Genomic DNA, 57,671 nt, shown 5'->3' with positions numbered 1-57,671 from the left:
CGCCAGCGGTGCGTAGACCAGCAGCGCGCGCTTGAGGATGCTGAGTTTGTGCTTCCAGGTTTTGGCCCGCAGCATTCGGATAAACGCCGACATGACGTTGTCACCGACCATCAACAGCCGCGCCAGCCCCCAGGGTTCACCGTTGGTGATGGCGCGCTCCTCCATGTCGGCCTCGGTGCCGGAGACCTTGTGGTGGTTCAGATGCAGATGACGGCGGACCCACGGGTTGATCGTGCTCGGCCGCGCCAGCCAGACCAGGCCCATCATCAGGTTGTGGGGGATGCGCTGCTTGCGAAAGTACATGCTGTGGATCAGGTCGTGTTCCAGCTCGTGGGTCAGCGAGGCGAGGAACGCATTGACCAGCAGGCACGCCCACCAAGCCACGTGACCGCTGATGTAGAGCGCCGCCGAGCCGAGCATGCCAAGCAACGCAAAGGCCAGGATGCCGGCGCCCAGGGCGTCCTGATGCAGCAGCCAGGGGTGCTGCTGGCGCAGGCGCACGCCTTCGGCCAGCACCACGTCACGGATATGCGCCGCACGCTGTTGTGCGTTCATCTGTTGGGGACTTGCAGAAGTACCGTCCATGCTTCCATCCTCTGGTTATCGATGGATGCATCCTGGCCCATGCGGTCCCCCAGGGCATCAGCTCCACACGCCAACCTGTTGACCGCAAGCGCCAATCACCATGCCCGAAGCCACTTCCCTCGCCAGCTGGACCCGCGCCCTGCGCAAGCAACTCGACGCCCTCGGCCTCGACAGCGCCGCGCTGTGCATCGCGGCCGGGCTCGACCCGCAGCTCATGGACGATCCCAATGCGCGCTACCCGCTGTCGGCCACCACACGCCTGTGGGCGCTGGCGGTGCAGGCCAGCGGCGACCCGGCGATCGGTTTGCGGGTGTCGCGGTTTGTCAGCCCCACCACCTTTCACGCGTTGGGCTATGCGCTGGTGGCCAGCGGCAGCCTGCGCGAGGTGTTCGAGCGCATCGTGCGGTATCACCAGGTGGTCAGCGATGCCCTGACCCTGGAGCTGAGCGGGGATGGCGAACGCTACCGTTTTCGCCTGCTGCAACCGCAGGGCAGCCCGGCGCCGGCGTTCGAAGCCATCGATGCGTTTGCGGCGATCTATGTGCGCACCTGCCGCAATCGCCTGGGGCGTGACTATGCACCGCTCGCCGTGTACTTGCGGCGCCCGCAGCCGGCTGACCCCACGCCGTGGCACACGGTGTTTCGCGCGCCGGTGTTTTTTGCCGCCGAGGAAGACCGCCTGGAATTCGCCGCCCAGGACTTCGACAGCCACCTCGACGACGCCAACCCCGAGCTGGCCGAACACAATGAAACCGTGCTCAAGCGCACCCTCGCGCAACTGCAACCGCTGACCTGGGAGCGCAGGGTGCGCCGGGTGATCGAAGCGCAACTGCCCGACGGCGAGCCGAGCGCGGAGCGGGTTGCCCAGGCGTTGCACTTGAGCCTGCGCAGTTTGCAGCGGCATCTGGCGGATGAAGGCTGTCGGTTTGATGCGCTGCTCAACGAGTGCCGGGAGAATCTGGCGTTGCTGCACTTGCGGGACCCGCAATGCTCGTTGGCGGAGATCAGTCATTTGCTCGGGTTTGCCGATACCAGCAGTTTCAGCCGCGCGTTCAAGCGCTGGACGGGGGTGACGCCGGGGCAGTTCCGGGATGGGTTGCGGTAGCGGGATTTATGGGGGGGTTGAGGGCCTCATCGCGGGCAAGCCCGCTCCCACAGGTGACCGGGTTCCAACCTTGGAATGCAATCAAATGTGGGAGCGGGCTTGCCCGCGATGGCGCCAGTACCGTCAACGCCCACGATCACGCCGTAACACGTTGCGCACCCGCGCCACCAACGCCTTGGCCGCGAACGGCTTGAGCAAGTAGTCATCCTCATGCAGTTCCAACCCGCGCAGGCGGTCTTCAATTCCACCGGGCGTGGTCAGGAACAACAGCGGCGTGTCGCCCTTCTGGCGAATCGACTGCTGCAACTTCCAGGCATTCAGCCCCGGCAGCATCACATCCAGGATCACCAGATCGTACTCGCTGCTTTCCACAAAGCGCTGGGCCGCCATGCCGTTGGCCGCGACTTCCACGCTGTAGCCCGCCTCGTTCAGGCCCTGGGCCATCTGCTGTGCCTCATCGGATTCATGTTCCACTAACAGCACGCGCATAACACACCTCGATTGATCAGGCCTGCAGGCTAACACCCTCAGGTGTGCGCCGCCTCCCGCAGGCGCTCGGCGTCGAGGATTTCGATTGCGCCGTAGCCCAGGCGCACGATGCCTCGGGCTTGCAGGTCCTTGAGCAGGGCGTTGGTGGTCTGGCGTGACAGGCTGAGCATCGCGGCGAGGTCTTCCTGGGGCAGTTGCACGCTGCGCCGTGAGGGCTCGATGTCGCCGTAGCCCGCGACCATCATCAGCAAACGATGGGCCAGGCGCACCGAGGCGGGCATCAGGCTCAGGTGTTCCAGGCCGATAAAACTCAGGCGCAGTTTCTGGCTCATCAGTAAGGCCAGGTCGCGCCAATACCGGGGGTTTTGCTCAAGAATGCCGAGCAGCGCCTGCTGCGGCACCTGCAATAGCGTGCACGGCCCGACGGCGCTGGCGTCGTGGGTACGCGGCAGGCCGTCGAACAGGCAGATTTCGCCGAACCAGAACGGCGACTCCACCAGGCTCAATACCGCCTCCTTGCCGTGTTCGTTCACCGCGCTGATGCGCAGGCTGCCGTCCAGCACCGCATACAGGCCGCAGGGTGGATCACCGCGTTTGAACAGGCATTGCCCAGCCACCAGCGAGCGCAATCGGGCGTGAGCCAGCAAGCTATGCTGAAACGCTGTAGGCAGGTGGCTGAACCAGTGACCGGCGGCGAGCCGCGCGTGCCATTGAGCTGCGTCCATGGGAACTCCAGAGATTGTCGCCCAACTGACAGTCAGGCAACGACTGACAGAGCATGATCAAACATCCTACAGGAGGAACAAGAATGAAAAGCCTCGTCGAGCATCTTAGCCAATACGCCGCCTACCACCGCGACCCACGCAATATCGCCAGCCACTTTATCGGCATCCCGTTGATTGTCGTCGCAGTGGCCGTGCTGCTGTCACGCCCGGAATGGGCGGTGGCTGGGCTGTGGATTTCACCGGCGGTTCTTCTCGCGTTGTTCAGCGCAGTGTTTTACCTGCGCCTGGAACTGGCGCTGGGTGCACTGATGACGGTGCTGATGGGCTTGTCGGTGTGGGCCGGGCATGTGCTGGCGGCGCAGAGCACAGCGGTGTGGCTCGGCAGCGGCATCGGGATGTTTGTGGTGGGCTGGGTGATCCAGTTTGTCGGGCACTACTACGAAGGCAAAAAGCCCGCGTTTGTGGATGACGTGTCGGGGTTGATCGTCGGGCCGTTGTTTGTGGTGGCCGAGTTGGCGTTTCTGCTGGGGCTGCGCCATGACCTCAAGCAGCAGATCGAAGCACGGTCGGGCCCTGTGACGCGCCGCGATCTTGAGCCGAGAAAGGTCTAGATGTGGGAGCGGGCTTGCTCGCGAAGGCGGTGTATCAGTACCAACTGCATTGACTGACACACTGCATTCGCGAGCAAGCCCGCTCCCACAGTCTGGTCCCATTCCAGATTGGGCCTGGCGGTGGGTTCTTAGGCTTTTTGCCAGACCTTGGGCTTGAAGAACAGGGTCTCGCCACGGGCCAGACCCGTGAGGCTGTCGTGGTCTTTAACCACTTCAGCTTCGATCAGTTCGCTCTGGCCTTCCACTTTCAACGTCACCCGCGTGGTCGCGCCCAGGGGGCGGATGTCGCGCACTTCGGCGGCGTGGTGGTCTTCCAGTTCATGGCGCGACAGCGACACTTCATGCGGGCGGAACAACACATGATTGTCTTCGCCCAGGTGCAGACGGTTCGAATCACCGAGGAAGTGATAGACGAAATCGCTGGCCGGGTTTTCGTAGACGTCGCCCGGTGAGCCGATCTGCTCGATCACGCCCTTGTTCATCACCACGATACGGTCGGCAACTTCCATGGCCTCTTCCTGGTCGTGGGTCACGAACACCGAGGTCAGGTTGATGTCTTCGTGCAGACGCGCCAGCCAGCGGCGCAGCTCCTTGCGTACCTTGGCGTCGAGGGCGCCGAAGGGTTCGTCGAGCAGCAGCACTTTGGGCTCCACCGCCAGGGCGCGGGCCAGGGCGATACGCTGGCGCTGGCCACCGGAGAGTTGTTCCGGGTAACGATCCGACAACCAATCCAGCTGCACCATGTTCAGCAGTTCGTGGACCTTGCTGGCGATCTGGCTTTCGCTCGGGCGCTGGTTTTTCGGTTTCATGCGCAGGCCGAACGCCACGTTGTCGAACACGGTCATGTGCCGGAACAACGCGTAATGCTGGAACACGAAGCCGACGTTGCGATCACGCACGTCGTGGCCGGAGACGTCTTCACCGTGGAACACGATGCTGCCGTCATCCGGGGTTTCCAGGCCGGCGATGATGCGCAGCAAGGTAGTCTTGCCGCAGCCGGAGGGCCCGAGCAACGCCACCAGCTCGCCACTCTGGATGTCCAGATTGATGCTGTTCAGGGCCTTGAAGGCATTGAAGTTCTTGCTGACATTACGCACTTCGATCGACATGACTTATTCCTCACCGGCACTTTTGCGCAGGCGGTTGATACGGTTCTCGCTCCACTGCTTGAGCAGCAGGATAAAGAGCGCCAGGATCAGCAACAGGCTGGCCACCGCAAACGCGGCAACGTGGTTGTATTCGTTATAGAGAATCTCGACGTGCAGCGGCAGGGTGTTGGTGACGCCGCGAATGTGGCCGGACACCACCGACACCGCGCCGAACTCGCCCATGGCCCGCGCGGTGCACAGCACCACGCCGTAGATCAGGCCCCATTTGATGTTCGGCACGGTAACGTGCCAGAACATCTGCCAGCCGTTCGCACCGAGCAGCCGCGCGGCTTCTTCTTCCTGGGTGCCCTGCTCTTGCATCAGCGGGATCAGTTCACGGGCCACGAACGGCACGGTGACGAAGATGGTCGCGAGCACGATGCCGGGCAAGGCGAACACGATCTGGATGTCATGCTCCTGCAACCACGGGCCAAAGAAGCCCTGGGCGCCGAACATCAGCACGTAGACCAGGCCCGCAATGACCGGCGACACCGAGAACGGCAGGTCGATCAGCGTGACCAGGATGCTCTTGCCACGGAACGAGTACTTGCTCACGCACCACGCGGCGCTGACGCCAAACACCAGGTTGAGCGGCACCGAGATCAATACGGCGATCACGGTGAGTTTCAACGCCGACAGCGCGTCGGGTTCAAGGATCGCGGTGAAGAACGACCCCAGGCCGTTCTTCAGGCCCTGGGTCACCACGATCAACAGCGGCAACAGCAGGAACAGCACAAACACCAGCCAGCCGAGGCCGATCAGGATTCGTCGTGACGTCGCGCTGCCACGGCGGGCGGCGTTGGCCGAAGACGCGGCGGAAATAGACGATTGGGACATGTTCCGCGCCTCCTTATGGACGTTCGATGCGCCGCTGCAACAAGTTGATCAGCAGCAGCAAGACAAAGGAAACCACCAGCATCAACACCCCGATGGAGGTGGCGCCGCGGTAGTCGTATTGGTCGAGCTTGACCATGATCAGCAGCGGCAGGATCTCGGTTTTCATCGGCATGTTGCCGGCGATGAAGATCACCGAGCCGTACTCACCGACGCCACGGGCAAACGCCAGGGCAAAGCCGGTCAGCCAGGCGGGCAGCAATGCCGGCACCAGGATGTAGCGGAACACCTGCAACGGCTTGGCGCCCAGGCAGGCGGCGGCTTCTTCGACTTCGCGGGGGATGTCGGCCAGTACCGGCTGCACCGTGCGCACCACGAACGGCAGCGTGACGAACGTCAGCGCCAGGGTGATGCCCAGGGGGGTGTAGGCGATCTTGAAGCCCAGGTCAGCGGCGAACTGGCCGACGAAGCCGTTCGGCGTGTACAGCGCGGTCAGCGCGATACCGGCGACAGCCGTGGGCAAGGCGAACGGCAGGTCGATCATCGCGTCGATGATCTTGCGGCCGGGGAAGGTGTAGCGCACCAGCACCCAGGCCAGCAGGGTGCCGATCACGCCGTTGATCAGCGCGGCGTACAACGCGGTGCTGAAGCTCAATTGCAACGCCGCCAACACGCGCGGAGCGGAGATGATGTTCCAGAACTGATCCCAGGTGAGTTGGGCGGCGTGTACAAACATCGCCGCCAGGGGGATGAGTACGATCAGGCTGAGGTACACCACGGTGTAGCCCAGCGTCAGCCCGAAGCCGGGTATGACGGGGGAGATACGACGCGACATAAGAGTCCTTGGTTAGCGGGGAAGATACCACTGTAGGAACAAGCCTTCTGTGGGGCTGGCTTTTCGGTGGAAGCTGGGCTTGCCCGCGATGCAGGCACCTCGGTGTGTCAGTCACACCTTGGTGATGCTATCGCAGGCAAGTCAGCTCCCACACAAGCCAGATCTCACAGAAAAGCGGGTTACTACAGGTAGTGTTGCTTACTGCGCCGTGTAGATCTGGTCGAACACGCCACCGTCGTTAAAGAACTTCGGCTGGGCAGTTTTCCAGCCGCCGAAGTCTTTGTCGATAGTCACCAGGTCCAGTTTCGGGAACTGTTGGGCGTATTTGGCGGCGACTTTGGCATCGCGTGGGCGGTAGAAGTTTTTCGCCGCAATCTCCTGGCCAGCCGGGCTGTACAGGTGTTTCAGGTATTCGGTGGCGATCTCGGTGTTACCCTTTTTCTCGGCGTTCTTGTCGACCACGGCAACCGGTGGTTCGGCAAGGATCGACAGGGATGGTACGACGATGTCGAACTTGTCGGCGCCGCCGTCTTCCTTGAGTGCCAGGAAGGCTTCGTTTTCCCAGGCCAGCAACACGTCACCCTGACCGTTGTTGACAAAGGTAATGGTCGAACCGCGAGCGCCGGTGTCCAGCACAGGCACGTGTTTGAACAGCTCTTTCACGTATTCCTGGGCCTTGGCTTCGCTACCGCCGGTTTTCAGGCCGTAGGCCCAGGCGGCGAGGAAGTTCCAGCGGGCGCCGCCGGAGGTTTTCGGGTTCGGGGTGATCACCGACACGTCTTTTTTGATCAGGTCGCCCCAATCCTTGATGCCTTTGGGGTTGCCCTTGCGCACCAGGAACACGATGGTCGAGGTATACGGGGTGCTGGCGTCCGGCAGGCGGGTCTGCCAGTTTTCCGGAAGGGTCTTGCCTAGCTTGGCGATTTCGTCGATGTCACCGGCCAGGGCCAGGGTCACGACGTCGGCACGCAGGCCGTCAATCACGGCGCGGCCTTGCTTGCCCGAACCGCCGTGGGATTGCTGGATCTTCACATTGTCGCCAGGGTGAGCCTGCTTCCAGTAGCTGGTGAACTCAGCGTTGTAGTCCTGGTACAGCTCACGGGTCGGGTCGTACGAGACGTTGAGCAACTCGTAGTCCTTGGCAACGGCGGAACCGGCAAACACGGCGCTGGCCAGGGCGGCCAGGGCATAACGGCGAATCGACGACATAGAAGCTCCTGAAAATTCTGGGTGTTGGCTTTTTCTTATAAGTGCGGGTCTAGCATGCGAATCGCCGTTGCTGCTCAGCTCGGTTTGTTACCCGGGTTCTGCAGGCGGAATTTTTCTTTGCGTTCGATCTGTACCACTTGCGCGTTGTGCACAGTGATTTCCACCGCGCCGAACCGCAGATCGCGCAACGCGCTCTGGATCTCACGCAAAATGGCTGCTTCGTCCTGGCCGTCGACGCTACGTAGAGATGCGCTCATGGTCTCGCTCCTGAAATGAATAGTGCCTCGCAGTGGCGGCACTGCTTGCGGCGTGAGAGCGATAGTAGATAAGCGCAGATATTCTTAAAAATACTATTTAAGAATGTTTATATAACCAGAAAGAATTTTCTGCTGGAGCGTGGGGTTGCGCGGGACTTTCAGGCGTCGACACTGAAATCAAGCCTTGCATAGAGCCAAATGTGGGAGCGGGCTTGCCCGCGAATGCGGTCTGTCAGTGACAGATGTGTTGTCTGATCCACCGCTTTCGCGGGCAAGCCCGCTCCCACACAAGCCCGCGCCCCCAGTTTGAGTGCATTTCAAGTCTGGATCGGGGGGGCGCGTGACCAATCGATTTGGTCAGCCGGCACCGGCCGGCCAAACCAATAGCCCTGCCCCATATCGCAATCCTCGGCCAACAGAAACCGCGCCTGCTCCACCTGTTCGATCCCCTCGGCATGCACTTGCATGCCCATGCTTTTCGCCAAGGCAATCACCACGCGCACGATGGCGGCATCATCCTCATCCCATGGCAACCCAGCGACAAACCCCTGGTCGATCTTGAGCTTCTGCACCGGCAGGCGCTTGAGGCGCAGCAGTGAGGAATAGCCGGTGCCAAAATCGTCGATGGCCAGGCGCAAACCCAGTTCGCGCAGGCGGTGCAGTTGCTCCAGGGCCACTTCGGGGTCTTCCATCACTGCGCTTTCGGTGACTTCCAGCTCCAGATACGCCGGGTCCAGGCCAGTTTCGTGCAGCACTTGGGCGACCTGGTCGTACAGCTCGCGCCGGGCGAACAAGCGGCTGGAAACGTTGACCGCGATAAAGCTCAATGGGACGCCGTCCGCCAACCATTGGCACATCTGGCGGCACGCCTGGTGCAGCACCCAGGCGTCGATGTCGGCGATCAGCCCGGTGCGTTCGGCGATGGGGATGAAATCCCCCGGGGGCACCAGGCCGCGTTCGGGGTGTTCCCAGCGCACCAGCGCTTCGACGCCCACCAGGCGGCTGTCTTGCAGGTTGTGCACGGGCTGGTAGTAGACGCGCAACTCGTGCTGGTCGAGGGCGCGGCGCAACTCGCTGGCGATTTCCACGCGGTTTTGCGCGTGGGCGGTGAGCTCTTCGGTGTACAACGCGTAGCTTTCGCGCCCGGCGCTCTTGGCCTTGAACAGCGCGGAGTCGGCGTTGCGCAGTAGTTGTTCGGCGCTCAGGGCGTCGCTGGGGAACACGCTGATGCCAATGCTGGCGCTGATGAACAACTGGTGGCCGTCGAAGATGAACGGTTGTTTCATCGCATCCAGCATGCGTTGCGCCACGCCGGCGGCTTGCGCGACCTGTGGACAACTTTCCGCCAGCACCGCAAATTCGTCGCCGCCCAGGCGCGCCAGGGTCACACCGGGGCCGAACAGTGCCTTGAGCCGTTCGCCCACCTGTTTCAGCAGTTGATCGCCGACGGCGTGGCCAAGGCTGTCGTTGATGATCTTGAAGTGGTCCAGGTCCAGCAGCAGCAAGGCACAGCCACGCTTGTGCACTTGCGCCGAAGCGAGTGCCTGCTCGGCGCGGTCGGTGAACAGCAGCCGGTTGGGCAGGTCGGTGAGAGGGTCGTGGTGCGCCAGGTGGGCCAGTTCGCGTTCGGAATGCTTGATGGCGCTGATGTCGGAAAATACCGCGACGTAGTGGCTGACATGGCCCTGATCGTCCTGCACGGCGCGGATGGTTTGCCACTGTGGATAAATCTCGCCGCTTTCGCGTCGGTTCCAGATTTCCCCGCTCCATTCGCCGGTGCGCCCCAGGGTATGGAACATCTGTTGGTAAAAACTCGACGAATGGCGCCCGGATTTGAACAGGCTCGGCTGCTGCCCCATCACATCTTCACGCCGGTAGCCGGTGATCTCCATGAAGGCCCGGTTCACGTGCACGATCAGGCCCTTGGCGTCGGTGACCAGCACACCTTCGCGGGTGCAATCGAACACGGCGGCGGCCTGGCGCAGGCGTTCGCGGTTTTCCTTGAGGGGTTGATCCTGCAGGCTGGTGCGGTCGAAGCGCCGGCAGATCAGGTAAATCGCCAAGGCGCTGAGGGCCACCCATACGTAGCCGCGCATCTGCATCCAATGGCTCAACTGGCTCGGTTCATCGAGAAAGTTGATCAATACCTGGCGACTGAGCTGGAGCCAGGCAATGGAAACCAGTAGGTATACCAGCCCTACGCGTAGGGCACCTCGGTATGAAAACAGCATATGCTCAGTAATCCTTACCAAAAAAACAGAATCGTCCTACAACCGATGCGGATTATAGAGTAAGAAACATCCAGTCACTCCTATCTGAAAGGGCGGCTGGTTTTCTCTGTGGGCTTAGTGATAATGCGTGAGCTGTTTTTTTCTTTATCTGAGGGCCATACAGCCTATGTGGTACAACGGTTTTCTTGACTTGTCAGCCTGGCAACTGGTGGCAGTCACTCTGTTGATGACCCACGTGACCATCGTTGGGGTCACCGTCTATCTACACCGTTATTCAGCCCATCGTTCCCTGGAACTCAATGGCGGCCTGAAACACTTCTTCCGCTTCTGGCTGTGGCTGACCACGGCGCAGAACACCCGCGAGTGGACGGCCATCCACCGCAAGCACCACGCCAAATGCGAAACCGTCGATGACCCGCACAGCCCGGTGATCAAGGGCTTGTCCACGGTATTGCGCAAAGGTGCCGAGCTGTACCGCGCCGAAGCGGAAAACCCCGAGACCCTGCGCATCTACGGCAAGAACTGCCCGGACGACTGGATCGAACGCAAACTTTACACCCCCTACCCGCTGCTGGGCGTGGCGATCATGGGCGTGATCGATCTGCTGCTGTTCGGCACCATCGGCATCACCATCTGGGCGATCCAGATGATGTGGATCCCGTTCTGGGCCGCCGGTGTGATCAACGGCCTGGGCCATGCCGTCGGCTATCGCAATTTCGAATGCCGTGATGCGGCGACCAACCTGGTGCCGTGGGGCATCATCGTCGGTGGCGAAGAGCTGCACAACAATCATCACACCTACCCCAACTCCGCCAAGCTGTCGGTGAAGAAGTGGGAGTTCGACCTGGGCTGGGCCTGGATCAAAGTGTTCAGCTTCCTGCGCCTGGCCAAGGTGCAGCGCGTGGCACCGATTGCCCACCGGGTCGAAGGCAAGGGCCACCTGGACATGGACACCGCCATGGCGATCCTCAACAACCGCTTCCAGATCATGGCCCAGTACCGCAAGTTGGTGATCGGCCCGCTGGTCAAGCAAGAGCTGGAAAAGGTCGATCATTCGGTACGCCACCAGTTCCATCGCGCCAAGCGCTTGCTGTCGCGCGAGACCAGCCTGCTGGATGAGCGCCATCACGTGCGCATCCAGAGCATGCTGGAGCACAGCCACGCCCTGACCGTGATCTACGAGAAGCGCCTGGCGCTGCAACAGATCTGGCTCAAGACCAGCAGCAACGGCCACGATATGCTCGCCGCGATCAAGGAATGGGTACACGAGGCAGAGGCCAGCGGCATCCAGTCCCTGCGCGATTTTGCCCACCAGTTGAAGACCTATTCGCTGCGTCCTGCGGCAGCCTGACGGTGCAGTGGGAGGGCCTGCCCTCCCACGTATCGGCTTTTTGGCGTCATTTACCGGGCACCGGCAATCGGTGCTGTTGACGGAACTTCACTGCAATTCCCCTCTCTCAATGAACACTTCGCCATCATGGTGGCCCCTTGTAGTGACCGCTGCTTCATCCTGCGGCGCGCCCAGAGAGAGTTGTGCCGATGGTTCACGAAAAGCCCTATCTGCCCGATACCCCCACCACTGAACCGCCCCTTCCGACGGCGGCGGCAACCCTGCTGGCGCTGGTGCATGCCCAGGGTGAAGTCGAGCGGCTGAGCGAGCGCGAGCAGCTGTTGAGCTCGCTGCTGGTCAGCGTCAACGCCGTGCTGTGGGCCATCGATTGGGAAACGCGCCGCGTGCTGTACGTGAGCCCGGCCTATGAGCGCGTGTTCGGGCGACCCGCCGGATTGCTGCTGGCCGACCATCGGGAATGGCGCAACAGCATTCACCCCGAAGACCTCGACTACGCCGAACACAGCCTGGCCCGCGTGCTGGAACAAGGCACCGTGGAAGACCGCGAATACCGCATCATCACCGCGGACGGGCAGATCCGCTGGCTCAGCGACAAGTGCTACATCAACCAGCAGGTCGAGCCCGGTAAGCCGGTGATCGTGGTCGGCATGGCCGAAGACATAACCGAAAAGAAGCAGTTGGAACTGGAACTGCACCGCCTCGCCACCACCGACGTGCTGACCCAGAGCAGCAACCGCCGGCACTTCTTCGAATGCGCCAACCAGGCGTTCGACAGTGCCTGCGTCCAGGCCGCGCCGCTGGCGTTCCTGCTGCTGGACATCGATGACTTCAAGGACATCAACGACACCTACGGCCACCTGGAGGGCGATCAGGTACTGCGCCGCATCGCCGAGAGCGGTCGCGGGGTATTGCGCCGTGGCGACCTGTTCGGGCGCATTGGCGGCGAAGAATTCGCCGCCGTACTGCCCGGTTGCGCGCCAGAGATGGCGTTGCAGGTGGCCGAGCGCCTGGGCAGGGAGATTCAGGAGTTGAGTTTCAACTATGAAGGCCAGGCATTCAGCGTGACCGTCAGCCAGGGCTTGGCCAGCCTGGACGAACAGGACTCGACCCTGGACAGCCTGTTCGCCCGTGCGGATGCAGCGATGTATGAGGCCAAGCGCCAGGGCAAGAATCGCGTCGTCGCCAGCTAGACACAGATCCAACGGTGAAGCAGATCCAATCTGGGAGCGGGTTTGCCCGCGATGGCGGTGGGTCAGCTAAAAATTTGCTGACTGACACACCCTCATCGCGGGCAAGCCCGCTCCCACATTTGGATCTCACTGTTCTCTAGGCCTTGCGCACCCGCGTCAGCTCCGACAGGCCCATCTTGAGCAACCGCGCGGTCTTGCCATTGGCCAGTGCTTCCAGCCCTTCATGCTCGGTCAGGCGCGCCATCTGCGCCGCCAGGTTGACCACCAGCGCATCCCGCGCATACACCCCACCTTCCAGCGAATAGATCGCCGCGATCAACTGGCGCAGTTCATGGGGCAAGCGCCAACGCGCGCGCAGTGCCGAGCCATAGGCGGCACCGAAGGTGTAGAGCGACTCGCCAATCGCCTCGTCGTCCAATGCCCCGCCACCCTGGCGCCAGTCCTCCAGGCAGCGCAGCAGCGCCAGGTCACCGAGCCGATGCAGCAGGCCGGCGGCATAACAGCGCTCGTGATCGAGTTCCAAAAGGCGCGCCAGGCGTCGGGCGAAGTCGGCGGTGTCCTGGGAAAACTGCCAGTGCCGTTCGGCATACGCCACCAGCCCCGGGTCGCCCAGCACCACGTTGTGCTTGAGGGCCAGGCCGAGAATCAGGTTCATGCTTTGCCCCGCCGCCAGCTTGTGCAACGCCGCCGGCAAGGTCTGTACCGGCGTGCCGTGATGGCCGGCGCTGTTGGCGGCGGCGATCAGCACAGCGGTGATTTGCGGGTCCGTGCGCACCAGGTCTTCCAGGCGCTTGAGATCCAGGCCGTCGGGGCCAAGGCTCTTTTGCACTGCCGCTTTCACATCAACGCGCAGCGGCGCGCCATCGCAGGCGTCGCGACGACGCTCCAGAAACACCGGCAACGTCATGCCCGGCGCCAACGGCGGGATCTCGCAATACACGCTCTCGCCTTCATTGAGCAGCAGGTCCTGCAGGCGCTGGGTCAGGCTTTCCATGTTCAGGGGTTTGGTCAGGTACGCCGTGGGCGCCAGGGGCAAGGCTTCACGCACGCTGGCGGTGTCATTGCGACTGCTCAGCAGAATGAACGGCAGCGCCGGCGTACGGCGCTGCTGACGCACGTGGCGCAGCAGACTCAGGCCATCGACGCCCGGCAGCTCCCAATCGGCCAGGATCAGGTCGTAGGCCTTGTCCCGCAGCAGCGTAGCCGCTTGCAGACCATCGGCACACACGTCCAGCCGTGCGTCACAGCGCACGTTCAACAACACTTGCTTGAGCAGGTCCAGTGACCAGGGGTCTGCTTCAGCGATCAACACTCGGGGTACAGCGGGTAGATCAACAGCCGTCATCCTGCACGCTCCATCGGCAATGCTTGCACCTTAGTCAATGCTGGCGCGTACGTACAATGAACGTGGCTAAAAACCACCAACCCCATTCAAGGCATCGGCTTGAAAACCGGCTTTCGCCTCAGCCCCGTCTTGAGCGAATCATTCAGCGCCATGATGCGCATACTGATCTGCGCCCGACTTAACAATCAGGTCGGAACTGAGCAAGGTTTTGCGACTGCCTGTCAGCTTATCCAGGTCCGGCACCAGCACCTTGGGCTGCACACCCGAGATCCCTGACGCAAAATAGGTATCGACCAAAAACTCGAAAATCCCCTTCGAGCTATCTGCCGAAAGAATCTGCTGCAGCCCAACCTGCGCACGGATCGGCGAGGGATTTAAGGTCTATCCGCTTGTCGACCACTTCCAGCGCCATGCCCAACGCTGAAATGACCCTGAACACGGTATTCATCGCCACATTCTCCCCCGCCTCCAGATCAATGATCGTCTTGCGATTGCAATTGGCCTTTTCAGCCAACTGCTGTTGACTGAAGCCTTTGGCACGGCGTAGTTCTCGTACTCTTGCGCCGAGGGTTGGTGGATTTGTGATCAGCAAAATGTCACCCATATAGGACTTAGCCACATAAAATAAAGAACATGTCCGTTGTAATGGACATTTCCACTGCCTTACGTCAGCTAAATCTGCAGGCAAAAAAAACCCGCCGAAGCGGGTTTTTTCTGTCGATCAAGTCAGCGTCCGCTTACAGCTCGGAGAAGCACTCTTCGATGATCGCCAGGCCTTTGTCCAATTGCTCGTCCGGCGCGGTCAGCGGGACCAGTACGCGCAATACGTTGCCGTAGGTACCGCAGCTCAGCAGGATCAGGCCCTTGTCACGCGCCTTGGCCACCACGGCAGCCACGGCCGCAGCGTTTGGCTTGTGGGTGTCGCCGTTGTCGAACAGCTCGACCGCGATCATCGCGCCCAGGGCACGTACGTCGCCGATCACCGGGTACTTGGCCTGGATGGCTTTCAGGCCAGTGACCAGACGCTCGCCAACGGCCTTGCTGCGGTCCAGCAGGTGCTCTTCTTCGAACACTTCCATGACCGCCAGCGCAGCGGCGCAAGCGATCGGGCTGCCGGCATAGGTGCCGCCCAGGCCGCCTGGGGCGATGGCGTCCATGTATTCAGCCTTGCCGCACACACCGGCCAGGGGGAAGCCACCGGCGATGGATTTGGCGAAGGTGGTCAGGTCGGCAGCAACGCCCATCTGTTCCATGGCGAAGAACGTGCCGGTACGGCCGGCACCGGTTTGCACTTCGTCGGCGATCAGCAGGATGCCGTGCTTGTCGCACAGTTCGCGCAGGCGCTTCATGAAGGATTTTGGCGCGACGTAGAAACCGCCTTCGCCCTGCACCGGCTCGATGATGATGGCCGCGATGTCACGCGGCTCGGCATCGTTCTTGAAGATGCGTTCGATGCTGGCGATGGAATCGTCGTCGCTCACACCGTGCAGTTCGTTCGGGTACAGCGCGCGGAACACGCCGCCTGGCATCAGGCCCATGCCGGCCGAGTACGGCACGACTTTACCCGTCAGGCCCAGGGTCATCATGGTACGGCCGTGGTAGGCGCCGGTGAAGGCGATCACGCCAGCACGGCCAGTGGCGGCACGGGCGATCTTGACGGCGTTTTCAACGGCTTCGGAACCGGTGGTGACCAGCAGGGTTTTCTTGGCGAAATCACCTGGCACCTTGGCGTTCACTTTCTCGCACACTTCCACGTAAGGCTCGTAGGCCAGTACCTGGAAGCAGGTGTGAGTCAGCTTGTTCAGTTGCTCGGTCACGGCAGCGATGATTTTCGGGTGCACGTGGCCGGTGTTCAGCACGGCGATACCGCCGGCGAAATCGATGAACTCGCGACCTTCAACGTCGGTCACGGTGGCATTCTTCGCGGAGTCGGCGAAGATCGGGTGAATCTGGCCAACACCGCGCGGTACAGCGGCTTCGCGGCGTTTCATCAGGGATGCGTTGGTCTTGCTCATAAAGTCCTCATTCGCCACTCATCGGGTGGCGGGGTCCAAGGAATACGTGACGGGGAGGCAACTGCGGCAGCATGCGATGATCGACTGCCACAGCGTTCCCGGCCACTACGAATAACGTCTTGAAACACGCAAAGGGTCAGCGCTCTCGTGCCCTTTGCGTTTGCAGCAATGCCTTGCCGGGCGGGTCAGATGCCCAGGCAGAGGTATTTGATTTCCAGGTAGTCCTCGATCCCGTACTTGGAACCTTCACGGCCCAGGCCGGAGGCCTTGATGCCGCCGAACGGCGCCACTTCGTTGGAGATCAACCCGGTGTTGACGCCAACCATGCCGTATTCCAGGGCTTCGGCCACGCGGAACACACGGCCCAGGTCGCGGGCGTAGAAGTACGAAGCCAGGCCGAATTCGGTGTCGTTGGACATCGCGATCACTTCGGCTTCGTCTTTGAAACGGAACAGCGGCGCCAGCGGGCCGAAGGTTTCTTCCTTCGCCACAGCGGCATTTTTCGGCACGTTGGTGAGGATGGTCGGCTCGAAGAAATTGCCTTCCATGACCTTGCCGCCCGCCAGCAACGTAGCGCCTTTGCTCAGGGCATCGGCGATGTGTTCCTGCACCTTGGCCACAGCCTTTTCGTCGATCAGCGGGCCGGTGGTGGTGCCGTCTTCCAGACCGTTGCCGATCTTCAACTTGGCTACCGCCACTTTGAGTTTTTCGGCGAACGCGTCGTACACCGAATCCTGGATGTACAGGCGGTTGGCGCAGACGCAGGTCTGGCCGTTGTTGCGGTACTTGGAGATGATCGCGCCTTCGACGGCCTTATCCAGGTCGGCGTCGTCAAACACGATGAACGGCGCGTTGCCGCCCAGTTCCAGGGAGACTTTCTTGATGTCCTTGGCGCATTCGGCCATCAGCTGGCGACCGATTTCGGTCGAGCCGGTGAAGGACAATTTACGCACGATCGGGTTGCCGGTCAGCTCGCCGCCGATGTCGCCAGCGCTACCGGTGACCACGCTCAGCACGCCTTTCGGAATACCGGCACGGTGTGCCAGTTCAACCAGGGCCAGGGCCGAGAACGGGGTTTGCGAAGCGGGCTTGATGACCATGGTGCAACCGGCGGCCAGGGCCGGGCCGGCTTTGCGGGTGATCATCGCAGCCGGGAAGTTCCACGGGGTGATGGCAGCGGTCACGCCGATCGGCTGCTTGATCACGATCAGACGCTTGTCGGGCTGGTGGCCGGGAATCACGTCGCCGTAGATGCGCTTGGCTTCTTCAGCGAACCACTCGATAAAGGACGCGGCGTAGACGATTTCGCCCTTGGCTTCGGCCAGCGGCTTGCCTTGTTCGAGGGTCATCAGGCGCGCGAGGTCGTCCTGGTTTTCGATCAGCAGCTCGAACCAACGGCGCAGCTTGTTCGCGCGCTCCTTGGCGGTCAGCGCACGCCAGGCCGGCAAGGCGTTGTCGGCGGCTTCGATGGCGCGGCGGGTTTCCGCGGCGCCCATCTTTGGCACGGTGCCGAGAATCTCGCCCGTGGCCGGGTTGTTGACCTTGATGGTCTGACCGTTGTCCGCATCGACCCAAGCGCCATCGATAAAGGCTTGCTGGCGGAACAACTGGGCATCTTTAAGCTGCATGTCGGCTTTCCTTAACAGCACCGCGCGCACGCGGAGCGAATTAGAGTTGTTGAAAGGCGCCTTGTGGGCTGCCGTCAGGGAAATCAGCCCCAGCGCGCGGACTCAGGTGAAGCGCACGCGGGAGACAGAGCGTTTGAAATCTCAAACGAATCCTAGGATCAATGGGGGTACAGGGCAATAGTCTGTTCGAAAAAAAGAACGAAAACGGCGCTTTTGCCGAAACTTTCGGATCAGCGTGATTGGGCAGGGTTCCACCGCAATGATCGGCGGTGCCCGGCCCAGGGCGTCAGCGCGCGGATTTCCTACGTTCCAGCGGCCAAAAACCAGCATGGACGCCCAAGGGCGACATGGGTATGATGTCGCCCGCACAAGCATCCGTAGCTCAGCTGGATAGAGTACTGCCCTCCGAAGGCAGGGGTCGTGGGTTCGAATCCCGCCGGGTGCACCATATAGCAGTCTCGGGCTGTCTCAGACAGTCTACGAAACGCCCCAAGAAGCCCGCCCTGTGCGGGCTTTCTTGTTTCTGGCTATCCGTCCCTGTCCCCCTCTATAACTTCAACTTCACGCCGTATATGCCCACGTGCTGATTGAGTTGGGTGTCGCGTCAGTAAAACGAATTGTGCTCGAAGTGTTCAAGCCCAAGCCCAGCAACAAACGTGGCAAGCCGACGCTCATCAAGGTGGCAAATGGGCAGGCGGTGACGATGCACGGACGCATTAGCCAAAGGCTGGACCGCTTGGACACATGGCAGAGCTCTCGCGCAAGGGCGAGTTGGCGGTGCCTCTGAGCCAACTTAACTTCAAGAACAGAACGCCAAGGCGCACGCCAAACATCCAGCGAAATCGAAAAATGGTCTGATGCCGGGCGGCTTTCGCTTGAAGCCTGAAGGGGCGTTCTATTCAGGTGATGATGGTGAGGCACGTCCTGTGTGTTCGCCTCTGGGGTTTGCTGTTCGAATTCGACGACCCGGGCGATGCCAAAAAACGCTGGAACATTCCAGTTAGAACGATGACTTCAGCAAGGACGTACTAGGCCCGCTGGTGGACATGGGCTTGCGCCTTGCCGGAAGTCGATCCAAACGTAACGCACGCAACGACCGGCAGGTTATCTCGGCGGCTTCGACAGCGCCCAGCGCACACGTTTGGTAACGCGCTTGAATTGGCACGCCAACGCCTTCCTTCTGCCCGAACAACAGATCAGCTCGTACGCCGAACACCAGCATTTTTATGAAGCCGGGGCGCAGTTGCCTCCGATCAGCAAGACAAGCTCTCTGGAGCAATGGCAGCAACAAATTGGCGCACTGTGTGTTGGAAGTCATCGCTTGGCGTTTGTCGTTTCTGTGCCCTTTGCAGGCCCGTTGCTGAACCTGCTGGGACATGAGTCGGGTGGCTTCCACCTGTATGGCGACAGGTCCGGGGGCAAGACCACTCACCTGCAAGTCACTGCATCGGTTTATGGCGGGCCGCGCTTAGTTCGTTCGTGGCGCTCGACCGATAACGCCCTGGAGTCCATCGCAGCTGCACACTCAGACGGTCTCCTGGTGCTTGATGAAATCGGCATGTGCGATCCGCGCATTATCGGCGAGACGGTCTACATGCTCGGCAACGGCACCGGTAAGGCCCGGGCGAATGATCGAGGACAAGCGGGCCGACAGGTGCAGGAGTGGCGCTTGCTGTTTCTCTCGACGGGCGAGAAGACGTTGGCGCAGCACATGGCAGATGCCAACAAGGAGCTGAAAGCCGGTATGGAGGTGCGCATGCTCGCTGTCCCAGCCGATGCGAGCAAAGGTCTCGGTATGTTCGATGTGCTGAACGGTTTTGAGGATGCTGCTGCCCTCTCCGATGCTCTCAAGGCGCGTGTCGCCAAATACTACGGCACGCCCCTCACCGCCTTCCTGCACGCACTGTGTGCGCCTGGGGAAATGCTCCGGTGGTCGGTGATCGTTCGCCGTACGGTGGAGCAGTTCATCAGCCAAAACCTGCCAGCCTCGGCCAGCGGGCAAGCCCAACGTGCCGCCCTTCGCTTCGGGCTCGCAGCAGCGGCCGGTGAGTTGGCTACCGCCTTCGGCGTCACCGGCTGGCCGGACGGTACAGCCACGACCGCTGCACGGGTGTGCCTGCATGCGTGGCTGGCCGAACGCGGCGGCGCCGGTAACTTCGAGGGCGATGCGATCCTGACGCGACTGCGCCAGGTCATCGAACGCTTTGGCGAAAGCCGCTTTACCCGCTGGGAATCCGCCGCCGCCAAGATCGACGAGCACGGCCCACGCACGATTGATCGGCTGGGCTTTCGCAAGACGATGGAACACGGCATGGGCGATGCCTTGCACACCACCAACACTTACTACGTGCTGCCGGAAGCGTGGCGCTCCGAAATCTTCCGAGGCATGAACCTGAGTGCGGTTAACAAAGAGCTCCTGCGACGAGGCGTCTTAGAGCCTGGAAAGGATGGCAAAGCTTCGACCGCAGTGCGTCTACCGGGGCTGGGCTTGCAGCGCTGCTATGTGGTTGTTGCAGTGCCAGAACAAGGTGATCACGGCGCCCAGGCGGCGTAATAACGGCTGCTTCATGAGGAATGCAGGCTCACCTTGGCCTGGCCTGCCAACGAAAAAAACCAATCAACCTTTCGCCTTTAGGAACGCAACATGAACCAGCTAAAACAGCAACAAGTCGCCTTGATTCAAGAACTGGAAACCCTGGAAGAAAGCCTACCGCAAATGGAGGCTGAGTGGCGCAATGCGCCCAGCGGATTCAGTGCTAATGGCAACGTAATTGGGAGCCCTGAGAAGCGCGAGGCCATGGAGAAGGTTTCAAGCGTCCAGGCCCGCATACGAGCAATTCCAGGTGAGCTCGCATCAATTGATCGGAAGATCCAACATCTGGAACGCTTGGAAAAAATTGGTCAGATTAAAGCTGACGCTATTCGAGCAATGACCGACGCAACCGATGAAGTCGAAGCATTGGAACGAAAAAAATCGCACTTGGATGAGAGGTTTCAGGCAATTCAATCAGAAGCCGATCAAGCCCTAGAAAAGGCGCAACAAGCCGAGCGCGATGCTGCAACGTCCTACGCCAGATGCCTCGCATGCGGTGATGCCGAAGGGGAAAAATCAGCAAGCGGCGAAATGCAAAAGGCCGCTAAGCAGGTGGCAACAACGGACGAGCAGGTCAGGAGGCAAGACCTGATCCTTGGAGCTCTGCAAGTCGAGCTTGATACTCTTGAGGCTCAGATCACGAGTGCTCGCCAACGAGGAGATGAATCCAAGACAGCCGCATTGAACGCGGTGGGGTTTGCATTGGATGAGGAGTGGAACGCGGCGACGGAGCAACTGCTTGCTGTGGGTGCCCGAATACTTGCCGTCAGCTACCTAAAAGGCGGGATGGGCGATGCCTTGTCTAGACTTGAAGTGCCTCGCTTCGGGCCCTTCCATTCGAAGCTTGAGCGCTCGGATTTGGCAGCAGCAGCCCGTAACATCTCCCTAGAGGAGCTAATAGCGGCATGACCCCGAATCAGCCCGCATACGCGGGCTGCTTTTACCATTGTGAAAACTGTAGCTCCACAATTTAGATATACGCTACAAATCCATACAGCCGACTGTGCTGATGCACCGTGCCAGACCAAACTCACGAATCTCACTTATTTGAAAATTCATGAAGAAGCCCACCCAGAAAATCATCCAACTCTGCAAACGTTAAAACCTTATAATCGTCAACATAAAACTTAGCTATCGATGGATACCTAGTTACAAATACAGGAACCACCTGCACCGGGCTACACTTCACTATACCGCAACCCAAATGTTCAAGATGACTAAGCCCTTTTAAATTAGCACCAACCCAGTCAATTTTCGCTTTAAATTTAGAGTGATATTTTTTTTGCTCAAAATGATCATTATACTGCTGAGAGTACCCTCTTGAATCGATTGCCGGAGCGCCACATTTACACTCAACAACATATAATATTCGAGACACTTCGTGATAGGCCAGCAGGTCAATTTCTCCACAAGGCAGCATTACTGAACTCCCCTGCTTATTCGGCCATTTCTTCAAACCCTTAATGAAATTAAATCCATGAGATGCAAAAATCTTTCCTATTAGCGACTCAAAAATATCACGCCGTTGATACTGCTCGATATCTTCCAGAGCCTTATTAAATATAGGGTCAGCTTTCAAATCTTGACGCTGGCCGACCAAGCATCGATGCATGAATGTATCGTACCACTCAGCAACCATAAAAATATTCATAATAGCATGCCAGCTTGCCTTTTTAATATGAGGCTTATGTACTGCCTCCTTAGGATAGATTGATTTTAAGTTCTTCAATCGATCAATACGCACACCCGAGAAATTTATCATACGCACTTGATCTTTTTTGTTTAAAAAATCCCTATTCTTATTAACTAAAGCGTCGGCAGATAAAAGCATAAAATCTAAAATTTTAATAACTACATTCTTCTCCATATCTCCTTCTTCTGAAATCCAATCGATCAAATACCCCCCTGGAATTACAAGGACCCATCCTGAAGATAAAACATTGTGAAGCAAAATATCGATAAATCTTTCAAGCTGATCCAAATCAAAGCCCTTTGACTCTAGAAGAGCAGAGCTGAGTTTCGGCTTTAAATGATCATCATCATAATCACCCTCAAAACCCGAAAACTTTGTCCATGCCTCACCCTCTTTTTTCAACATGTAATCGGAGCGATTAGAAACTTTACCCAACGCTTCCTCAGATAATATCGGAAACAGAATCCCTTCAGGTTTGGATAGATCAAACGTTACATCACCGTATACATCAGGAAAGTAATGTATAAGATTTGACCACTCAGCAGAAATCGTCATAACAGCAAGTATAGAGAAAACTTTCGACACATCCTCGCAATTAGGTTTCCCATTTTGAAGACTCTGAGGGCTACTTTTAGACAGACAATAATCAATTGCATAGCGCCAACCGTACCTTCCAATTGGGGCAAGACTTTCCGAAGCATCAAAATGCTGCCAAGGCATTAGCCCTTTTCTATAGACTGCCGTCCACATAAACAATTGCTTATATGCTTCTAAAAGCCAGCTAGCGGAATTCCTAGAACCTAATATTTTATGAAGACGCTCAAGGGCAATCTTATAAGCCGAATTTAATAAAAACTTAGAATCTTGTAACTCAGAACCTCCTGCAACTTGACGATTAACCGCATTTACTATTTCGCCCAAAACTGCAATATTCAACTCCGCAACCGGTTCATCCACCGGCGTCTGCTGCACATTAATGTCCATATATTTCCTCAGCACAAGTCCAAAAAGGAATTCCAAATTCGCACTATAAAACCCTATACTTAAGAGTGCTTATCTAGGACGAAACCTCACGAAGACGCTTTTTCCGCGTCAAGCTGCTCGTGATTCACACAATCAATAATCTCCCAACCTAGTGCGCGCAAACTCTCAATCTCCTTACTTTTTAATGAATCCTTCCGCATCGCGAGGCAAAGAAGGTGAGAGGGGCGCGTCATCGCTACATAGTGAAGCTTAAGTCTCTCTTGCAGAGAAGCATTTTCCCCAACGTTAGTAGCCCCCGCTTTTGGTTTTTTACGCATAAGCCAGGGAATGAGGCTCTTCAAATGATGAGTGCGATGAAAACTGTCCAACACCAGTGTAGCTGTGTGAGTCTCTCCCTTAACACTATGTATAGACCCTAACCGAATAGATACTAACGGTGCAGATTCAGGATATTGAAACTTATTTGGCTGAGACTGAGTCACGTCCGACGAGTTATCAATCACAGGCTCTATAGAAAACCATGCAAAAAACTCATCCATACCATAGATATCTTTTCCTGCAATTGCTTCCGCCACTACTTTAAATTTCGCAGTAACTGCACACCACTCACTCTCTATAAATTTACACTTCCGCAAAATAAGAAGATCGACCAACTCTAAATATTGTAATTTAGACCCTTCCTTTTCGACTAACAACTCGAGGACATATCGAAAAGGTGACTTACGCAAAGGATTGGATATTGAAAATCCTGTCTCTCTCAAAAAATGCAAGACAGCTTCAGCAGATCGATTCGATACGGGATGCGTACTTTGATTTTTTAATAACTCTATCCTTGCACACGCGAGGTACATGGAGAGTGATGTTGGCTTCGGCTGCCCTGATAACTGCGAGATATATCGGGGCGCATAATGGCCCATAAAGCGAGGGAGGTGATCGTCCTTATCAGACCTATGAACCCCTGCAACTGCAGTAAACTCTCCACCCGCTAGGGCATCAGCGGAGAATACCTTAATTAAATACTTAGCGTAGTTAGGAAGAACATTTAAAACCGTTTCATCTTCAAATAGAAAAATAGCGCTTTGACAACTCGGATGATTAACTTTTCCCGACGTTGGGCCTCGACCGATCAGTGGTTGAGGGATAAGTCCAAGAGGGGCGGCACAGTCTGCGATAGACTGTGAAAACCGGAAACTATTTGGGAGGTCGATCCTATTTTGGCTAAAAAAAACACCAGACGTTAGACTTGAACCTACTGCATTATAAATAGCTTGGTTAGAATCACCGAATCGCTGACAAATTACCGGACTTTCGTCTGCGCAGAAAAGCCGATTGATAAAGTCAGACTGAAGCTCACTATTATCTTGCACCTCATCAACAAATAAGATCGGAAATCTTCGACGAATACTTTCCTTAACTTCAGGAAACTTCTCAATCAGCTCATTAGCCCAGACAAACATCTCATCAAAACAGTAATAACCCGCTTCTGTTGATTCCTTACAAGCTTTCTGAATAAGCTTAGACGTATCAGTGTGCGAAGCATGGCGGTTGCCAGAAAAGTCACTTTTCGTATATATCAGGGAAGTATGTTCTTTTTGACTTTCCAAGTATTTCCTAGTGCCATAGGGAAGCCTGTACCATCTATCCTTCTCGGCCAGTTCGGTATCAATAATTTTTACTATCATTCCCTTTGAACGAAGCCAGGGAACCGCCAAAAACTCATTAACAAAAGAATGAATTGTTCCCACAAAATGGGGATACCGTAATAATCGTTGCGCTGCTGTACCTGAGCTAAGTCGCTCCCCAATTTCCAAACGGGCAGCATTTGTATGAGAAATTACGCAGAGTCCTTGCTGCTTTGGTTGCCAACGGTTAGCAAGTATTGCGAGCTTCGCAACTAACAATGTTGTTTTTCCACTTCCAGGACAAGCTTCCACATCCAACGAATCTAATGAGCAAAGTGCTGCATATCTTGGATCTAAACCATCCTCACCGGAAAAAGCATTTAGAGGTAAACCCATAGCAGAGCAAACCCATTCGACATCCAATTTAGAAATGTTCCCAACTATTTCTTTAAAGCCTGTCATCGCTCGCGCCCTATGCAGATTTACCATCTAGAACAGTTGGTGATGCCGGTGTTGTCGGCGTCGAAACAGAAGGAGTATCTTGATTGACTGTAACATCAGATTTTTTTGGTGGAACCGTGATAGAAAATTGCTCTGTAACATGAGCTATTGCGTTCTTTATGTAAGGAGGCAGTTGCCCTATTAGGGTATCTACGGACAGTAACCCATTGCGCATTTCATCTTCTAATATTTCAGACAAATATTGAGCAGCTATAGCCTTAGATACTGCCGAGGTTGTATATGGAGCGTAAACAGTAGAAGAAAGCTCTTCATTTGAAAGAGATTTGGCTAACAAAACAGAGTACTCTTTCCGAGCTGCTGATATTACATCCAATCTTTTAATTGCCCCCTCGTTCAACTTATCATCATTTTTTGCAAGTGCAGCAGCAAGAAACAACTGCTCACTTAACCCGAAAAAAGCCAAGTCGTATTCCAGTGTCCATTCATCTGCTACGAAAGTTTTAACCCATTGTTCGTTCGCTTTATCCCTGATAGTGCTTCGTTTCTCCTCCAGTTTGCATCCTGGAAAGTCTGACTTAACCCTCCACCGACGTTTAGAAACCGTAAGAGGTGGTATAGGTGTAGAGAGTTCTAGCTTCCCTATTATATGCGGAGCACAGTCCGGCATTACGTCCATATCTGTGATGCAGGAAACTGGAATTTTTAGCTCACCATCAACACCTGGAGTTTCTCGAATAAATATGCGCCCGTATCGCCCTAAGCCTACACCGCCGACATTGACTATCGACACTCCGTAATGTTCGAAATCCCGGCCAACTAGCTTAGCTAAGGTCGGCATCAGTATATTTTCAGCATCCCCTTCTACTATCACAACACCACGAGCAAAAAATAGATTGGACTTAGTTACGTCAAGAAAGCGTTGTAAAAAGCGGTAATCGGACTCGGTAAGTTTGGTGTTTCCTTTTGCCATTGAAAAGCCGCGTCCGTCCTTAATTAAAACAAGATTGTCGAGTTTGACATCAGCGCCAAAATTCGGACTATGGGTTGTTACAATTATCTGAATCTGCTGGCCGTCTAACCGACGTTTTTCGGCTTGGCTTTTAAGAAATGAAATTAACCGTAGTTGACGCTGTGGATGTAGATGAGCTTCGGGCTCTTCGATGAGAAGCAGTGGAAACCCATCTGCCTCAGTTCCCATCAAGAGAAGCTCACAAGCCATAAACAACAGATTATTGGAGCCTAAACCTCGCAGATAGGGATCCTCCAGACCAACACCTAAGTTAACTTCTAACTTTTCAAGAAGCTGCCTAAGCCTCACCCCATCATCGCGATGACCACTAATTCTTATTCTCGCCGCTAAATCATCATCTTTGAAAGACAGCGGCTGCAAGTAATCCCTATTCAGCTTTTCTCGGGTGGTTTTCACCCCATGGGCATTTTCTATTAAGTGACTAGAGTAATCTCCTATACCAAGAACACTGAGATCTTCAGGCACTGGCCTTGGCATCGTTTTCAAGTCAAACCTTACACCGTGATCGCGAATTTCTTTTGTGTGTTGTAAAATTTGAGAGAGCCTTGAACCTCGCCCAGCAGACATAGCTCTTTCGGCATCTCTCAATGGTCGCAAGTAAGTCGCTTGCAACATAAACCGCGCGCCAGAATCAAGCAGAGGCCCATCTCCATTCTTTCCAGTTCGCCACTCAATGGGTATATATCGTCGCGAGCTGGAGCTAATCTCAGTTCGACGCGCAATCCAAGTTAATATAAGAACCGTATCCGATCCCTCGTTAGAATAAGTAAGATATTCTGCAAAGGCGCTCCGATCGCCCGCGGTCAGTCCCAAAAAAACGAGACGAATCTTGATTTCTTTAGCCTGTTCACCAGATGACGGCAAATGAAAGTCTGTTTGTTCGAGCCTCAACGACTCTTGATCACGGGTCCCTAAGACAAATCTCAGAGCATCCACCAACGCCGTTTTTCCTGCATCGTTTTCACCAACAAACGCGGTCAAACCAGGGTTGAGTGAGAGTTCAAATGCTTGATCATCCGCGCCAAAGAGTCGGAAATTCTCAATTTTCACATGGGCTATATACAAAACGGTTGCTCCTTGCTGTCGTTATTTTAATAGTGACGAGGGAGCATAATGCCACCACGGAGGGGAGAGTAGAACGTAAAAGTTTTACCCACTCATTTCAACTTCAACGAAGGAGCAACACTCCCTCCTCTTAGGTTGTTAAGAAGTCAGCCGAGCAAACACTAGTGATCGCGACCAGCTCCACACTCCAAGTTCGATCCACCAGAACTCTCATTACCTTCAACAGGGCGTACGCTTTTAATTACCTAATAAAATCAATAACCTAAGCTTATTCGTTACGCAGACTACACCTCTAGATATCGTCATCCCCCCTACCCCGTTTATCATCCCCTCAGCGGCGAGGATGTGAAATATTTATCATTAATACGAAGTGAGCACTTAGACTCATCTGAACGATGACAGCGGATACTGCGAGATTGTCTCCGCTGGAAGGTCCCCAGTGAATTCCATTAACTTGTGCATTTGCCCTACCATTTCAGCCATCTGCGAGCACCGTGACCAATACGGTAAAGGTAGCCTTTTCTCTTCAAAATCCTTTCAATTTCAACATTGAAATTTCAGTAAGCTGGTGTAGTTGCCGCTACCACGATCCCGCGGGTTTCATGCCCCGTGTAACGCGAAACCTCTCAGGGTCCCCAGCGTGATTTCCTGTCATCGAGAGGCGGAGCAAGCGAAATTCGCTTGGTAGGCTGGAGCGCAAAGCGCCTGCCCACGACATCTGGATGCTGACGTTAGCGTTACACGCACGGGCAGCGTTACATCCGATGTACGCGATGCCGCTCAACTGTGTAACAGGCGTGAAAGCCAATGAAAACGGGCGTTTGGTGGAGGGTGTTACACTCGTAACACCAGTTACACCAGTTTTGGAGGGGGTTGGGTATGTGCGCTCATGCTGTCTTTCCAAATTGGTCCTACACCACATTGTTGGCCTCTAGTGAATCAAGATGGTCGCCATGATTTATGATCACCAGGTGGTGAGGACAGCTGATATGCAATGCCACTGGCTCGAGGTAGATTGACTACCTGACAAAACGGCGAGAGACCATCATGGAAGACACCCCTTTGCTTGCGTCATTACTCAAGCGCATGAATGAAAACCAACTGGCGCTGGGGGCAGCTATCGAGGAGCTGTCAAACTGGGTTGAGCAAAGCGGATCTACGGAAGTTGCACAGAACATTCGAGGGGCACTGGATACCCTTGATGAAAATGCAGGATTCATCACCCTTGCGCTCGCATCACTGGCGGCAGAAGGTCGAACGAAGAAGTAACGACTCAGCTGGAAGGCACCACATCAGTAACCATTTGGTGTTGCTTTACCCTACGGGGATACCACGAAAAAAGTGTCCAGAAGGACGCGCCGTGTATGCCCACATGTATGCCTAACTGACTCGCCATCAAACATACCCAATGAATACGGGGCTCTCACCCTCCAGTTCAAACGACGCCGGGGGCACCAGATACAGACGAAAAAGCCCCAGGTCGAATGGCCTGGGGCTTTTTTGTGGGCGTTGAGTCAGCGCAGTTTCAGCGCCTCCAACCGCGCCGGCAAATCCTCCTCGGGAAAGCGTTCGTGCAACGCCAGCAGCCTCTCATCTGCCGCTCTGCTCTGCCCCACCGCCCGCAACCGCACAATCTCCCGCAACCCCTCCTCCAGCGAAGGCAACGCCACCGGCGCACGTTTGCTGAGTTTGGCGGGGGACTCGTCCGCCATCGAGCCCATGACCTGCGCACTCTCGGCCTGTGGCGCAGCAGCCATCCGGGCCACCGGCGCCGGGGCGGACATCATCGGCGGTGGTGGGCTGGCGACCTCTTCGTGGAGTGCGGAGAAGGTCGCGGTGGAGATTTCCGGCTGCGGCACGGGCGAGCGCATGACCACGCCGATCATCAATGCCAAACCGGCGACGGTGGCGAATGCCATTTGCCAGCGTGGTCGTTGGCAGGCGTGCAGCCAGCGTTGCCACAGGCTCGGCTGTGGTGCCGGGGCTTCGCGGCGGGCGGTGGCGAGGATGAAGGCGTCGAGGGACGCGGGTGGTTCGCCGGTGCTGTGTTGACGCAAGTGCTGGATGAGCACGTCGTCAGAGTCCTGGGGGTGTCGAGAGTCGGTCATGCGGGTATCTCCTCGGCCAGCAACCGGCGCAGTTTCTGCTGGGCGTAACGCAGGCGGCTTTTTACGGTTTCCAGCGGGGCTTTGGTGAGGGCGGCGATTTGCGGCACTTCGAGGTCGCCGTGCAGGCGCAGCAGGAAGACTTCGCGCTGGTCTTCGGGCAGGTCTTGCAGCGCGGCGTCGAGGCGCGCCTGGTCGCGGCTCAGGCTCAGTTGTTGCTCGGGGCCGGGGCTGGCGTCGGGCTGGGCGTGCAGCTGTTCGTCGTAGCTGTCGTGCAGCGGGTTGTGGATGCCGTGCTTGCGCCAGTAATCGATCAGGCGGTTGCGGGCGATCTGGAACAACCACGTACGAAAACTCGCCCTCCCCTGTGGCTGGGTAGTGCTGCGGATCAGGCTGAGCCAGGTCTCCTGGTAGATTTCCTCGGCCAGTTCGGCTTTGTTGCTCAGGGACACGAGGAATCGGTACAGGCCCTGGCGATGTCGCGCGTACAAGGCCTCGAACGCGGCACTGTCACCGCTCCGGTAGCGGGCCAGCAGCGATTCGTCGCTGGGCAGGTCATCTGGAACGGCCATGTCGATGGCGAACTCCTTTCTGAAAGTCGACGGTGAATCAGGTGTGGGAGGAAGCAACCCCCTCCCACATCGGGCATCAATGTTTGAGGCTTTGCGCCAATTCCACCAATTGCACGAACTCATTGCGCAGCCCGAACGGGTCATCGCCCCGTGCCGAGCGGGCCAGTGCAGCGATGTCGTGCAGGCGCATGCTGCCAGTGTAGCGGCCATCTCCCTTGAGCTGTTGGGCGAAGGCGGCCACGGCGGCGGCGAAGCGCAGGTCATCGCTGGCCTGGACGGGTTGAGGGCCGATGGGGCGCTCGATCAGTTGGCTGTCACCGCCCGCGGCGGGTTTGTAGCGCACGCGCAGCATCGCCAGTTCAACGGCTTTGCTTTCGGCCTTGGGCTCTGCGGCATAGCGCAGCGGCTCCAGCCAACCCTTCTCGCCCTTCGGCACAATTTCGTACAGCGCGGTTACGGTATGCCCTGCACCCATTTCACCGGCATCGACCTTGTCGTTGTTGAAATCCTCACGCTTCAGGGCGCGGTTCTCATAGCCGAGCAACCGGTATTCGCTGACCCGTGCCGGATTGAACTCCACCTGCAATTTCACATCCCGCGCCACCACGGCGAGGGTCGAGCTGAGCTGGTCGACCAGCACCTTGCGGGCCTCGCGCAGGTTGTCGATGTAGGCGTAGTTACCGTCGCCGGCATCGGCCAGCTGTTCCATCAGGTGTTCGTTGTAGTTATCCACACCGAAGCCCAGGGTCGTCAGGGAAACCCCGCTTTTGCGCTGGAGCGTGGCCATCTGCTTGAGGCTGTCGAAGTCGCTGACGCCAACGTTGAAGTCACCGTCGGTGGCCAGCAGGATGCGGTTGATGCCGTTGTCGATAAACCCTTCGCGAGCCATCTGGTAGGCCAGTTCGATGCCCGAGGCGCCCGCGGTCGAGCCGCCGGCGGTGAGTTGCTCGATGGCATTGCGGATCTTGGCCTTGTCGCGGCCGGAGGTAGGCTTGAGCACCACGCGGGACTCACCGGCGTAGACCACCAATGACACGCGGTCCTGATCGCGCAGTTGATCCACCAACAATTTCAGGGTGCTTTTCACCAGCGGCAAACCTTCGCGGCGGTCCATGGAGCCGGACACGTCCACCAAAAACACCAGGTTGGCTGGCGCCAGGTCTGCCACGGCGCGGTCGGATGCCCGGATGCCGATGCGCAACAACTGGGTGTGCGGGTTCCACGGCGTCGGGGCGAGTTCGGTGGTCACTCCAAAGGGTGAGCCATCGGTGGGTAATGCGTAACGGTAGGGGAAGTAATTGACCATTTCCTCCAGTCGCACAGCCCCCTCGGGCGGCAGGCTGCCCTGATTGAGGAAACGTCGTACGTTGGCGTAACTGCCAGTGTCCACGTCAGCGCTGAAGGTCGAGACGGGCATTTCGGCGACCCGCTGCACCGGGTTGTCCGGCAGGCGTTCGTACTGCTCCCCAGGCTCGTTACGAGATGGATTGACCCGCTCGTCACTCATCATCAACGGCGCCGCCATCGGCGCCGGCGCCACACCCTTGACCAGTGCGCCTTCGAGGCGTGCCTGCGCGACGCTGGGCATCACCGTCGCGGCTTCTTCGTGGGGCGTGGCGGTGTCTTGGGACGTGGGCACGCCACAGCCTGCCATTGCCATGCAGGAGGTGATGGCAAGGCCTTGTGCGACAGGGCGCAGGAGCGGCAAGAAAAGACGGGGCATGGCGGCTGAACCTCGGGGGTGAATGATGTGTTCACTCCTTCAGACGCAACCGGATCGGGGCTCGGGTTAAACATAGAGGATCTTTCTTAAACCAGCGCTCGGGAATGGCGCTGTCCTGTAAGTGCGTGTGTGGTTCTTTTGTTGTCCATCGGACGCGATCAGGAAAAACCCCAAGACAAACAAAATAGGAACCCGCTCTGCCCCGCCTCATCTGCAAAAAAACAGACGCCACAGCTCACTGCAACAACTTACGACAGCATCGGATAAACCACCATTGGGTAACACTTGAGCGATTGGCAGTGGTTTTCAGCGGTGAGAACTTGGTCCTGCGCAAAAGGACTTTGCCTACAGACTTTCACCAAGGAAAAATCAAGCAGCGTGTGACGGTAACACAATGAAAATACATTCTGGCGTGCCTACTTTTTTCGCTCCCTACAGTGCACCTCCAAGGCCACAACGTTTCTTTAGGCCCTTCTCTATTCCGCCGATTTTTCGCCCCTTTATCCGACCATTTGTCACTCACCCCTGGCTGCGACCTTTTAAGCCCCCAATGCCTCGCCCAATGCCTCGCCCGACCCCTCTGCCCGAGAACAGGCCCGTGCGTCCCGAGCGCCTTACGCTTCCCCCAGGCCCCGACAAACCCAGCCCCCACACCTGGGATGGCAAGGACATGACTCAACGGCCAAATGACCCTCACATCGCCCGGGTGAACAAACGCTCCTACGATAATCAGCAGATCATCGAGCAGCTCACACGCAACGTGCCGACGTGGCAGGACAAGAACCAGAACAACACCACCGAAATTTCAGTTTCATTCAACCCAGGCGGGTTCAACGAGTACCAGAAACAGGAAGCACGACGCTCTTTAACCTCTTGGAGTGATGTCGCCAACCTGCAATTCACCGAGAACGGAGGGCCCTCCGAAGGCCGGGTGACGTTCGGAATTTCAAACCGGGTCCGCACCGCACAGGGCACATATCCGACACCCTATGGAGGAGGCGGTGGCGCAACGCTCTACAACTCCCGCATGGCCACACGCACAGTGATGACCCACGAGATCGGGCATGCCCTCGGCCTGAAACACCCCGGCAACTACGACGGCAGCGCCTCGGAAAGCCAGCGCGTTTATGCCCAGGATTCCACCGCCCACACCGTCATGAGCTATTTCGGCGATCAGAGCAGTGGCAAACAGCTCGGCGCCAAGCCCCTCGCACCGATGATGGATGACATTGCCGCGATCCAGAAAAAGTACGGCGCCAATTATCAGACCCGCAAAGAAGACAATACCTACGGCTTCAATTCCAATACCCAGCGGGATTACTACACCCTCAATTCCGCACAGGACCGGATGATCGCCTGCATCTGGGACGGTGCCGGCAATGACACCCTGGACGTATCCGGCTACAAGTCCAACCAGGTCATCAATCTCAAGGCCGGTGCTTTTTCAGACATTGGCGGGCTCAAGGGCAACGTGTCCATCGCCAGGGGCTGCACCATCGAGAACGCCGTCGGCGGCGCAGGCCACGACGCGTTGATCGGCAATGAAGCCAACAACCGGCTCACCGGGGGCCTGGGGGCGGACCAGATACGTGGCGGCGACGGCGCGGATACCTTCGTCTACAACGACGCCCGTGACTCCACCCCCGAACAGCCCGACACGCTCATGGACTTCACCAGCGGCACCGACAAGATCGATGTGTCCGGCGCCCTGCAAAAAGCCCGGGTCTCGGGACTGAATTTTGTCCAGGCCTTCAGCGGCAAGGAGGGCGAAACGCTGCTGACGTATGACCAAGCCACCGGCAAAGGCAGTGTCTCCATCGACCTGAATGGCAATGGCCGCGCCGATCTGCTGATCAAGACGCATGGGCAGGTCAAACCCGAGGATATTGTTCAAAGCGACGTACGCAGCCGTAATCGCTGGAACAATCGACGTGGCTGAAAACGCCGAAAAAACGCCATCCACAACGACAAAGGCCCTCCCCGATCATTGCCGGGAAGGGCCTTTGCCTGCGGTGCCGAGGGTTTAGTCAGTACCGTACTTCGGGTTACGCGGACCGTACAGGATCCCCGTGCGCTGGCCCGGCGACAGCAGGCGCGCGCTGGTGATGCCGGCAATCGGATGCGCCGCGTCGGTGGAGCTGTTGATCACCTGCTTGACCGCTGCCGTGATCAGCATGCCCACCAGGCCGCCGCCGTTGTTGTTGCCTTCCTCGCTGGAGGCCCGCGCCGAGCCGGTCCACAGGGTGGTGCCGGTGCGCAGGTCGACCAGTTTGGCCGAGGCCGTCACCGCTGTATCGCTGGTGATCAGCATGTACTTGGTGCCGTACTCGGTAACGGTGATGTACAGCGCCGCGTCCGCACCGAAGATGTCATGCAGCTTGGTCGGTGGCACCGCCTGGATGTCGTTGGCGGTGGTCAGGCCGTTCTGGCGGAAGGTTTCGTCCACCAGGGCAATCGGCAACACGTAGTAGCCGGCTTCGGCCAACGGGTAGGTGACTTGCGACACCAAGCTGTAGGACGCCTGCACTTCCGGCGACTCATTGAGCGGCGGCAGCACCAGGATCGACTTGGGGCGCGACTGTTTGTACGCGGTGTAATCGATGGTCTTCGGCGCAGCGCAACCGCCGAGCAAGGCCAAGGCCAGCAGGGCGCCGGTGAGTTTCAACAGGCTCATTTGGTGGCGACTCCGGTCTTGGCGTTTTTCAGCAGGAAGTCCATGTACGACGCGGACTCGGGGAACAATGCCTTCTCGGTGCGAAACTCCTGCACCATCTGGTCATCCTTGCCCATGCTCAGGTACAGCATGCCCAGGTGGGCGTGGTAACCCGGCGGGGCCTTGCGGCCACTGGCGTTGATCTTTTGCAGATCCCGTTCCAGCGCCTCGACCTGTGCTTCCTTGGGCTCGCCCTTGAAGTACTCGTAAACCTGCGGCTGGTAGCTTTCCCATTGATACAGGGGCTGGGGCGCCGTGTGGCACCCGGCGACTACTGCGGTTGCTGTCAGCATCAGCGCCAACTTCACTGCCTTGCTCATCCGTGTACTGCTCCTTGAGGTGTTGCTGATCAGTTGCGCGGGTTCCAGGCGCCGGCGTTGATGCCGTCCACCAGGCGGTTGATGGCTTCGCGCATGGCCAGGTCGAGGACCTTGCCATTGAGGGTGGAGTCGTAGCTGGCGGTGCCACCGAAGCCGACCACTTCACGGTTGGACAGCGCGTATTCACCGGCGCCCTGGGTGGAATACACCACTTCGGAAGTGTTGATGTTGACAATGTTCAACGCGACTTTGGCGTAGGCCACTTGCGTCTTGCCGCGGCCCAGGATGCCGAACAGCTGGCGGTCGCCGGTTTCCTTGCGGCCGAACTCGGTCACATCGCCGGTCACCACGTAGTCAGCGCCCTTGAGCTTCTGCACCGTGCCCTTGATCGCGGCTTCCTGGGAGATTTCGCCCATGTTGTCGCGGTCCAGCACGCTGAAGCGGTTGGTCTGTTGCAAGTGGGTGATCAGGATGGTCTTGGCCTGGCCACCGAGGCGGTCGACGCCATCGGAAAAGATGCCGCGCATGTAGCTGGAGCGGTTGTCGAACTTGCCTACGGCGATCGGTACACGCACGCCTGAATAGGCAACGTTGGCGCTGGCGACTTGCTCCACCGGCAGTGCGCGGTTGCTCTCGGTGGCGCAACCGGCCACGGTCAGAAGCGCTGCGGCGGTCAGCAGGATTTTGGACAGTGCTTTCACAGGGTGCTCCTAGAGTGAGAAATCAGCAGGTGCAGCAGGTAAAACTAGCGGGTGGGGATGTTGCGGATGTCGTTGACGATGTCGCGGCTGTAAACACGGAAGTAGAAGCCTTCGACACTGGAGTTACTGTTATTGGTCACCAGGGCGCCCATGGTCTTGTACTGCTCGAAGTTGCCGATCACGCCGCCGGGCACTTGGTCATACAGGGCCTTGGAAAAGTGAAGAACCTCGGCGCCGTTCTTCTTGACCGTGACCTTGTAGCTGAAATCGACACTGAGCAGCAGTTTGTTGTCGTCGACGATCAGCGTGGCGAGCCCGCCTTTCGAATCCTGGATATGCCGCGTGTAGACAATGCTCATATCCAGCAGATAGTCGGCCTTGTCCTTGCTGGTGGCGTAGCGACCTGCTTCGAGCAGGCGGTTCACCATATCGACACCCAACGCTTTGCGAACCTTTTCGTCGGACAGGAAGCGCTCGTTTTTACCCACCACCTCAACGTCGAGCGTGTCGAGCCAGTAGGTTGCAGTCTTGGGAATGGTGACTGGCGCCGGTGAGATGTAGTAATCCGGCTGGGAGGCACAGCCAGCCATGAGGCAGGCGGCGAAAAAGAGGACAAGCGCGCGCATGTAAGAATTCATCCCTGAACAGTATCGAGCTTTAAACAATCGGCGGCATTTTACGGAGTTGAGAGGGGTTCTCAAGGGATTTCTGAGCCCAGGCCGCCCGTTTCGCTGCTGTCTGTCGGCTCCGGCAGGGCAATCAGCGCCATCAAGGCGCAGGCTGCAGCACCAATGAAAAACGCCGAAATCAGCGCTAAGGCATTGTCTGTAAAAACAAAACCCTTGGTGCTGCCGCGCATCACCAGGTAGTCCAGCCACGTCAGCCACACAAATGCGACCGCCCCGCCGCTGAGCCCGATAATCGTATAAGTGCGGCGCCCTTTGCTGAACGCGCACAAGGTCACGAACAGCGCAAAACCCAGGGCGGGCAACAGGTACACCACCTGCGCCAGTATCGGCGTAGTGACAAACACCATCCAGAGTTCCAGCCCATGCACTTCCCCGAGTGCACGCGGGTTGCTGAACAGCTGTGCCAACGTGGCGACAAACACCACGGGGCCTGCGGCCAACCCAAACACAAAGGGCATGAACCAGAAGGCGAAGAACACTTTCAGGTGGGGATATTTGTTTGGCTTCATCATGATTTTTTACGAGAACGGGCCGTGACTGTACACCGCCGCCCTGACGCTCGAAACCCGGCCGTGCGCGGCGCCCGCGGTAAAAGCTTGTTCATTCAAGTTCTGCGCCGAGGGGTCGAGACAGTGGCTTGGTTCGTTCTTTTTATAGGGAAATTGCGTGTTTAAACTCCTCCTGCGGGCTACCGCCCTGATCGCCGCGCTGTCGATGACCGGCTGTGTGTCCTACACCGTCACCGGCCCTGTCGGCGCCCCGCTCCACCCTGCCGCTGTCAGCAGCCCGCGTAGCGCGCAAATCGCCGATGTCGCGGTAACTGCCGCCGACATCAACGACGCCAACAAGACCGCCATCAGCCGCTCCCTGACCGTGCAGCTCAATCAATACGTGCGCAGCGCCGGTTACTTCAAGCAAGTCACCGAATACCCTACGCGCCTGGGCGAAAACGATGTGTCGCTGAAATTCAACATGACCTCACTCAAGGGCCACCGTGGCGTGCACCCGGCCTACGTGCCCGGTGCGTTGCTGACGCTGACGATCTGGATCTGGGTCAACGGGCCGATCTTCGTCGACACCTTTGACGTGGCCGGTGACCTGACGATCGTCGACCGCGACGGCAAGCAACTGGCGAGTGCCAAGCAAGAGGTCAAGTTCGAGCGCAACGTCGGCCTCTACGGGCGTGAATACTGGGCACCGACCATGGGTGCCAAGCAACTGAATGAATTGGTGTCGCAACTGCTCGACAGCGCCACCGCCAAGCTGCCCAAGGAGTAAGTCATGAAAGGATTGATCAAACACAGCCTGGTGCTCGCTGCCGCGTTGCTGAGCGGTTGCGTTTCGTACTCGCAACACGAATTGCCGGCGGTGCAGACCTGGCCACCGACCGCCAACGTGCCGGCGCAGAAGCCGACGGCGTACGTACGCACCACCGCTCTGCACCAGGTCAACAGCGGCCCGGGCAACGCAGTGGCTGGCGCCCCGGCGCTGCTGTGGGAAAAGGCCGTGGCCGACTCGTTCCGCCAGTCCAATCGTTTTTCGCGGGTGAGCACCGACAAGGTCGACTCGGATATTTATGCCGACGCCACCCTGTCCAACAACGAACAGTTCAGCATGGCCTCGGCGATCATCACCGGCGCGACCTTCTTCATCATCCCGTCCACGGCGAAGAACACCTTCACCCTGGAAACGGTGTTCAAAGACAAGGATGGCAAAGAGCTGGGTCGCGTCAAAAAAAGCGAGTCGGTACGCACGTGGATGCATTTGGTGCTGATCGTGGGTATTCCATTCCAGACCGATACACGGGAAGTCGTGGAGGCGTTGACGCGCAGTACGCTGGATGAGGCGGTGCAGCGCAAGTTGCTGTAAGTCGGTTCAGGCAACCTCTCTGCCAGCAGTACCGCCGCCTTCGCAGCCTCGCTAAAGCTCGACAACTCCCACAGGGGATTGGCAGTGCCTGGGCAATCTCCAGCCAAACACTGACAGCCCAGCACCCCCCAATCACCTGTGGGAGCGGGCTTGCCCGCGAAAGCGGTAGTTCAGGCAACATCTCCACCAGCAGCACCGCCGCCTTCGCAGCCTCGCTAGGGCTCGACAACTCCCACAAGGGATTGGCAGTGCCTGGGCGATCTCCAGTCGAACGCTGACCGCCCAGCAACCCCAATCACCTGTGGGAGCGGGCTTGCCCGCGAAAGCGGTAGTTCAGCCAACACCTCTACCAGCAGTACCGCCGCCTTCGCAGCCTCGCTAAAGCTCGACAACTCCCACAAGGGATTGGCAGTGCCTGGGCGATCTCCAGTCGAACGCTGACCGCCCAGCAACCCCAATCAACTGTGGGAGTGGGCTTGCCCGCGAAAGCGGTGGTTCAGACAACACCTCTACCAACAGTGCCGCCGCCTTCGCAGCCTCGCTAGGGCTCGACAGCTCCCACAGGGGATTGGCAGTGTCTGGTCTATCTCCGGCCGAGCACTGACAGCCTAGCAACCCCAATCAACTGTGGGAGCGGGCTTGCCCGCGAAAGCGGCAGTTCAGGCAACTCCTCTGCCAGCAGTACCGCCGCCTTCGCAGCCTCGCTAGGGCTCGACAGCTCCCACAGGGGATTGGCAGTGCCTGGGCGATCTCCAGTCGAACGCTGACCACCCAGCAACCCCAATCAACTGTGGGAACGGGCTTGCCTGCGAAAGCGGTGGTTCAGACAACACCTCTACCAACAGTACCGCCGCCTTCGCAGCCTCGCTAAAGCTCGACAACTCCCACAGGGGATTGGCAGTGCCTGGGCGATCTCCAGTCGAACGCTGACCGCCCAGCAACCCCAATCACCTGTGGGAGCGGGCTTGCCCGCGAAAGCGGTGGTTCAGACAACACCTCTACCAACAGTGCCGCCGCCTTCGCAGCCTCGCTAGGGCTCGACAGCTCCCACAGGGGATTGGCAGTGTCTGGTCTATCTCCAGCCGAACGCTGACCGCCCAGCAACCCCAATCAACGGTGGGAGCGGTGGGTCGACCAACCGATTTACTGAGGCCGGCACACGTTGTATGCCTGATTCTCGGCAACTTCCTCCATGTGATGCCCTATCACCGTATTGAGCACCAACTGCCGCTCCGACTTCCCGGTGGGGCGGTACGCCGAGCCCTGGGCATCGGTCTGGATCTTGAAGCCGCTACCCGCCAGTTGCTTGACCAACTGCAAGCGTCTGGCCTGATCACCGTTGCCGCGATGGTCGCTCGGCGACAGGAAAATGATGCGTTCGCGCTGCAACAGCCACACCGGGCGGTCACTGTGCTCGCTTTCAAACACGTAGGCGCAGTCCACCGCCGCGGCCGGGAAACTGGCCTTGCGCACATAGTGCCCGCTCTCATAGCCCACCAACGTCACCAGCCCAGGCTGCACCACGGCAATCGCGTCCTCGGTCTGCACGCCGTTTTGAATGCCGTAGTTCGAATACGCCCAACGCAATGGAATGAACTGCGCCGCCGTGGCGCCAAGCGCGAGGTCGTTGTTGATCCGCGCCTGATCTTCGGCGCCGCGATAAGGCACGCCCTGGCAGCCGGCAAGTGCGGCCAGGCAGAGCAGCGTCAAGGTTCTGGTGAACATCCGAGAAGTGCTGATCATGGGAATCGCGTCCCGATCCGCGCCCGCTCGCTGGAGAACCAGATCCCGGTGATCTTGCCGACCACATCGGCTTCGGCAACCTGGCCCATAAAGCGACTGTCGTTGCTGTTGTTGCGGTTGTCGCCCAGCAAATAGACGTGACCCGGTTCGACTTTAAGCGGCGCCAGTTCCATCGACGCAGCGCCGTTCACGCTATCCGCCGGTGCGTGGAACAGGCCGAGGTTTTCGCCATTGTGGATCAGCTCGCCGTTGACGATGGCCAGGGTATCGCCGCCCACACCGGCGACGCGCTTGATCGCCTCGGTGCCGTTCCAGCGATACACCACGATGTCGCCGACTTTCGGCGCACCCGGCTTGAGATCGGCGATGACGTAGTCGCCCACCGACACCGTCGGCGACATCGACCCGCTCGGAATGTAGTAGTTCTTGAAGCCCAGCAATGGCACCCGCAGCACTTCCAGCAGCACGAAGGTCAGCACGATCAGCACGCCCACATACAGCGCGTGGAAGCGTTTGCGCGGCACGTCCGGCGGGCCATCGTAGCGCTTGGCCAACACCGCCGAGACGATGGCTGAACCAAGCTTGACCGCGACCACAAAGGCGAAAAACACGTACAGCCCGATAGGCGAGGCGATCAGACCGCATGCACCGAGCAAGATCACACCGCCGTACATAAACGCGGCGACCCAGATCGCCCATTTGACACGGCCCACGTAGACCAGCCCCCAGCCCGCCACCAGGCAGGACATCAGGAAGGCTTGAAGGGGGAGTTTTGCGGGTTTCATGGCGGGTCCTTAAGGAAAATTGGTGTCCACAAAGTGTTGCGCGAAATCTTCAGCGTTGATCGCGGTGCCAGCGTTGGCGAACTTCTCGACGTTGGCCTGCCATATTGCCCGGATCTTGTCGGCAACGGTCGCCGGGAAATCCATTTGCACCTCGATCACGGACTGCCAACTGCCCGACGTGCCATACACCTCATGCAGCTTGGGTTCCATGGCGCGCAAGGTGGCCTGCTGCTCATCACTCAGCTCACCGATGGCGGCCAGGACATAGCACTCCAACAGCCGCAGGAATGGCTTGCCTTCATATCGCCTCATAATCCCTCTCCAAAATCACACCGAACCCCATGGCGAGGGAGCTCCCTCGCCACAGGTACCGTGTTTACCCTTGATTGGGCAAGGTTAGAACGCGTAGCGCGCCTTGAGCATCACCCCATCAGCGTCAAACCCACTGCGCGCCTGGCGCGTGTAGCTGGCGCCAACGGTGAAGTCCGACACCTGGTAATTCACGCCCACGCTGGCTTCGTAGCTGTCACGCGCCACCGACGCGCCGGTGACGGTAAACGCCGAACCACCCAACACATAGTTGGAGGTTTGCGCGACACGATCCCCCATCAGGTCGTGATACGCCATCAGTGTCGCTTCCGGCTGCAAGCTGCCCGCGCCCATCGGCAGGTTACCCGCCAGGCGCACACCGGCGCCCAACTCGCCTACTTCATAGCGCTGCGAACGTGTGCTCAGCGCGGCCGACGAACCCTTCTCGTCGTATCCGTCCATGCGCACGCTGGCATAACGCGCAGCCACACGAGGCTCGATCACCACCGCCTGCGACGGCTTGAAGCTGTAGCCGCCGATCACACTGGCCGACAACACATTGCTGTCGTAGCTGCCCTTGGCCGTGGTGCCGGCGATGTGGCGTTTGCTCTGGTTATCGTTATGGCCGTAGCTGAGGCTGCCGTCGACAAACCAGTCTTGCAGCGACCAGTTACCGTACAGCGACAGCGCGTGGCCCTCGACGTCAGTCTTGTTGCCCTGGTCGGAATGGATGTTGGAATTGAGGTAGCTGTAGGCCACGCCCAGGGTGGTGGTGTCGTTGACCCGACCGTCCACACCCACCGCCATGCCGCTGCTGTTGGCCGAGTAGCCGTTGGCGCCGCCGCGACCGTCCTGGTCCATGTTGCTGCTCAGGCCCTGCACCCACACGCCACCGCGCTGTTGTTGTTCACGTTGCTCGGTGAGGCGGTTGAAGATCGCGCCGTTGACCACGGTTTGCCCGGACAAGGCCACGTCCAGCGCACCGCGATTGACGTCCGGCTTGAGCTGGTCGCTGATCTGCGCCAGTCGCTCGGCCGTACCGGCGTTGGCCAGGGCCTGGAACACCTGGTCATCGCTGCCGAGCTGGCTCAACACACCATTCTTGAAGCGGTTGACCGCCGTGGCCGACGCCGCGCTGGCGCCGACGGCGGCGAGGTCTTGCTGGACTTGCCCGTCGGCCTTGACCGCCACCACGGCCTTGACCGTCTGCGCATCGGCCGAGTAGCTGAGCACGTCGAGCAGTGCCGAAGAACTGCCCACCGACAGGCCGTTGTCCTGCACGCGGGTGGCTTGCAGCAGGGTGTATTGCGTGCCGTCGCGGGTGCTGGCGAAATCGCCGGGGTTGGCGCTCACGGTCAGCTTCGAGGCGTTGGCAAAGGTGGCGGTGCCGTTGACCGTCAGGTAGGCGCTGGTCGGCACCACGCGGTCGGACAGGTGCATGTCGATGCCCGCACCGTTGGCGACGTTGAGGTCGCCAGTGACGCTGGTGCCCTGCGCAGAGAGGTTCAGCGAGCCCGAGTTGATCGAGACTGGCGCGCTGATGCGCGTGCCGGTGAAGTTCGCTTGGCCGGCGACGTTGACCGCGTTGAGGTTGAGCAGGTCGCCGACGATGGCGCCGCCGGTCCAGTTCAGCGTCGCCAGGTTGGCGGCGTCCACGGCAACCCCGGAGTTGCTGCGAATTTCGCCGGCTTGCTGGTTGATCTCGAACGGCGAGGTCTGTTCGCTGGCGTTGACCAGGATCGCGGTGCCGTCTGCGGTGATGGTGCCGCGGTTGACGATGCCTCGGGCGCCGCTCGCACTGTTGGCAGCGAAGGTGGCACCGCTGAACTCGAAGGCACTGGCATCGGTGCCCTTGGCTTCAAGCGTGCCGGTGTTGAGGATGTAATCGATGGTGCCGTTGTAAAACAGCACGCCGCGCGCCGCGCTGCCGTCGGCAGAAACCAGCCCACTGTTTTCGATACGCAGCGCGCTGGTCGCGGTTTCCACTTCAATGCCCAGGGCGTCCTCACCCGTGGCGATGATCGAGCCGGAGTTGAGGATCTTGCCGCCGATGGTGGTCGGGGTGGCGCCGTCGACATCTAGGATCAAACCCGTGGCGCCACGGCCATCCATGTTGATCACGCCGGTGTTGGAAACGTCGCCGCCAATGGTGGTGCCGTGCAGGTAAATGCCTTCGCCACCGCCCACGAAACCCAGCGTCGGTGCATTCGGCAGCGGCGCCGTCGAGCGGATCGTGCCCGAGTTGATCACACTGCCGCCAATGGTCGCGTCACCGATCTCCAGCCCTTCATAACCGCCATGGCTCATCAGGATATTACCGGCCTGAATCACATCCCCCGTGATGGTGCTGGGGGGCAGGTTGTTCGGGCCGGTCCAGTACATCGGGTCGATGGCCATCGCACGGATCGTTTTGCCTTGCGAGTCTAACGTAATGTCGGCGCGGTTGATCAGCGAACCCTGGATGTGGGTATCGGTAAAGCCCAGGCCCGCTGGCAGGGTAGTGCTGGGGTCGACCACTTGGGAGAGCTGCCCGGTGATGGTCACAGGCTCATTGAAGGTCTCACTGGCCCAAATATTCTTGCCCTGCCCCAGGTCGAACTCCACGGCCAGCAGCTGGGTGCTGATCGCGCCGACCATGAGGGCCAACAGGGTTTTCTGGAACGGCTTGCGCTTCATTTCTAACTCCATGAACTACGGGTCATTGCCGCCAATACGCCCGACGGCAGTAGGTAAAACGAGTGAATGGATCAATTGATCCGCGTGCATTCCCCCCAGGTGCCCGCCTAAAACCCAGGCGCACGAAGACGCACCGCAAGGGGCGGTGGCAGGCAGGGGAATAGAGGGGAGAGGTTCACATCAATCCTTAATGTCATTTGAAAACGCTGCAGTCCATGCAGCCCGACCGCGTGTGGGTGGGCGGGGTAGAGACCCCGGGATAAACGAAATGTTCAAATGGTGTAGAGGTGGGAGCTGGGTTTGTGAACGGGGTCGCAGACACGGCGCGTGAGGTTCTGCCTCACCTGAGCGGTCAAGCGACTGAGCACTGGGCCAGAGGGCCGCTTTGAGGAGGTTTGGCTATGGCCTGATCTAGGTCGCCTTGCCGAAATCCAGAATGAACCCCGACAAATAAGCCAGAAACCTAACGGGACTGTAGTGAGCGGGCTTGCCCCGCGCTGGGCGGCGCAGCCGCCCCAAACGGGACGCTGCGGTGTTTCAGAAAGACCGAGGTGTCTGGACCTGGGGCGGCTGCGCCGCCCAGCGCGGGCAAGCCCGCTCACTACGGGCTTAGATCAACTGGCGTCTTTGTTGCGATCCTGGTCGGGCACCAGGGTCAATGTGGGTTTTTCCACGTCGCGAGAGACGTGGGATTTCACTTCTTCCACACCGCCCTCTTCGTCGTTGTGGATCACCAGCACACCGGGTTTGCGCAGTTGTTCCAGATCACCCGCGCCGAGCTTGAAGCTCTCGCTGAGGTGCGTGTCGCTGAGCGCGTTGGCCTCGGCGCGGCGCTGGGCGAATTTGCGGCCTTTGCGTTGCTGGTAGCGCGCCCAGGTGACCAGGATCAGCGCATTGAACAGCGCGATCCACAGATAGATCTGCAAGGTGTTGAGCGCCGCAAAGATGGGCGCCTCGATGCGCGGCCCGCCGTGGGTCTCGAGCATCGCGCCGATCCCGCGTGCCAGCAGCCAGATCAACCCGGCCCAGGCGGCCAGGGTCAGCACCACGTCGACGATCCACATCACGGTGTTTTGGCGAGTTCTGACCAGTTTCATGATCACACCTCCTCGTTGGCGGGTTTGATCCCACGATCCGGGCTGACCCAGCGCGCGCGCTTCTGGTGCTGGTTGAACAGCACCTTGGGAAAGCTGACCAATGTAGTGAACAAGCTGACCAGCCAGAACACCATCGGATACCACACGGTCCAGAACAGGGTTTTCCACAGGTCTTTTTCGTAGCGCCGGTCAATCAGGATGCTCACGGCAAACTGCACCAGGCACACCATCGCCAGCACCAGGCCGGTAAACGCCGGGGGCACCAGGGAGTCCACGGCAATCGCCGGTGGCAGCACCATGAACTTGCCCAGGCCCCAGAAGATCACCGAGAGCAGGAAGGTGAACGCCCAGCCGGTGGACAGGCAGTATTCGAACAGCAGCGGCCACAGGTAGCGATGGCGCCATTGCCAGATGCCACGGATGTTCTTGAACAGCACTTCGGCGCCGCCCTGGGCCCAGCGCAGGCGCTGTTTCCACAGGCCACCGACGGTTTCCGGCATCAGGATCCAGCACAGCGCACGCGGCTCGTAGAAGATCGCCCAGTGATCGAGTTGCAGCTTCCAGCTGACGTCGATGTCCTCGGTGATCATGTCGGTGCTCCAGTAGTCGATGCGGTCCAGCGCCTTCTTACGGAACGCCACCACCACACCGGACACCGTGAAGATGCGCCCGAACACCCGCTGCGTACGCTTGATCAAACCGATGATCGAGGAGAACTCGCCCACCTGCACCCGCCCGATCAAGGTCGACCGCGTACGAATGCGCGGGTTGCCGGTCACCGCGCCCAGGCGTGGGTTGTCGAGCATCGGCGCCACCATATAGGCCGCCGCATTGCGGTCGAGCAATGCATCGCCGTCGATGCACACCAGGAACTCGCTGCGCGCTGCCACGGCGCCCATGCGCAAGGCCACGGCCTTGCCCTGGTTCTGCGCCAGGTGCAACACGCGCAGGCGCGGGTGTTCCAGGGCGAGGGCATCGAGCACGGCGGCGGTGTTGTCCTTGGAGCCGTCGTTGACCGCGATCACTTCGATGTTCGGGTAGACCTGGTCCAACGCCGCATGGATGGTCTCGGCCGCGTTATCGCCCTCGTTGTAGCAGGGGATGATGATCGAGATCAGCGGGTTGCCGGCCAGGGTCGGCGCCGGGGTGTCTTCTTCCCACGGCCAGTGGCGCTCCCAGTGCAGCCAGAAATACAGGCCGCCGGCGATCCACAGTGCCGACATGAACAGCGGGTAGAAGAACACGAAGTCCATCAGGAACTGCCCGGTGACCAGGAAGATCAGGCCCAGGGGCACGCCCAATACCAGCGCCAGTACGAATATAGCCAGGATTCTGTCGAACATGGTCAAGGGTTCCATTGATTGGAAAGGGCCGGACGCACGGTCTTCAGGTCCGGGGAGTTTTCCAGGAAGTTGTCCGGGTAGTAGCCAAAACTGGTGACCCCCTGGCGCTTGAGCACACCCATCCATTGCGCCATCTGGTCGCTGTCGATGTCCGGCGCGGCCTTGGTGCGCCAGTCTTTGGCTTGCAGTTCAAACACGGTTTTGTTCAGCGCACCGGGGCGCGCCTTGACCGTGGCGACCAGTTTTTCCAGCCAGGCGTTGGACGTCTTGTACTCCTGGCCTTCCATCAACGGCATGGCCATCGGCGCGGTCCAGTCGTAGGTCTGGAGGAAATCATCGAGGTTCTGTGCGAACCAGGCTTCGCTCTGCGGATTGAGCATCGGCTCGGCGAAGATATTGCGCGCAGTCAGCACCTGCGGCCCGGCAATGGCGCGGACTTTGCCGGTCAGCTCATTGGTGAAGTCGATCAGGTAGCGGCTCTTGAAACGGGTCCAGCGCTGCATCACGGCCGGGTCGGCGCGCAGGGCTTCGATGCTGCCGGGCAAGCCTTGCGCGACATAGGCCTTGAGCGCCGCGGGGCTGGCATCTTCGAAATCGTTGAACACTGCGTCATCGTGATACAGCACGCCGTCGATGGCGCTGTTGCGCGCCAGGTCCTCGTAGATCTCGCCGATGATCTTGCGCACTTGCGGGTCGAACGGCGACAGGCGCTGGTATTGATCCGGGTCGAGGCCGATTTGGCCGGTTTTCGGGTCCCAGCGCGTCACGCGCGGCAGCTTGGGATCGAGGGCGAAACTCAGCACCGGCATCCACGCATACACGGCGGCATGGGCACGGGTGTGCAGTTGCCAGGCGACGCGGTTGAACAGGTCGGCGCGCACCGGCAGGTGACGGTTGGGGAAGTACACCGAGTGCACCAGGCCGTCACCCTTGGGGTCGGCGAAGGCTTGCAGGAAGACCGTGCTTGCGCCCATGTCCAACACGCGCTGCACCAACTGGTCGAGGTTGCGCGCTTGCTGGGCCGCGTCCGGGTCATACACGTTGTCCAGGTCCACATGCATCACCCGCAGCGGCGCCGGGGTTTGCACCGCGACCATGCTGTTGGCGAAGTGCTCGCCGTCCGGGTCGGAGGCCACCAGAAAGCGCGGGCTGTTCATCAGGTCGCCGAGGTTGTCGAGGCCGTCTTCCAGGGTCAGGGCCATCTGGTAGCCCTGTTCGGCGACGATCGACAACGTGGTGCCTTTGGCGGCGCCGTATGGCCACACCCATACCCGTGGTTTTTTGCCGGTGACTGCCTGGATCTTGTTGGAGATCGCCGTGACGTCCGCACGCATCCGCGCCTGGAACTGCGCCTGGGTTTCGTAGCGGCCGGTGGCCGGGTCATAACGCAGCGAGGCCGCCGCCGGTTCCAGGTTGCCCTGGGGGTTGGCGAGGATCCCGGTGTGGCTGGCATCGGTGTGCGCGGCCACTTCCACCAGGCCGGACTGTGACACTTCACGGATCTGCTGCCAGGTCAGGAATTCACCCCGTGGACGTGGCACACCGGCAAAATCCACGGGTTTATCCAGCGGCGTATCGATCCAGTAGCCCACCGGCGCCAGCACGGCATGCCAGTTATAGGCGCGCAGAATCGGCATCACGCGGGTGTAGAAGCTTGAATAGCCGTCATCGAAGCTGAGCATGATGGCTTTGGGCGGCAACGGTGTGCCGCCACGGCGGGCGGCGAGGATCTGATCGACGCTGACCGCCTGGTAGCCGTTCTCGCGCAGCCAGGCCAACTGCTCGATCAAACGTTCGGTGCGTACCGCCACCACCGCCTGATCGGGGTCGCGGTCCTCGACGTCGTGGTAGGCAATGCCCAGGAAGTGGTTCTTCGGCCACGGCAATTCGTTGGGCGCGATCGGCCGCTCGGCGGGTGGGGTGAAAGGCGCGGGTTGCTGGGCACAGGCACTGGCCAGCATTACGCCCAGGATCAACAAGCAACGGCTGAGGACGGTCATGGTCAGGCTCTTCTAGAAACGGTAAGTGAGGTCGACGAGCAGGCGCAGATCGCGTTCGCGATTGCCGTCGTAAGGTCGGCTGATCAGGCTCAGGTTGGCACCGGCTTCCAGCACGTCATTCCAGCGGTAGCGTTGGCCGTAGCCCACCAGCCCGATGCCGCCGGTGGAATAATCCTGCTGGCTATAGGTACCCGCACCGACCTGGAACTGCTGACTCCACTGAGTCTCGTAGCGGTGATAGAGCACATGATTGATGTTGATGACCGGCAGCACGGTGAAGTCCGACTTCGGGTTGAAGTACACCGTGTCTTCCTTGCTGTTGCGGCTGGCGCCGACCTCCAGGCCCAGGTCCACTTGCACCCGTGGTGAGCTGTAGAGGCCTTCGCGGCCGCTGAGCAGGGCTTCGAAACGGTCGTTGCCGTCGCTGAAATGGGACGGGCTGAGGGTCAGTTTCCACTCGCGGCTTTCATTGGCGCGCCAGCGCACAAAACCGCTGCCGCCGTTGGCGGTGATCCCGGCATTCAATGCCCGCAGTGGCGTGGTGGACAGCAAATAACCGAGGCTACCGCCGTATTGCCAGTTGTCGTTGATGTCACGGGCAATCGACACCGCGGCACCTTGCTTGCTGCCATCGCCGTAGGAATGGTTGGAAACTTCGGCCTCCAGGGTCATGTCGCGGGTACGCCGTTCGACGCCCACGGTCTGCCAGCGGTGATGGCCCGTGCCTTCTTCAAAGTCGGCGGTGGCGTAGCCGGCACCGGCGAACAGGCGCCAGTCTTCGTCAATCGGCGGCGTGTAGATACGGCTTTCAATGCCCCAGTCACGACTGCCCGAGACGGCACCGGCCGCGCTGTCGCTACCGCCGCCAAAGCTCTTGCCGGTGTAGGCCTCGACGCGCAGCTCGGCCATGTCGTGCACATCGCGCAACCGGCTCAGGCGCTGCACCTGACGGCTGTCCGGGTTGCGAGCGAGCACGTCGTCGGTAAGCACGTCGAGCTGGCGCCACTCCTCCAAATCCATCGCGGTGTAGGCCTGGCTGACTTCCAGGCCGATGTCACGCGGCACCTGGGCTTCGGTTTCCTTGAGAATGCCTTCGGCGCGCCGTGGCAAGTCGCGGGCGCGGTACATGTCGGCCTGGGCCAGGCGCAGGCCGACGTTGCCTGGGGCCTTGTCGACCAACGCGTCCAGGCTCGACTCGCTGCCCGGCAGGTCGCCGCCGTACACGCCGGACTGGGCCGACAGTTGTTGCGCATCCATCCAGGCGTCGTTGGGATTGCCGATGGGCAAGCCCTTGAGTTCAACCCGTGGCTTCTGGCTGGTGGCGAGGCCTTTGGCGACTTCGACCGCCTCTGTGCCCCGGTCGCTTTCCTGCAAGGCGTAGAACAGCGCCGTGGTGTCTTCGACCCGATCATCCGGCTCGGCATCCGGCGCACTCAGGGCCTGACGATACAGCGGCTCGGATTTTTCCGGCTGGCGCTGATCGAGGTACGACGCGGCCACCCAACGCACGGCATAGGTGGGCAATTGCACGCCTTCGGCGGTGAGGGTTTCGTACTCGCGGATCACTTCGGCGGTACGTGCGCGGGCCTTGAGCGCGCCCAGGCGGTCGATGCGCCAGCGCACTACGTCGTCGTGGGCGCTGGCGTCCGGGGTCCAGCGGGCGAGCAGTTTGTCGTAGTCCTGCAGGGCGCGGTCGGCGACGACATAGCGTTCGTTTTCCGAACGCGTGGCGAACTCGGCCATGCGCACGCGTTCGGCGGCGAGGTCACCTTCCAGGCGACGCTGGGTCACCGGGTCGACCAGGCCCGGGCGCTTGGCCGACAGGCGCAGGGCCGGTTCCGGCATGCGGGCCTTTTGCAAGGCGACGATGTATTCGCGGGCAACCTCCGGTTTATCCCCGGCATGCAGGAAGGCCTGGTCGAACTCGAACAGCGCGTCATAGTTGAAGCCCGCGCGGGTCAGCGCGTAGCCCAGGGCCATGCGCCGGTTCGGGTCATCAGGCTTGGCGGCGACCAACGCACGGGCGCGTTGCACGGCTTCGGTGGTTTTGCCGCCGTCGGCCTGGGTCAGGGCCAGGCCCAGTTGCAGGTCGACATTGTTCGGGTCACGCAGCAGCGCCTGGCGATACACCGCCTCGGCCTGGGCCCACTGCTTCTGATTGCGATAGGTGCGCGCCACGGTGGCGAGCGCCTGGGGCGTCAAGGTGCGATTTTTACCCTGAGCCTCGTACACCTTGAGCACTTCGGCATCCTGCCCTGCCCAACCGGCGATAACCAAGTGATCACTGACCTGGCCCGGCGTCTGGCGCTCGGCAGGCAACTGGCGCAATTGCGTCAGGGCCGGCGTGAAATTGCCGTTGCGGGCCTGAATGACCAGGGCATCGTAGGCAGGGTCGGCCACGGCGAAGGCTGGCACCAATAACTGGCTGCACAAGGCTGCCCCGATGAGCAGTCGCAACCGGCCTGAAGCACTGAGTGGTAGGTTTCGCAGCATATCGTGAGCTTCCTTACACACGGAAAGCTGTAACGATAGGTGGTCCTGAGCGATTTGCATCAGGGTGTCGGCGTCTAGTGACCCGACCTAGCTTTCCTGTAGGAACTATCCCTTAGGAAAGTAGGGAAAAGGCCAATTCATAACAATTGTTCAGAATTGGTGGGGAATCTGAAAAGCCAATGGGGGGACGGACTTACCTGTGATAACGGGGTCAGTGTCGACTGTTTGACCCCGTTCACACGCACGCCCGCCCCCCCATTATTTATTTGCGGGTGATGGCGAAATTTTTACTGCGCGCCGCTCACCGCACCGGCTTTGGCCAACACGAAACCAATGAATTGCTCAACGCTCATCTTCTGGCCGTTGAAGGTCACTTCGTTGTTGGCGTAGTGCAGCTGGGACACCACGTCATTGCCGACCAGGGTCGCCAGTTGGGTGCCGACGGCCATGCCGCTGACCATTTCAGAAGCCATCTGCGCTTGCTGCTCGACGGCTTTCGGATCGGTCACGCCACCGGCCTGGGCTTGCAGGGCGGCGATATCGGCGATCATGGGCTTGGACAGGGTCAGGTTGGCATCCAGCAGCGCAATGATCTGCTTGCCCAGTTCAACAGGTGGCAGCTCCATGGACGCAGGCTTGGCCAGGTCCAGGACCAGGTTGAACTTGCTTTCGCCGTGGGCGGTTTTCAGCGACAGGTTTTCCAGCGCCACTTGCGGCTTGGCGGCCAGCAGTTGGTTGACGTTGGCTTCGGCCAGGGTCTGCTCGGCTTCGGTCAGTTGCAGTTCCGGCACCGGTTGCCCGGCAGCGGCGGCGGCTTGCACCGGCTGCATCTTGTCCTGATAGAGCTTGGTCAGCAGCAGGCCCGACGGCACGTCGATGTTCTTCACGCTCACGGCCATGGCGGCGGAGCCGACCGGTTTGCCCTGGAAGCCGATCGCGTCGATCTTGTAGTCGACGCGGCCAGCCATGTTGTTGTCTTTGACGTCGCTGGTGTCTTTCTGCTCGAAGCCCTTGAGGGTCAGCACGGTTTGTTGCGGGCCGAAGGTCAGCTTGGTGTCGGTCAGTTCAACGGTGTTCTGCCCGGTGTAGAAGCCGAAGGTGGATTTTTCCAGGTTGCTGGCCACGGTCAGGCCGGACAGGTCGGCGGCGAAGGGCGTGCCGTTGCCATCGACGGCGTTCAGCTTGAGGCTGTTCATGAAGCCGTCGACCTTGACCTTCTTGCCTTCGGCGCTGCTGTCGAAGTCCAGGTTCAGACCGGAGAAGCTGGCACTGGACGTGTCGTCCTTGTACTCCAGTGGCAGCAATTCGAGATTACCGCTGACCGAACGGCTGTAGCCGATATTGGCCACGCCCTTGAGCGGCGACACGTCTTTGGCGGCGGCGAACCATTTTTCGGTGGTGGCGTTCTTTTCCAGCGCGTAGTGACTGGTGGCCATGACCGGCAGCCACTTCAGCGACACCAGACGCGAGAACGGCAGCGGGCCGTGTTCGATGTGGTCGACGAAGAGCAGTTCCGGGTTCGGGTTCTGCTCACCGAAGAACGAGCCCTGGGCCTTGAGGCGATAGTGCGCGGTACTGCTGAACAGGCCACGGTCGAGGGAGACCAGCTCCAGGTCCAGACGCCCGTCGACGCCGGCCATGGAACGTTGCAGTTCCTTGTTGGCGTCCTGCACCGCCGTTTGCAGCACCGGCTCCAACTGCTTGCCGGTGTACCAGGCACCGCCTGCACTGACGACGCCAACGGCGACAACAAAACCCAAAAGAACTACGGCTGGCTTATTCATGAAGTGACCTGATCAAATCCTGTGAGAAGTGGGCTGTCTTCCTTGAACCCTGAAAGGGTTGGCTCAAGCCCGCCAAAAGCGGGGGAAGATTAGCACTGGCGGCCGCGAACGGCCCAGCTTTTCAGAGGGGTCAGGCCAGCAGATGGTTCACGAGTATTCCGAGTCGATCTCATCGAGCTGGTGATCAAAACTCTTCAACCGCGCCGTCCAGGTGTACACCAGCACCTCAAACTCGCGGTGGATCACCGCATTGCCGGGGGTGTCGGCCTTGGGGTCGCAGAAGTCCAGTTGGTAGCGCTCCCGCGCCATTTGCGCGGCGACGTCGGACAATTCCCGCGCATTATTCAGCCAATGCCTACCGTCGGCGACTTGCTGATCCAGGGCCACGCACTGTTTTTTCAGGGCTTCGAGGCTTTTTTCCAGGGGCGTGCCAGTGAGTTCACCCATGACTTCCTGGAAGGTGCGCCCAGGCTGCCAGTAGCTGCCCCAGAAATAGCGGTCGAATACGGTTTCGACGCGGCGCAGGGCGACCTTGGTGTCCCAGATCGCCACGCGGGTCTTGCCCTGTTCGAGCAGCCGACGTTTGATCCGATGGTTCTGGTAGGACGCCCAGGCCACCACGCCGATGGATAAGGTACCGATCACCAGGCAGGCGCTGTCGAGGAACACCATGGCCTTGTCGATTTGATGGGCGAGCATGACGCCATAGAAGTAGGCAGCCGATAACAACACCAGTGCGAAGAACACGCACCAGAAAGCGGGAGCATAAGGGTTTTTCATTATTGGAATCCCCATGAGCAAACGCGAGCAGTGTCAGGTGAGCGCCGTTGCCTGAAAAGCCACGGCGTTCACCTGACAAAGCATAGCTATTCGCTCAGGGTTTGCTGGCTTGCGCCGCTTGCGTTCGTCCGCTTTCCCAACCGCCGCCCAAGGCCAGGAACAGATCGATCTGGCTCATGGCAACCTGGGTGTTCGCCGCCGCCAGTTGCGCCCGTACATCGGTGTAGGTGCGGGTGGCTTGCAGGTCGGCGAGGAACGACGCGCGGCCGGCCTGGAAGAAGCGGTGCGTCTGGTCCGCCGCTTCCTTGGCCGACTCGCCGGCTTCGTTCAAGGCGTCGCGACGCTGCAACTGCGCGGTGTATTGCGCCAGGCCCGTCTGGGTTTCGCGGATGGCGTTGAGCACCACCCCGTCGAAATGCGCCAGGGCGCCCTGGGTCGCGGCTTCGGCTTCGTGGATGCGTGCGCGGGCGCCGTTGGTCGGCACGGTCCAACTGATCAGCGGGCCGAACCCCCAGCGGTTGGTCGGTGCAGTGCCGAGGTTTTCCAGAATGCCGACGGTGCCGACCGTGGCGCCGATGCTGATGTCCGGGTACAGCGCGCCGGTGGCCACGCCGATACGCGCCGTCGCTGCCGCCAACTGGCGTTCGGCCTGGCGCACATCGGGACGCCGCTTGAGCAGCGCGGCGCCGTCGCCCACCGGCAGTAACTGGGCGATGTGCGGCAGCTCGGCACAGCTGCCGGTGCCCGCTGGCAATTGATCCACCGGCTTGGCCAGCAGCATCGACAGACGGAACAGACCGGCCTGGCGCGCCGCTTCGTAGCGCGGCATGTCGGCGCGCAAGGATTTGTATTGGGTTTGCGAGCGGGTCACCTGGGTTTCATCGCCGCGCCCGGCGTCGCGCAGGCGCTGGGTCAGGGTGGTGCTCTGGGCTTGCAGTTGCAGGGACTCGTTGGCAATCGCCAGTTCTTCGTTGGCCGCGCAGACCTGGGTGTAGGAACGCACCACATCCGCCACCAGGGTGATGCGCGCAATATCGGCGGCGGCCTGGGCGGCATCAGCGCTGGCCTGGGCGCTTTCGATCCCGCGCTGCAAGGTGCCCCACAGGTCGAACTGGTACGACGTGCTGATGCCGACACTGCCGATGTTCGCCACCGGCACTTTGTCTGCCAGCAAGAACGCCTCGCCGGATTCCTGCAAGCGCTGGGCCTCGGCCTTCACCCCGGCATTCCAGCCACCGGCGGATTCCGCCTGCTGCACCTGATACCGCGAACGCTGCAGGTTGGCGGCGGCCACGCGCAGATCGGTGTTGGAGGCCATGGCCTGGCGCACCAGTTCGTCCAGGCGCGCGTCGTTGTACAGTTTCCACCAGTCGGCCGGCACCGGCGCCGACACCACATTGTGGCCCTCGCCCGCGAGCTGCCCTTGCAGATCGCCGCGCTTCACCGCCGCTGCATCCGGCAGTTTGTAATCCGGGCCCACCGCCTGGCAGGCCGACAGCAACAACCCCAGCGCAGTAATGGCCAGCCGTTGCTTCATGGCTTGTCTCCAATGATCGACACCGTGGCCGTGCGTCCGGCAATCATGCGGAAGTCTGCCGGCACCTCGTCAAACGCGATGCGCACTGGAATCCGCTGGGCCAGGCGCACCCAGCTGAACGCCGGGTTGACGTTGGGCAACAGGTTGGCGCCGCTGCTGCGGTCACGGTCCTCGATACCGGCGACGATGCTCTGCACATGCCCGTGCAAACGGGCGTTGTCGCCGACCACCCGAATGTCCACGCCCATGCCGACGTGGATACCGTCGAGCTTGGTTTCTTCGAAGTAACCGTCGATGTGGAACGAATTGCTGTCCACCACCGACAACACCGGACGCCCGGCGGTAACGAACTCCTGGCTGCGCGGCGCACGGTCGTTGACGTAGCCGTCCACCGGGCTGCGGATCACCGAGCGGTCGAGGTTGAGCTGGGCGGCGTCCACCGTCACCTGCGCTTCAGCCAGCGCCGATTGGGCACGGGCAACGCGGGACTGGCTTTCTTCCAGTTGCTCGCTCGGCACCAGGTTGCCCAGGCCACGGTTGCGTTTGTATTCGCGGTTGGCCTGGGCCAGGGTTTCCTGGCGGTCGGCGACGGCGGCCTGGGCTTGGCGCAGGGCCAGCTTGAAGCGATCCTGGTCGACGGCGAAGAGCACCTGGCCCTTGGTCACCAGCTGGTTGTCACGCACCTCGACTTGTTGGATCAGCCCGGACACGTCCGGGGCGATCTGCACGATGTCGGCGCGGATGTGCCCGTCGCGGGTCCACGGCGCAAACATGTAGTACATGACCATGCGCCACACCACGACGACCGCAAAGGTCACGATCAACAACGTGAGGACTACACGGCCGATGGTCAAAAACGGTTTTTTCATGTCATCAGGTATCGACTGAGTGAGTCCACCGCGCCCAGCAACAGCGCGTAGAGCCCCACGTTGAACAATGCCCGGTGCCAGACCAGGCGGTAGAAGTGGAGACGGGTCAACAACCCGTGTACCACCAGAAACAACACGTACGTAATGCCCATCAGCACCAGCAGCGTGGGCAGGAACACCCCGCTGATATCCAGATCACCGATCATAAAGGCGCTCCATCGGGTAGCGGCGCTTGCATCTCGGCGCCGCCAATGAACTCCACACCGGGCAACAACGCCAGGCGCAGGCCGGCCAGTGCGTGCAGCAGGTGCACGCGGGTATCGTCTTCGTCTTGCAGGCCCTGGCCGTTGAGCGCACGACGCGTGCGGTCGAGGGTCATCAGCAGACCGCTCGGCGCGGGCAAGCGTTCACCGGCCTTGAGGCAGGCCTTGAAGTAACCGCCGACACCTTCGACCACCTGGTTGAGCAGCACCCGTGGCACGCCAAGGATGCGCGGCGAGTAGGCCAGCAGGTCGAGCAGGTTCAGCGCCACGCGCAGGTCACGCAGGGCGATGCCGGTGTCCTGGCCGATGATCGCCAGGCGCGGCAGGTGCTGCATCAGGCGGTCGAGCATTTGCGCGGCGAGGTGACGGTGTTCGTTGAGGGTCGCCGGTTCAGTCATGCCGACAATGTCGTGCCAGCTGAAACGGGTCAGGCGCTTGGCCGCCAGTTCGGCACCGAAGGGTCGCGCGATCAGGGTCCACACAAAGGCGAACAACAAGCCTACGGGCCCGGCCAGGTTGACGTTGGCGAAGTTGAGAAAGTCCGCGTCATACGCCCCCTGGATGCTGATGAACGACGAGGTGTTGACCAGCGTCAGCAGCATGCCCAGGTAGAAACGCGGCTGCACGGTGAGCGTGCCGATGCAGATGAACGGCAACGCGAACGCCAGCACCAGCATCGGAAAATCGTGCAGGTTAGGCAGCACCAAAAACAGATAAAGGCTGGCGAAGAGCACCGACATCGCGGTCCAGAAAAAGAATCGGTAGATCTGCGGCGCGGGGTCGTCCATCGAGGCGAAAAAGCTGCACGCCACGGCGGCGAGGATCACCGCGCTGCCGCCGTCGGTCCAGCCCAAGAGAATCCACAATACCGAGGCGACGATGATCGCGGTGACGGTGGAAAACGCCGAGTAAAACATCAGGCCACGGTCGAGGAACGGGGTCAGGCGACCGAGGCGCCAGTGGCGGTAGACGGCGCGCCAGGTAACCTGGCTTTCGCAGGCGATGGCAGCTTGCAGGCTGCGGCAGTCTTGCCACAGGTCGATCCATTCGCCGAGACGGTAGAGGGCGTTGGAGAACAGCAGCGTGTGGCGTTCGTCCAGCGCTTCGCCGCTGGGTAGCAGGGCTTCGAGTTGGTCGCGCAGGGCGCGCCAGCTGTCCAGCGTGGGGTTTTCTGCGCTGCTTTGCAGCCACTGGTTGGAGGCCTCCAACAGCGGCGTCAGTTGCTCGAGGTACTGCGGCGCACGCTGTTCGACGGCGTAGAGCGCGTCGTCGAGTTCTTCCACCACGGGCAGCAGGTGAATCATGCGGCCGCGCAGTTCCTTGGTGTTGCGCACCGTCTGCGGCCGCGCGCCTTCATGGGGCAACTGGCCGATCATCAGCTCCAGGGTGTTGAAGGTGGCGACCATGCCGCCGCGCAGGCTGCTGACTTCTTCTGGCGTGACGTTGCGTGTCAGAAAGCGTTGGCTGTAGACCTGGGCGTCGGCAAACCATTTGCTCACCGAGCCATCGAACACCGGCGCCAGGCGGCGTGGCCAGAACATCGCGCCGACCACAGCGGCGACGGCGATGCCAAGGAAGATTTCTTCGGTGCGCGCTTCGGCCACGTCCCACACGGCCAACGGGTTATCCACCACCGGCAGGGCGATCAGCGGCAAGGTGTAGCCGGCCAGCATCAGCGCATAGTTGTTGGCGGTGCGCAGGTGCATGGAGAGGAACAGCAAGATGCCGGTCCACAAGGCAATCACCACCACCAGCACATAGGGCGACTGCACGAACATCGGCACAAAAAACACCGCCGCCGCCGCGCCCATCAGGGTGCCAATGGCGCGGTACAACGCCTTGGAACTGGTGGGGCCGACAAACGGGCTGGAGACGATGTACACGGTGGCCATCGCCCAATAGGGGCGCGGCATCTGCATGAGCATGGCGATGTACAGCGCGATCATCGAGGCGGCGAAGGTGCGCACACCGTAGAACCAGTCGCGGGCCGGCGGGAAACCGGTAAAGAATCCGTTCAAAGGCTCGCCGCCTCGAAGGCCCGCAGCACGCGCAAGGCGGCTGCCATATCGTCGGGGGCGATGTCCGCCAGGACTTCCTTGCGCAGGCGCACCAGTTGCACTTCCACCGCCTGCACCAGCTCACGGCCACGCTCGGTGAGGCTCAGGGCCTTGGCGCGGCGGTCGTGAATGTCTTCGGTGCGGCACACGTAGCCGCCGTTGCACAACTGGTCGAGCAGGCGCACCAGCGACGGGCTTTCCATCCCCGAAGCCTGGGCGACTGTTACCTGATGCAC

Annotated in this window: 49 protein-coding genes, 1 tRNA gene and 1 pseudogene (2 of these 51 running past the window's edge); 11 read left to right on the top strand and 40 right to left on the bottom strand. The window is 59.7% G+C overall.

Features of this window, described 5'->3' with window-relative positions:
* A protein-coding gene (locus tag PSH81_RS01030; RefSeq protein WP_305391855.1) for a fatty acid desaturase crosses the window boundary here: on the bottom strand, nt 1-585 show its 5' portion. 510 nt of this gene lie to the left of the window's left edge; only the first 585 of its 1,095 coding nucleotides appear in the window; its start codon is at nt 583-585; the stop codon falls past the left edge of the window.
* Between the two features lie 100 nt (nt 586-685).
* On the opposite strand from PSH81_RS01030, the gene PSH81_RS01025 reads away from it, so the two are divergent.
* Nucleotides 686-1,690, top strand: a complete 1,005-nt coding sequence (locus PSH81_RS01025; RefSeq protein ID WP_226456687.1) for an AraC family transcriptional regulator — start codon at nt 686-688, stop codon at nt 1,688-1,690.
* A 123-nt stretch (nt 1,691-1,813) separates the two neighbouring features.
* Here the strand turns inward: PSH81_RS01025 and PSH81_RS01020 are convergent, their stop codons facing one another.
* Both PSH81_RS01020 and PSH81_RS01015 read right to left on the bottom strand, forming a co-directional pair.
* Nucleotides 1,814-2,179, bottom strand: coding sequence for a response regulator transcription factor (locus tag PSH81_RS01020; protein ID WP_305391854.1), 366 nt, complete (start codon nt 2,177-2,179; stop codon nt 1,814-1,816).
* Between the two features lie 38 nt (nt 2,180-2,217).
* Nucleotides 2,218-2,904 (bottom strand): Crp/Fnr family transcriptional regulator, encoded by a 687-nt coding sequence (locus tag PSH81_RS01015; protein ID WP_226456684.1) that lies wholly within the window; start codon nt 2,902-2,904, stop codon nt 2,218-2,220.
* 83 nt (nt 2,905-2,987) lie between these two features.
* Here PSH81_RS01015 and PSH81_RS01010 point away from each other — a divergent pair, with 83 nt between their 5' ends.
* A complete protein-coding gene (locus tag PSH81_RS01010; protein WP_226456683.1) occupies nt 2,988-3,515 on the top strand; it encodes a DUF962 domain-containing protein in 528 nt (175 codons plus the stop codon).
* A 128-nt stretch (nt 3,516-3,643) separates the two neighbouring features.
* On the opposite strand, the gene PSH81_RS01005 is transcribed toward PSH81_RS01010, so the two are convergent.
* The 6 genes from PSH81_RS01005 to dibA all read right to left on the bottom strand — a co-directional run bounded on the left by PSH81_RS01005 (nt 3,644) and on the right by dibA (nt 10,029).
* Nucleotides 3,644-4,624, bottom strand: a complete 981-nt coding sequence (locus PSH81_RS01005) for a sulfate/molybdate ABC transporter ATP-binding protein (RefSeq protein WP_192298511.1) — start codon at nt 4,622-4,624, stop codon at nt 3,644-3,646.
* A 3-nt stretch (nt 4,625-4,627) separates the two neighbouring features.
* Complete coding sequence (cysW, locus tag PSH81_RS01000; RefSeq protein ID WP_226456682.1) at nt 4,628-5,500, bottom strand: sulfate ABC transporter permease subunit CysW; 873 nt, start codon at nt 5,498-5,500, stop codon at nt 4,628-4,630.
* Nucleotides 5,501-5,513: 13 nt separating this feature from the next.
* Complete coding sequence (cysT, locus tag PSH81_RS00995; RefSeq protein WP_192298513.1) at nt 5,514-6,332, bottom strand: sulfate ABC transporter permease subunit CysT; 819 nt, start codon at nt 6,330-6,332, stop codon at nt 5,514-5,516.
* A 198-nt stretch (nt 6,333-6,530) separates the two neighbouring features.
* Complete coding sequence (locus PSH81_RS00990; RefSeq protein ID WP_226456681.1) at nt 6,531-7,541, bottom strand: sulfate ABC transporter substrate-binding protein; 1,011 nt, start codon at nt 7,539-7,541, stop codon at nt 6,531-6,533.
* A 74-nt stretch (nt 7,542-7,615) separates the two neighbouring features.
* Nucleotides 7,616-7,798 (bottom strand): sulfur starvation response protein OscA, encoded by a 183-nt coding sequence (gene oscA, locus PSH81_RS00985; RefSeq protein ID WP_003170956.1) that lies wholly within the window; start codon nt 7,796-7,798, stop codon nt 7,616-7,618.
* Between the two features lie 317 nt (nt 7,799-8,115).
* A complete protein-coding gene (gene dibA / locus PSH81_RS00980) occupies nt 8,116-10,029 on the bottom strand; it encodes a phosphodiesterase DibA (protein ID WP_226456680.1) in 1,914 nt (637 codons plus the stop codon).
* Between the two features lie 166 nt (nt 10,030-10,195).
* On the opposite strand from dibA, the gene desA reads away from it, so the two are divergent.
* Nucleotides 10,196-11,380, top strand: a complete 1,185-nt coding sequence (gene desA / locus PSH81_RS00975) for a delta-9 fatty acid desaturase DesA (RefSeq protein WP_192298516.1) — start codon at nt 10,196-10,198, stop codon at nt 11,378-11,380.
* A gap of 188 nt (nt 11,381-11,568) precedes the next feature.
* Nucleotides 11,569-12,570: a sensor domain-containing diguanylate cyclase gene (locus PSH81_RS00970; RefSeq protein WP_305391853.1), complete on the top strand. Its 1,002-nt coding sequence runs from the start codon at nt 11,569-11,571 to the stop codon at nt 12,568-12,570.
* Between the two features lie 136 nt (nt 12,571-12,706).
* On the opposite strand, the gene PSH81_RS00965 is transcribed toward PSH81_RS00970, so the two are convergent.
* From PSH81_RS00965 to gabD, 5 genes are all read right to left on the bottom strand, one after another.
* Nucleotides 12,707-13,915: an HDOD domain-containing protein gene (locus PSH81_RS00965; RefSeq protein ID WP_192298518.1), complete on the bottom strand. Its 1,209-nt coding sequence runs from the start codon at nt 13,913-13,915 to the stop codon at nt 12,707-12,709.
* Between the two features lie 138 nt (nt 13,916-14,053).
* A complete protein-coding gene (locus tag PSH81_RS00960) occupies nt 14,054-14,212 on the bottom strand; it encodes a hypothetical protein (RefSeq protein WP_305391852.1) in 159 nt (52 codons plus the stop codon).
* A gap of 22 nt (nt 14,213-14,234) precedes the next feature.
* Entirely contained in the window at nt 14,235-14,519 is a 285-nt protein-coding gene (locus tag PSH81_RS00955; RefSeq protein WP_305391851.1) for a helix-turn-helix transcriptional regulator, read from the bottom strand.
* A gap of 133 nt (nt 14,520-14,652) precedes the next feature.
* Nucleotides 14,653-15,930, bottom strand: coding sequence for a 4-aminobutyrate--2-oxoglutarate transaminase (gene gabT / locus PSH81_RS00950; RefSeq protein ID WP_226456673.1), 1,278 nt, complete (start codon nt 15,928-15,930; stop codon nt 14,653-14,655).
* A 185-nt stretch (nt 15,931-16,115) separates the two neighbouring features.
* Nucleotides 16,116-17,558, bottom strand: coding sequence for an NADP-dependent succinate-semialdehyde dehydrogenase (gene gabD / locus PSH81_RS00945; RefSeq protein WP_017734500.1), 1,443 nt, complete (start codon nt 17,556-17,558; stop codon nt 16,116-16,118).
* A 371-nt stretch (nt 17,559-17,929) separates the two neighbouring features.
* Here gabD and PSH81_RS00940 point away from each other — a divergent pair.
* The 3 genes and pseudogenes from PSH81_RS00940 (at nt 17,930) to PSH81_RS00930 (ending at nt 21,060) form a co-directional block, all read left to right on the top strand.
* A tRNA-Arg gene (locus PSH81_RS00940) sits at nt 17,930-18,006 on the top strand.
* 135 nt (nt 18,007-18,141) lie between these two features.
* Nucleotides 18,142-20,112 (top strand): annotated as a pseudogene (locus tag PSH81_RS00935) (DUF927 domain-containing protein); the annotation flags it as partial.
* 90 nt (nt 20,113-20,202) lie between these two features.
* The gene (locus PSH81_RS00930) at nt 20,203-21,060 is read left to right on the top strand and encodes a hypothetical protein (RefSeq protein WP_305391850.1); all 858 of its coding nucleotides are present in this window, start codon (nt 20,203-20,205) and stop codon (nt 21,058-21,060) included.
* 130 nt (nt 21,061-21,190) lie between these two features.
* On the opposite strand, the gene PSH81_RS00925 is transcribed toward PSH81_RS00930, so the two are convergent.
* The 3 genes from PSH81_RS00925 to PSH81_RS00915 all read right to left on the bottom strand — a co-directional run bounded on the left by PSH81_RS00925 (nt 21,191) and on the right by PSH81_RS00915 (nt 27,007).
* Complete coding sequence (locus PSH81_RS00925; protein WP_305391849.1) at nt 21,191-22,828, bottom strand: hypothetical protein; 1,638 nt, start codon at nt 22,826-22,828, stop codon at nt 21,191-21,193.
* 86 nt (nt 22,829-22,914) lie between these two features.
* Complete coding sequence (locus PSH81_RS00920) at nt 22,915-24,912, bottom strand: UvrD-helicase domain-containing protein (protein WP_305391848.1); 1,998 nt, start codon at nt 24,910-24,912, stop codon at nt 22,915-22,917.
* A gap of 10 nt (nt 24,913-24,922) precedes the next feature.
* Nucleotides 24,923-27,007 (bottom strand): ATP-dependent endonuclease, encoded by a 2,085-nt coding sequence (locus PSH81_RS00915; protein WP_305391847.1) that lies wholly within the window; start codon nt 27,005-27,007, stop codon nt 24,923-24,925.
* Between the two features lie 1,047 nt (nt 27,008-28,054).
* Here PSH81_RS00915 and PSH81_RS00910 point away from each other — a divergent pair.
* Nucleotides 28,055-28,276, top strand: coding sequence for a hypothetical protein (locus PSH81_RS00910; protein ID WP_305391846.1), 222 nt, complete (start codon nt 28,055-28,057; stop codon nt 28,274-28,276).
* Between the two features lie 245 nt (nt 28,277-28,521).
* On the opposite strand, the gene PSH81_RS00905 is transcribed toward PSH81_RS00910, so the two are convergent.
* The 3 genes from PSH81_RS00905 to PSH81_RS00895 form a co-directional block, all read right to left on the bottom strand.
* A complete protein-coding gene (locus tag PSH81_RS00905; protein WP_305391845.1) occupies nt 28,522-29,115 on the bottom strand; it encodes a hypothetical protein in 594 nt (197 codons plus the stop codon).
* The gene (locus PSH81_RS00900) at nt 29,112-29,684 is read right to left on the bottom strand and encodes an RNA polymerase sigma factor (RefSeq protein WP_226456645.1); all 573 of its coding nucleotides are present in this window, start codon (nt 29,682-29,684) and stop codon (nt 29,112-29,114) included. The genes PSH81_RS00905 and PSH81_RS00900 overlap by 4 nt, the downstream gene beginning before the upstream one ends.
* Nucleotides 29,685-29,760: 76 nt before the next feature.
* A complete protein-coding gene (locus tag PSH81_RS00895) occupies nt 29,761-31,407 on the bottom strand; it encodes a VWA domain-containing protein (protein WP_305391844.1) in 1,647 nt (548 codons plus the stop codon).
* 670 nt (nt 31,408-32,077) lie between these two features.
* Between PSH81_RS00895 and PSH81_RS00890 the strand changes: the two genes are divergently transcribed.
* Entirely contained in the window at nt 32,078-33,346 is a 1,269-nt protein-coding gene (locus tag PSH81_RS00890) for a M10 family metallopeptidase C-terminal domain-containing protein (protein WP_226456642.1), read from the top strand.
* A gap of 84 nt (nt 33,347-33,430) precedes the next feature.
* Here PSH81_RS00890 and PSH81_RS00885 read toward each other — a convergent pair whose 3' ends face one another.
* The 5 genes from PSH81_RS00885 to PSH81_RS00865 all read right to left on the bottom strand — a co-directional run bounded on the left by PSH81_RS00885 (nt 33,431) and on the right by PSH81_RS00865 (nt 36,342).
* Nucleotides 33,431-34,081: a DUF799 domain-containing protein gene (locus PSH81_RS00885; protein ID WP_305391843.1), complete on the bottom strand. Its 651-nt coding sequence runs from the start codon at nt 34,079-34,081 to the stop codon at nt 33,431-33,433.
* Nucleotides 34,078-34,440, bottom strand: a complete 363-nt coding sequence (locus PSH81_RS00880) for a DUF4810 domain-containing protein (protein ID WP_192298535.1) — start codon at nt 34,438-34,440, stop codon at nt 34,078-34,080. Before PSH81_RS00880 ends, PSH81_RS00885 begins: the two co-directional genes overlap by 4 nt.
* 29 nt (nt 34,441-34,469) lie before the next feature.
* On the bottom strand, nt 34,470-35,141 hold the full coding sequence (locus PSH81_RS00875; protein ID WP_192298536.1) for a CsgG/HfaB family protein: 672 nt from the start codon (nt 35,139-35,141) through the stop codon (nt 34,470-34,472).
* Between the two features lie 44 nt (nt 35,142-35,185).
* Entirely contained in the window at nt 35,186-35,767 is a 582-nt protein-coding gene (locus PSH81_RS00870) for a hypothetical protein (protein WP_305391842.1), read from the bottom strand.
* 71 nt (nt 35,768-35,838) lie between these two features.
* A complete protein-coding gene (locus tag PSH81_RS00865; protein WP_305391841.1) occupies nt 35,839-36,342 on the bottom strand; it encodes a hypothetical protein in 504 nt (167 codons plus the stop codon).
* A 154-nt stretch (nt 36,343-36,496) separates the two neighbouring features.
* On the opposite strand from PSH81_RS00865, the gene PSH81_RS00860 reads away from it, so the two are divergent.
* Nucleotides 36,497-37,108 carry a hypothetical protein gene (locus tag PSH81_RS00860; RefSeq protein ID WP_226456634.1) on the top strand — a complete coding sequence of 204 codons (612 nt, stop codon included), beginning with the start codon at nt 36,497-36,499 and terminating at the stop codon, nt 37,106-37,108.
* Nucleotides 37,109-37,111: 3 nt separating this feature from the next.
* Complete coding sequence (locus PSH81_RS00855) at nt 37,112-37,699, top strand: hypothetical protein (protein WP_226456633.1); 588 nt, start codon at nt 37,112-37,114, stop codon at nt 37,697-37,699.
* 1,143 nt (nt 37,700-38,842) lie between these two features.
* On the opposite strand, the gene PSH81_RS00850 is transcribed toward PSH81_RS00855, so the two are convergent.
* The 15 genes from PSH81_RS00850 to PSH81_RS00780 all read right to left on the bottom strand — a co-directional run.
* Nucleotides 38,843-39,442, bottom strand: a complete 600-nt coding sequence (locus PSH81_RS00850) for a hypothetical protein (RefSeq protein ID WP_305391840.1) — start codon at nt 39,440-39,442, stop codon at nt 38,843-38,845.
* Nucleotides 39,439-40,227 (bottom strand): signal peptidase I, encoded by a 789-nt coding sequence (gene lepB, locus PSH81_RS00845; RefSeq protein ID WP_192298542.1) that lies wholly within the window; start codon nt 40,225-40,227, stop codon nt 39,439-39,441. Before lepB ends, PSH81_RS00850 begins: the two co-directional genes overlap by 4 nt.
* Before the next feature lie 9 nt (nt 40,228-40,236).
* A complete protein-coding gene (locus tag PSH81_RS00840) occupies nt 40,237-40,539 on the bottom strand; it encodes a hypothetical protein (protein WP_192298543.1) in 303 nt (100 codons plus the stop codon).
* Between the two features lie 84 nt (nt 40,540-40,623).
* Entirely contained in the window at nt 40,624-43,212 is a 2,589-nt protein-coding gene (locus PSH81_RS00835) for an autotransporter outer membrane beta-barrel domain-containing protein (protein WP_305391839.1), read from the bottom strand.
* A gap of 614 nt (nt 43,213-43,826) precedes the next feature.
* Complete coding sequence (gene pgaD / locus PSH81_RS00830; protein ID WP_226456628.1) at nt 43,827-44,309, bottom strand: poly-beta-1,6-N-acetyl-D-glucosamine biosynthesis protein PgaD; 483 nt, start codon at nt 44,307-44,309, stop codon at nt 43,827-43,829.
* A gap of 2 nt (nt 44,310-44,311) precedes the next feature.
* Nucleotides 44,312-45,652, bottom strand: a complete 1,341-nt coding sequence (gene pgaC, locus PSH81_RS00825; RefSeq protein ID WP_192298546.1) for a poly-beta-1,6-N-acetyl-D-glucosamine synthase — start codon at nt 45,650-45,652, stop codon at nt 44,312-44,314.
* A gap of 2 nt (nt 45,653-45,654) precedes the next feature.
* Nucleotides 45,655-47,652, bottom strand: coding sequence for a poly-beta-1,6-N-acetyl-D-glucosamine N-deacetylase PgaB (pgaB, locus tag PSH81_RS00820; RefSeq protein ID WP_226456626.1), 1,998 nt, complete (start codon nt 47,650-47,652; stop codon nt 45,655-45,657).
* A gap of 12 nt (nt 47,653-47,664) precedes the next feature.
* Complete coding sequence (pgaA, locus tag PSH81_RS00815) at nt 47,665-50,145, bottom strand: poly-beta-1,6 N-acetyl-D-glucosamine export porin PgaA (protein ID WP_305391838.1); 2,481 nt, start codon at nt 50,143-50,145, stop codon at nt 47,665-47,667.
* Nucleotides 50,146-50,432: 287 nt separating this feature from the next.
* Nucleotides 50,433-51,929, bottom strand: coding sequence for a YdgA family protein (locus PSH81_RS00810; RefSeq protein WP_226456624.1), 1,497 nt, complete (start codon nt 51,927-51,929; stop codon nt 50,433-50,435).
* Nucleotides 51,930-52,076: 147 nt separating this feature from the next.
* Nucleotides 52,077-52,709: an NADH:ubiquinone oxidoreductase subunit N gene (locus tag PSH81_RS00805; RefSeq protein ID WP_192298550.1), complete on the bottom strand. Its 633-nt coding sequence runs from the start codon at nt 52,707-52,709 to the stop codon at nt 52,077-52,079.
* 94 nt (nt 52,710-52,803) lie between these two features.
* Nucleotides 52,804-54,246, bottom strand: a complete 1,443-nt coding sequence (locus PSH81_RS00800) for an efflux transporter outer membrane subunit (protein WP_226456622.1) — start codon at nt 54,244-54,246, stop codon at nt 52,804-52,806.
* Nucleotides 54,243-55,115: an efflux RND transporter periplasmic adaptor subunit gene (locus tag PSH81_RS00795; protein WP_192298552.1), complete on the bottom strand. Its 873-nt coding sequence runs from the start codon at nt 55,113-55,115 to the stop codon at nt 54,243-54,245. Before PSH81_RS00795 ends, PSH81_RS00800 begins: the two co-directional genes overlap by 4 nt.
* The gene (locus PSH81_RS00790) at nt 55,112-55,321 is read right to left on the bottom strand and encodes a DUF1656 domain-containing protein (RefSeq protein WP_010214247.1); all 210 of its coding nucleotides are present in this window, start codon (nt 55,319-55,321) and stop codon (nt 55,112-55,114) included. The genes PSH81_RS00795 and PSH81_RS00790 overlap by 4 nt, the downstream gene beginning before the upstream one ends.
* Nucleotides 55,318-57,396 (bottom strand): FUSC family protein, encoded by a 2,079-nt coding sequence (locus tag PSH81_RS00785; protein ID WP_305391837.1) that lies wholly within the window; start codon nt 57,394-57,396, stop codon nt 55,318-55,320. The genes PSH81_RS00790 and PSH81_RS00785 overlap by 4 nt, the downstream gene beginning before the upstream one ends.
* Nucleotides 57,393-57,671 carry the 3' portion of a MarR family winged helix-turn-helix transcriptional regulator gene (locus tag PSH81_RS00780; RefSeq protein WP_192298554.1) on the bottom strand. The gene runs 132 nt beyond the window's last position, so only the last 279 of its 411 coding nucleotides appear in the window; the start codon falls outside the window, past its right edge; its stop codon occupies nt 57,393-57,395. The genes PSH81_RS00785 and PSH81_RS00780 overlap by 4 nt, the downstream gene beginning before the upstream one ends.

The sequence above is a fragment of the Pseudomonas sp. FP2335 genome, assembly GCF_030687535.1.
GTDB lineage: Bacteria > Pseudomonadota > Gammaproteobacteria > Pseudomonadales > Pseudomonadaceae > Aquipseudomonas.
This window is presented reverse-complemented; position numbering and strand designations above follow the sequence as displayed.

Excerpts from the sequence above, each read along its gene's own strand:
- PSH81_RS01025 (WP_226456687.1), top strand. The coding sequence starts at position 686 with ATGCCCGAAGCCACTTCCCTCGCCAGCTGGACCCGCGCCCTGCGCAAG.
- PSH81_RS01020 (WP_305391854.1), bottom strand. The coding sequence starts at position 2,179 with ATGCGCGTGCTGTTAGTGGAACATGAATCCGATGAGGCACAGCAGATG.
- PSH81_RS01015 (WP_226456684.1), bottom strand. The coding sequence starts at position 2,904 with ATGGACGCAGCTCAATGGCACGCGCGGCTCGCCGCCGGTCACTGGTTC.
- PSH81_RS01010 (WP_226456683.1), top strand. The coding sequence starts at position 2,988 with ATGAAAAGCCTCGTCGAGCATCTTAGCCAATACGCCGCCTACCACCGC.
- PSH81_RS01005 (WP_192298511.1), bottom strand. The coding sequence starts at position 4,624 with ATGTCGATCGAAGTGCGTAATGTCAGCAAGAACTTCAATGCCTTCAAG.
- cysW (WP_226456682.1), bottom strand. The coding sequence starts at position 5,500 with ATGTCCCAATCGTCTATTTCCGCCGCGTCTTCGGCCAACGCCGCCCGC.
- cysT (WP_192298513.1), bottom strand. The coding sequence starts at position 6,332 with ATGTCGCGTCGTATCTCCCCCGTCATACCCGGCTTCGGGCTGACGCTG.
- PSH81_RS00990 (WP_226456681.1), bottom strand. The coding sequence starts at position 7,541 with ATGTCGTCGATTCGCCGTTATGCCCTGGCCGCCCTGGCCAGCGCCGTG.
- oscA (WP_003170956.1), bottom strand. The coding sequence starts at position 7,798 with ATGAGCGCATCTCTACGTAGCGTCGACGGCCAGGACGAAGCAGCCATT.
- dibA (WP_226456680.1), bottom strand. The coding sequence starts at position 10,029 with ATGCTGTTTTCATACCGAGGTGCCCTACGCGTAGGGCTGGTATACCTA.
- desA (WP_192298516.1), top strand. The coding sequence starts at position 10,196 with ATGTGGTACAACGGTTTTCTTGACTTGTCAGCCTGGCAACTGGTGGCA.
- PSH81_RS00970 (WP_305391853.1), top strand. The coding sequence starts at position 11,569 with ATGGTTCACGAAAAGCCCTATCTGCCCGATACCCCCACCACTGAACCG.
- PSH81_RS00965 (WP_192298518.1), bottom strand. The coding sequence starts at position 13,915 with ATGACGGCTGTTGATCTACCCGCTGTACCCCGAGTGTTGATCGCTGAA.
- PSH81_RS00955 (WP_305391851.1), bottom strand. The coding sequence starts at position 14,519 with ATGGGTGACATTTTGCTGATCACAAATCCACCAACCCTCGGCGCAAGA.
- gabT (WP_226456673.1), bottom strand. The coding sequence starts at position 15,930 with ATGAGCAAGACCAACGCATCCCTGATGAAACGCCGCGAAGCCGCTGTA.
- gabD (WP_017734500.1), bottom strand. The coding sequence starts at position 17,558 with ATGCAGCTTAAAGATGCCCAGTTGTTCCGCCAGCAAGCCTTTATCGAT.
- PSH81_RS00930 (WP_305391850.1), top strand. The coding sequence starts at position 20,203 with ATGAACCAGCTAAAACAGCAACAAGTCGCCTTGATTCAAGAACTGGAA.
- PSH81_RS00925 (WP_305391849.1), bottom strand. The coding sequence starts at position 22,828 with ATGGACATTAATGTGCAGCAGACGCCGGTGGATGAACCGGTTGCGGAG.
- PSH81_RS00920 (WP_305391848.1), bottom strand. The coding sequence starts at position 24,912 with ATGACAGGCTTTAAAGAAATAGTTGGGAACATTTCTAAATTGGATGTC.
- PSH81_RS00910 (WP_305391846.1), top strand. The coding sequence starts at position 28,055 with ATGGAAGACACCCCTTTGCTTGCGTCATTACTCAAGCGCATGAATGAA.
- PSH81_RS00905 (WP_305391845.1), bottom strand. The coding sequence starts at position 29,115 with ATGACCGACTCTCGACACCCCCAGGACTCTGACGACGTGCTCATCCAG.
- PSH81_RS00900 (WP_226456645.1), bottom strand. The coding sequence starts at position 29,684 with ATGGCCGTTCCAGATGACCTGCCCAGCGACGAATCGCTGCTGGCCCGC.
- PSH81_RS00895 (WP_305391844.1), bottom strand. The coding sequence starts at position 31,407 with ATGCCCCGTCTTTTCTTGCCGCTCCTGCGCCCTGTCGCACAAGGCCTT.
- PSH81_RS00890 (WP_226456642.1), top strand. The coding sequence starts at position 32,078 with ATGACTCAACGGCCAAATGACCCTCACATCGCCCGGGTGAACAAACGC.
- PSH81_RS00885 (WP_305391843.1), bottom strand. The coding sequence starts at position 34,081 with ATGAGCCTGTTGAAACTCACCGGCGCCCTGCTGGCCTTGGCCTTGCTC.
- PSH81_RS00880 (WP_192298535.1), bottom strand. The coding sequence starts at position 34,440 with ATGAGCAAGGCAGTGAAGTTGGCGCTGATGCTGACAGCAACCGCAGTA.
- PSH81_RS00870 (WP_305391842.1), bottom strand. The coding sequence starts at position 35,767 with ATGCGCGCGCTTGTCCTCTTTTTCGCCGCCTGCCTCATGGCTGGCTGT.
- PSH81_RS00865 (WP_305391841.1), bottom strand. The coding sequence starts at position 36,342 with ATGATGAAGCCAAACAAATATCCCCACCTGAAAGTGTTCTTCGCCTTC.
- PSH81_RS00855 (WP_226456633.1), top strand. The coding sequence starts at position 37,112 with ATGAAAGGATTGATCAAACACAGCCTGGTGCTCGCTGCCGCGTTGCTG.
- PSH81_RS00850 (WP_305391840.1), bottom strand. The coding sequence starts at position 39,442 with ATGATCAGCACTTCTCGGATGTTCACCAGAACCTTGACGCTGCTCTGC.
- lepB (WP_192298542.1), bottom strand. The coding sequence starts at position 40,227 with ATGAAACCCGCAAAACTCCCCCTTCAAGCCTTCCTGATGTCCTGCCTG.
- PSH81_RS00840 (WP_192298543.1), bottom strand. The coding sequence starts at position 40,539 with ATGAGGCGATATGAAGGCAAGCCATTCCTGCGGCTGTTGGAGTGCTAT.
- PSH81_RS00835 (WP_305391839.1), bottom strand. The coding sequence starts at position 43,212 with ATGAAGCGCAAGCCGTTCCAGAAAACCCTGTTGGCCCTCATGGTCGGC.
- pgaD (WP_226456628.1), bottom strand. The coding sequence starts at position 44,309 with ATGAAACTGGTCAGAACTCGCCAAAACACCGTGATGTGGATCGTCGAC.
- pgaC (WP_192298546.1), bottom strand. The coding sequence starts at position 45,652 with ATGTTCGACAGAATCCTGGCTATATTCGTACTGGCGCTGGTATTGGGC.
- pgaB (WP_226456626.1), bottom strand. The coding sequence starts at position 47,652 with ATGACCGTCCTCAGCCGTTGCTTGTTGATCCTGGGCGTAATGCTGGCC.
- pgaA (WP_305391838.1), bottom strand. The coding sequence starts at position 50,145 with ATGCTGCGAAACCTACCACTCAGTGCTTCAGGCCGGTTGCGACTGCTC.
- PSH81_RS00810 (WP_226456624.1), bottom strand. The coding sequence starts at position 51,929 with ATGAATAAGCCAGCCGTAGTTCTTTTGGGTTTTGTTGTCGCCGTTGGC.
- PSH81_RS00805 (WP_192298550.1), bottom strand. The coding sequence starts at position 52,709 with ATGAAAAACCCTTATGCTCCCGCTTTCTGGTGCGTGTTCTTCGCACTG.
- PSH81_RS00800 (WP_226456622.1), bottom strand. The coding sequence starts at position 54,246 with ATGAAGCAACGGCTGGCCATTACTGCGCTGGGGTTGTTGCTGTCGGCC.
- PSH81_RS00795 (WP_192298552.1), bottom strand. The coding sequence starts at position 55,115 with ATGAAAAAACCGTTTTTGACCATCGGCCGTGTAGTCCTCACGTTGTTG.
- PSH81_RS00790 (WP_010214247.1), bottom strand. The coding sequence starts at position 55,321 with ATGATCGGTGATCTGGATATCAGCGGGGTGTTCCTGCCCACGCTGCTG.